The organism is Methanothermobacter sp. K4 (genome assembly GCF_022014235.1).
Taxonomy (GTDB): domain Archaea; phylum Methanobacteriota; class Methanobacteria; order Methanobacteriales; family Methanothermobacteraceae; genus Methanothermobacter.
The window spans coordinates 1-57,150 of the sequence record NZ_JAKLTD010000001.1; the positions used below are offsets into that span (position 1 = coordinate 1).

The 57,150-nt window shown below is 48.0% G+C and carries 62 protein-coding genes and 3 tRNA genes (1 of these 65 only partly in view); 28 read left to right on the plus strand and 37 right to left on the minus strand.

Translation table 11 applies throughout. The features are described from left to right. Positions 1–102: 102 nt before the first annotated feature. A complete protein-coding gene (locus L5462_RS00005; RefSeq protein ID WP_237778806.1) occupies positions 103–375 on the plus strand; it encodes a 2TM domain-containing protein in 273 nt (90 codons plus the stop codon). A gap of 1 nt (position 376) precedes the next feature. On the opposite strand, the gene L5462_RS00010 is transcribed toward L5462_RS00005, so the two are convergent. From L5462_RS00010 to L5462_RS00030, 5 genes are all read right to left on the minus strand, one after another. Beyond that, positions 377–1,288: a phosphate uptake regulator PhoU gene (locus L5462_RS00010; protein ID WP_237778807.1), complete on the minus strand. Its 912-nt coding sequence runs from the start codon at positions 1,286–1,288 to the stop codon at positions 377–379. After that, positions 1,278–1,892: a hypothetical protein gene (locus tag L5462_RS00015; protein ID WP_237778808.1), complete on the minus strand. Its 615-nt coding sequence runs from the start codon at positions 1,890–1,892 to the stop codon at positions 1,278–1,280. The genes L5462_RS00010 and L5462_RS00015 overlap by 11 nt, the downstream gene beginning before the upstream one ends. Positions 1,893–2,015: 123 nt before the next feature. Further along, on the minus strand, positions 2,016–2,801 hold the full coding sequence (locus L5462_RS00020) for a metallophosphoesterase (protein WP_237778809.1): 786 nt from the start codon (positions 2,799–2,801) through the stop codon (positions 2,016–2,018). A gap of 24 nt (positions 2,802–2,825) precedes the next feature. Next, positions 2,826–2,898, minus strand: a tRNA-Thr gene (locus tag L5462_RS00025). A gap of 35 nt (positions 2,899–2,933) precedes the next feature. Next, positions 2,934–3,016: transfer RNA gene (locus L5462_RS00030), tRNA-Leu, on the minus strand. 100 nt (positions 3,017–3,116) lie between these two features. On the opposite strand from L5462_RS00030, the gene L5462_RS00035 reads away from it, so the two are divergent. The 4 genes from L5462_RS00035 to L5462_RS00050 all read left to right on the plus strand — a co-directional run bounded on the left by L5462_RS00035 (position 3,117) and on the right by L5462_RS00050 (position 8,365). Continuing rightward, entirely contained in the window at positions 3,117–3,287 is a 171-nt protein-coding gene (locus L5462_RS00035; protein ID WP_237778810.1) for a 4Fe-4S binding protein, read from the plus strand. Next, positions 3,277–4,434 carry an NAD(P)/FAD-dependent oxidoreductase gene (locus L5462_RS00040; protein ID WP_237778811.1) on the plus strand — a complete coding sequence of 386 codons (1,158 nt, stop codon included), beginning with the start codon at positions 3,277–3,279 and terminating at the stop codon, positions 4,432–4,434. The genes L5462_RS00035 and L5462_RS00040 overlap by 11 nt, the downstream gene beginning before the upstream one ends. A gap of 44 nt (positions 4,435–4,478) precedes the next feature. Next, the gene (locus L5462_RS00045; RefSeq protein WP_237778812.1) at positions 4,479–6,992 is read left to right on the plus strand and encodes a prenyltransferase/squalene oxidase repeat-containing protein; all 2,514 of its coding nucleotides are present in this window, start codon (positions 4,479–4,481) and stop codon (positions 6,990–6,992) included. A 92-nt stretch (positions 6,993–7,084) separates the two neighbouring features. After that, positions 7,085–8,365, plus strand: coding sequence for a HEAT repeat domain-containing protein (locus L5462_RS00050; RefSeq protein WP_370637002.1), 1,281 nt, complete (start codon positions 7,085–7,087; stop codon positions 8,363–8,365). Between the two features lie 3 nt (positions 8,366–8,368). Here the strand turns inward: L5462_RS00050 and L5462_RS00055 are convergent, their stop codons facing one another. Genes L5462_RS00055 through cdhA form a run of 7 tightly spaced genes read right to left on the minus strand, consistent with a single transcriptional unit; the run spans position 8,369 to position 16,425 of the window. Further along, complete coding sequence (locus L5462_RS00055; protein WP_237779476.1) at positions 8,369–8,830, minus strand: 4Fe-4S binding protein; 462 nt, start codon at positions 8,828–8,830, stop codon at positions 8,369–8,371. Between the two features lie 18 nt (positions 8,831–8,848). Beyond that, the gene (gene acsC, locus L5462_RS00060; protein ID WP_237778813.1) at positions 8,849–10,225 is read right to left on the minus strand and encodes an acetyl-CoA decarbonylase/synthase complex subunit gamma; all 1,377 of its coding nucleotides are present in this window, start codon (positions 10,223–10,225) and stop codon (positions 8,849–8,851) included. Positions 10,226–10,237: 12 nt separating this feature from the next. Next, the gene (cdhD, locus tag L5462_RS00065) at positions 10,238–11,392 is read right to left on the minus strand and encodes a CO dehydrogenase/acetyl-CoA synthase subunit delta (RefSeq protein WP_237778814.1); all 1,155 of its coding nucleotides are present in this window, start codon (positions 11,390–11,392) and stop codon (positions 10,238–10,240) included. Positions 11,393–11,402: 10 nt separating this feature from the next. After that, positions 11,403–12,149 (minus strand): AAA family ATPase, encoded by a 747-nt coding sequence (locus L5462_RS00070; RefSeq protein WP_237778815.1) that lies wholly within the window; start codon positions 12,147–12,149, stop codon positions 11,403–11,405. Positions 12,150–12,166: 17 nt separating this feature from the next. Then, on the minus strand, positions 12,167–13,549 hold the full coding sequence (gene cdhC / locus L5462_RS00075) for a CO dehydrogenase/CO-methylating acetyl-CoA synthase complex subunit beta (RefSeq protein WP_237778816.1): 1,383 nt from the start codon (positions 13,547–13,549) through the stop codon (positions 12,167–12,169). Positions 13,550–13,567: 18 nt separating this feature from the next. After that, the gene (gene cdhB / locus L5462_RS00080; protein ID WP_237778817.1) at positions 13,568–14,089 is read right to left on the minus strand and encodes a CO dehydrogenase/acetyl-CoA synthase complex subunit epsilon; all 522 of its coding nucleotides are present in this window, start codon (positions 14,087–14,089) and stop codon (positions 13,568–13,570) included. Continuing rightward, positions 14,086–16,425 (minus strand): CO dehydrogenase/acetyl-CoA synthase complex subunit alpha, encoded by a 2,340-nt coding sequence (gene cdhA, locus L5462_RS00085; protein WP_237778818.1) that lies wholly within the window; start codon positions 16,423–16,425, stop codon positions 14,086–14,088. Before cdhA ends, cdhB begins: the two co-directional genes overlap by 4 nt. 353 nt (positions 16,426–16,778) lie before the next feature. Between cdhA and cbiM the strand changes: the two genes are divergently transcribed. Genes cbiM through L5462_RS00105 form a run of 4 tightly spaced genes read left to right on the plus strand, consistent with a single transcriptional unit; the run spans position 16,779 to position 19,496 of the window. After that, positions 16,779–17,429: a cobalt transporter CbiM gene (gene cbiM, locus L5462_RS00090; RefSeq protein WP_237778819.1), complete on the plus strand. Its 651-nt coding sequence runs from the start codon at positions 16,779–16,781 to the stop codon at positions 17,427–17,429. Beyond that, positions 17,426–17,737, plus strand: coding sequence for a PDGLE domain-containing protein (locus L5462_RS00095; protein ID WP_237778820.1), 312 nt, complete (start codon positions 17,426–17,428; stop codon positions 17,735–17,737). The genes cbiM and L5462_RS00095 overlap by 4 nt, the downstream gene beginning before the upstream one ends. A 29-nt stretch (positions 17,738–17,766) precedes the next feature. Beyond that, entirely contained in the window at positions 17,767–18,561 is a 795-nt protein-coding gene (cbiQ, locus tag L5462_RS00100) for a cobalt ECF transporter T component CbiQ (RefSeq protein WP_237778821.1), read from the plus strand. Next, positions 18,558–19,496 (plus strand): ATP-binding cassette domain-containing protein, encoded by a 939-nt coding sequence (locus tag L5462_RS00105; protein ID WP_237778822.1) that lies wholly within the window; start codon positions 18,558–18,560, stop codon positions 19,494–19,496. The genes cbiQ and L5462_RS00105 overlap by 4 nt, the downstream gene beginning before the upstream one ends. Positions 19,497–19,523: 27 nt before the next feature. Here the strand turns inward: L5462_RS00105 and L5462_RS00110 are convergent, their stop codons facing one another. Both L5462_RS00110 and L5462_RS00115 read right to left on the minus strand, forming a co-directional pair. Next, complete coding sequence (locus L5462_RS00110) at positions 19,524–20,603, minus strand: type II secretion system F family protein (protein WP_237778823.1); 1,080 nt, start codon at positions 20,601–20,603, stop codon at positions 19,524–19,526. A gap of 11 nt (positions 20,604–20,614) precedes the next feature. After that, on the minus strand, positions 20,615–22,186 hold the full coding sequence (locus tag L5462_RS00115) for an ATPase, T2SS/T4P/T4SS family (protein ID WP_237778824.1): 1,572 nt from the start codon (positions 22,184–22,186) through the stop codon (positions 20,615–20,617). Between the two features lie 41 nt (positions 22,187–22,227). Between L5462_RS00115 and L5462_RS00120 the strand changes: the two genes are divergently transcribed. Next, positions 22,228–23,154 carry a methyltransferase gene (locus L5462_RS00120; protein ID WP_237778825.1) on the plus strand — a complete coding sequence of 309 codons (927 nt, stop codon included), beginning with the start codon at positions 22,228–22,230 and terminating at the stop codon, positions 23,152–23,154. Between the two features lie 73 nt (positions 23,155–23,227). On the opposite strand, the gene L5462_RS00125 is transcribed toward L5462_RS00120, so the two are convergent. The 5 genes from L5462_RS00125 to pth2 are packed head-to-tail and all read right to left on the minus strand — an operon-like array spanning position 23,228 to position 25,983. Further along, positions 23,228–24,463 carry a tripartite tricarboxylate transporter permease gene (locus L5462_RS00125; protein ID WP_237779477.1) on the minus strand — a complete coding sequence of 412 codons (1,236 nt, stop codon included), beginning with the start codon at positions 24,461–24,463 and terminating at the stop codon, positions 23,228–23,230. 22 nt (positions 24,464–24,485) lie between these two features. Further along, positions 24,486–24,755, minus strand: coding sequence for an elongation factor 1-beta (locus L5462_RS00130; protein ID WP_237778826.1), 270 nt, complete (start codon positions 24,753–24,755; stop codon positions 24,486–24,488). Positions 24,756–24,803: 48 nt separating this feature from the next. Then, positions 24,804–24,965: a zinc finger domain-containing protein gene (locus L5462_RS00135; protein WP_013295112.1), complete on the minus strand. Its 162-nt coding sequence runs from the start codon at positions 24,963–24,965 to the stop codon at positions 24,804–24,806. After that, positions 24,966–25,616 (minus strand): delta 1-pyrroline-5-carboxylate synthetase, encoded by a 651-nt coding sequence (locus tag L5462_RS00140; protein WP_237778827.1) that lies wholly within the window; start codon positions 25,614–25,616, stop codon positions 24,966–24,968. A gap of 28 nt (positions 25,617–25,644) precedes the next feature. After that, positions 25,645–25,983, minus strand: a complete 339-nt coding sequence (gene pth2, locus L5462_RS00145; protein ID WP_237778828.1) for an aminoacyl-tRNA hydrolase — start codon at positions 25,981–25,983, stop codon at positions 25,645–25,647. Between the two features lie 253 nt (positions 25,984–26,236). On the opposite strand from pth2, the gene hmtA2 reads away from it, so the two are divergent. Together hmtA2 and L5462_RS00155 are read left to right on the plus strand one after the other, a co-directional pair. Continuing rightward, the gene (hmtA2, locus tag L5462_RS00150; RefSeq protein WP_013295109.1) at positions 26,237–26,443 is read left to right on the plus strand and encodes a histone HmtA2; all 207 of its coding nucleotides are present in this window, start codon (positions 26,237–26,239) and stop codon (positions 26,441–26,443) included. 243 nt (positions 26,444–26,686) lie between these two features. Further along, positions 26,687–28,462, plus strand: coding sequence for a ribosome biogenesis/translation initiation ATPase RLI (locus tag L5462_RS00155; RefSeq protein ID WP_237778829.1), 1,776 nt, complete (start codon positions 26,687–26,689; stop codon positions 28,460–28,462). Between the two features lie 195 nt (positions 28,463–28,657). Here the strand turns inward: L5462_RS00155 and L5462_RS00160 are convergent, their stop codons facing one another. The 3 genes from L5462_RS00160 to L5462_RS00170 all read right to left on the minus strand — a co-directional run bounded on the left by L5462_RS00160 (position 28,658) and on the right by L5462_RS00170 (position 31,402). Continuing rightward, positions 28,658–29,815, minus strand: coding sequence for a pyridoxal phosphate-dependent aminotransferase (locus tag L5462_RS00160; protein WP_237778830.1), 1,158 nt, complete (start codon positions 29,813–29,815; stop codon positions 28,658–28,660). A 262-nt stretch (positions 29,816–30,077) separates the two neighbouring features. Beyond that, a complete protein-coding gene (gene radB / locus L5462_RS00165) occupies positions 30,078–30,782 on the minus strand; it encodes a DNA repair and recombination protein RadB (RefSeq protein WP_237778831.1) in 705 nt (234 codons plus the stop codon). After that, entirely contained in the window at positions 30,779–31,402 is a 624-nt protein-coding gene (locus L5462_RS00170; RefSeq protein ID WP_237778832.1) for an L-threonylcarbamoyladenylate synthase, read from the minus strand. The genes radB and L5462_RS00170 overlap by 4 nt, the downstream gene beginning before the upstream one ends. Positions 31,403–31,457: 55 nt before the next feature. Here L5462_RS00170 and pgsA point away from each other — a divergent pair, with 55 nt between their 5' ends. The 4 genes from pgsA to L5462_RS00190 are packed head-to-tail and all read left to right on the plus strand — an operon-like array spanning position 31,458 to position 33,608. Continuing rightward, positions 31,458–32,027, plus strand: coding sequence for an archaetidylinositol phosphate synthase (gene pgsA / locus L5462_RS00175; RefSeq protein WP_237778833.1), 570 nt, complete (start codon positions 31,458–31,460; stop codon positions 32,025–32,027). 45 nt (positions 32,028–32,072) lie between these two features. Next, positions 32,073–32,306 carry a DUF357 domain-containing protein gene (locus L5462_RS00180; protein WP_237778834.1) on the plus strand — a complete coding sequence of 78 codons (234 nt, stop codon included), beginning with the start codon at positions 32,073–32,075 and terminating at the stop codon, positions 32,304–32,306. Between the two features lie 10 nt (positions 32,307–32,316). After that, positions 32,317–32,970, plus strand: coding sequence for a TIGR00153 family protein (locus tag L5462_RS00185; protein ID WP_237778835.1), 654 nt, complete (start codon positions 32,317–32,319; stop codon positions 32,968–32,970). Next, positions 32,970–33,608, plus strand: a complete 639-nt coding sequence (locus L5462_RS00190) for a DUF434 domain-containing protein (protein WP_237778836.1) — start codon at positions 32,970–32,972, stop codon at positions 33,606–33,608. The genes L5462_RS00185 and L5462_RS00190 overlap by 1 nt, the downstream gene beginning before the upstream one ends. A 146-nt stretch (positions 33,609–33,754) precedes the next feature. Here the strand turns inward: L5462_RS00190 and fbp are convergent, their stop codons facing one another. The 12 genes from fbp to L5462_RS00250 form a co-directional block, all read right to left on the minus strand. Then, entirely contained in the window at positions 33,755–34,852 is a 1,098-nt protein-coding gene (gene fbp, locus L5462_RS00195; RefSeq protein WP_237778837.1) for a fructose-1,6-bisphosphate aldolase/phosphatase, read from the minus strand. Between the two features lie 98 nt (positions 34,853–34,950). Then, positions 34,951–36,117 (minus strand): tRNA uracil 4-sulfurtransferase ThiI, encoded by a 1,167-nt coding sequence (gene thiI / locus L5462_RS00200; protein ID WP_237779478.1) that lies wholly within the window; start codon positions 36,115–36,117, stop codon positions 34,951–34,953. Between the two features lies 1 nt (position 36,118). Further along, the gene (locus L5462_RS00205) at positions 36,119–37,360 is read right to left on the minus strand and encodes a methanogenesis marker 16 metalloprotein (protein WP_237778838.1); all 1,242 of its coding nucleotides are present in this window, start codon (positions 37,358–37,360) and stop codon (positions 36,119–36,121) included. 48 nt (positions 37,361–37,408) lie between these two features. Beyond that, positions 37,409–40,105: an alanine--tRNA ligase gene (alaS, locus tag L5462_RS00210; RefSeq protein ID WP_237778839.1), complete on the minus strand. Its 2,697-nt coding sequence runs from the start codon at positions 40,103–40,105 to the stop codon at positions 37,409–37,411. Positions 40,106–40,190: 85 nt separating this feature from the next. Further along, a complete protein-coding gene (rpl12p, locus tag L5462_RS00215) occupies positions 40,191–40,499 on the minus strand; it encodes a 50S ribosomal protein P1 (RefSeq protein WP_013295096.1) in 309 nt (102 codons plus the stop codon). A 51-nt stretch (positions 40,500–40,550) separates the two neighbouring features. Then, positions 40,551–41,561 (minus strand): 50S ribosomal protein L10, encoded by a 1,011-nt coding sequence (locus tag L5462_RS00220; RefSeq protein WP_237778840.1) that lies wholly within the window; start codon positions 41,559–41,561, stop codon positions 40,551–40,553. Continuing rightward, entirely contained in the window at positions 41,562–42,200 is a 639-nt protein-coding gene (locus L5462_RS00225) for a 50S ribosomal protein L1 (protein ID WP_237778841.1), read from the minus strand. Positions 42,201–42,278: 78 nt separating this feature from the next. Further along, positions 42,279–42,761, minus strand: a complete 483-nt coding sequence (locus tag L5462_RS00230) for a 50S ribosomal protein L11 (protein ID WP_237778842.1) — start codon at positions 42,759–42,761, stop codon at positions 42,279–42,281. Beyond that, entirely contained in the window at positions 42,761–43,240 is a 480-nt protein-coding gene (locus L5462_RS00235) for a transcription elongation factor Spt5 (protein ID WP_237778843.1), read from the minus strand. The genes L5462_RS00230 and L5462_RS00235 overlap by 1 nt, the downstream gene beginning before the upstream one ends. 54 nt (positions 43,241–43,294) lie before the next feature. Next, complete coding sequence (locus tag L5462_RS00240) at positions 43,295–43,474, minus strand: protein translocase SEC61 complex subunit gamma (protein ID WP_160323217.1); 180 nt, start codon at positions 43,472–43,474, stop codon at positions 43,295–43,297. Between the two features lie 122 nt (positions 43,475–43,596). Continuing rightward, positions 43,597–44,742 (minus strand): cell division protein FtsZ, encoded by a 1,146-nt coding sequence (ftsZ, locus tag L5462_RS00245; protein ID WP_237778844.1) that lies wholly within the window; start codon positions 44,740–44,742, stop codon positions 43,597–43,599. Positions 44,743–44,973: 231 nt separating this feature from the next. Beyond that, a complete protein-coding gene (locus L5462_RS00250) occupies positions 44,974–45,534 on the minus strand; it encodes a pyruvate kinase alpha/beta domain-containing protein (protein ID WP_237778845.1) in 561 nt (186 codons plus the stop codon). A 221-nt stretch (positions 45,535–45,755) separates the two neighbouring features. Between L5462_RS00250 and comA the strand changes: the two genes are divergently transcribed. The 12 genes from comA (at position 45,756) to L5462_RS00310 (ending at position 54,513) form a co-directional block, all read left to right on the plus strand. After that, positions 45,756–46,532, plus strand: coding sequence for a phosphosulfolactate synthase (gene comA, locus L5462_RS00255; RefSeq protein ID WP_237778846.1), 777 nt, complete (start codon positions 45,756–45,758; stop codon positions 46,530–46,532). Beyond that, on the plus strand, positions 46,532–47,311 hold the full coding sequence (locus L5462_RS00260; RefSeq protein WP_237778847.1) for an ATP-binding cassette domain-containing protein: 780 nt from the start codon (positions 46,532–46,534) through the stop codon (positions 47,309–47,311). Before comA ends, L5462_RS00260 begins: the two co-directional genes overlap by 1 nt. A gap of 34 nt (positions 47,312–47,345) precedes the next feature. Beyond that, positions 47,346–48,047 carry a GTP-binding protein gene (locus L5462_RS00265; protein WP_237778848.1) on the plus strand — a complete coding sequence of 234 codons (702 nt, stop codon included), beginning with the start codon at positions 47,346–47,348 and terminating at the stop codon, positions 48,045–48,047. Positions 48,048–48,063: 16 nt separating this feature from the next. Further along, a complete protein-coding gene (locus L5462_RS00270) occupies positions 48,064–48,741 on the plus strand; it encodes a (Fe-S)-binding protein (protein ID WP_237779479.1) in 678 nt (225 codons plus the stop codon). Positions 48,742–48,799: 58 nt separating this feature from the next. After that, positions 48,800–49,642 (plus strand): coenzyme F420-0:L-glutamate ligase, encoded by an 843-nt coding sequence (locus L5462_RS00275; protein WP_237779480.1) that lies wholly within the window; start codon positions 48,800–48,802, stop codon positions 49,640–49,642. Positions 49,643–49,764: 122 nt separating this feature from the next. Next, positions 49,765–50,301 carry a transcription factor E gene (gene tfe / locus L5462_RS00280; RefSeq protein ID WP_237778849.1) on the plus strand — a complete coding sequence of 179 codons (537 nt, stop codon included), beginning with the start codon at positions 49,765–49,767 and terminating at the stop codon, positions 50,299–50,301. Between the two features lie 34 nt (positions 50,302–50,335). Then, the gene (locus L5462_RS00285) at positions 50,336–50,821 is read left to right on the plus strand and encodes a TIGR00295 family protein (RefSeq protein ID WP_237778850.1); all 486 of its coding nucleotides are present in this window, start codon (positions 50,336–50,338) and stop codon (positions 50,819–50,821) included. Positions 50,822–50,938: 117 nt separating this feature from the next. Further along, the gene (locus L5462_RS00290; protein WP_237778851.1) at positions 50,939–52,384 is read left to right on the plus strand and encodes a glutamate synthase-related protein; all 1,446 of its coding nucleotides are present in this window, start codon (positions 50,939–50,941) and stop codon (positions 52,382–52,384) included. A gap of 39 nt (positions 52,385–52,423) precedes the next feature. After that, the gene (locus L5462_RS00295; protein WP_237778852.1) at positions 52,424–53,341 is read left to right on the plus strand and encodes a DUF5591 domain-containing protein; all 918 of its coding nucleotides are present in this window, start codon (positions 52,424–52,426) and stop codon (positions 53,339–53,341) included. Positions 53,342–53,472: 131 nt separating this feature from the next. After that, on the plus strand, positions 53,473–53,766 hold the full coding sequence (locus L5462_RS00300; protein WP_013295078.1) for a metal-sulfur cluster assembly factor: 294 nt from the start codon (positions 53,473–53,475) through the stop codon (positions 53,764–53,766). A gap of 10 nt (positions 53,767–53,776) precedes the next feature. Continuing rightward, a complete protein-coding gene (locus L5462_RS00305) occupies positions 53,777–54,349 on the plus strand; it encodes an adenylate kinase (protein WP_237778853.1) in 573 nt (190 codons plus the stop codon). 90 nt (positions 54,350–54,439) lie between these two features. Next, positions 54,440–54,513: transfer RNA gene (locus tag L5462_RS00310), tRNA-Ile, on the plus strand. Positions 54,514–54,520: 7 nt separating this feature from the next. On the opposite strand, the gene trpD is transcribed toward L5462_RS00310, so the two are convergent. The 3 genes in view from trpD to trpB are tightly spaced (at most 55 nt apart) and all read right to left on the minus strand, a layout consistent with a single transcriptional unit that may run on beyond the window. Further along, the gene (trpD, locus tag L5462_RS00315; RefSeq protein ID WP_237778854.1) at positions 54,521–55,573 is read right to left on the minus strand and encodes an anthranilate phosphoribosyltransferase; all 1,053 of its coding nucleotides are present in this window, start codon (positions 55,571–55,573) and stop codon (positions 54,521–54,523) included. Continuing rightward, on the minus strand, positions 55,570–56,367 hold the full coding sequence (gene trpA / locus L5462_RS00320; RefSeq protein ID WP_237778855.1) for a tryptophan synthase subunit alpha: 798 nt from the start codon (positions 56,365–56,367) through the stop codon (positions 55,570–55,572). Before trpA ends, trpD begins: the two co-directional genes overlap by 4 nt. A gap of 55 nt (positions 56,368–56,422) precedes the next feature. Next, positions 56,423–57,150 carry the 3' portion of a tryptophan synthase subunit beta gene (gene trpB, locus L5462_RS00325; RefSeq protein ID WP_237778856.1) on the minus strand. It continues 451 nt past the right edge of the window, so 728 of the gene's 1,179 nt are visible here — the last part of the coding sequence; the start codon falls outside the window, past its right edge — the gene reads right to left on this strand; the stop codon is at positions 56,423–56,425.

Below are 57,150 nucleotides of genomic sequence, written 5' to 3' on the forward strand. Positions count from 1 at the left end.
ACCCGCCTTCAGGAAATTCTTCGACATCGAAGAGATACACTACGACGGCGAGGAGAAAAGAATATTAGAGACTGACTACAGATCCATTGAAGGGGCAGAACTATGCAGGACGATGAATACGAAAGAGCCCGGAAGAGAGTAGAGGAACTTAAGGGATTTTACATACACCTATCTGTTTTTGTAATAGTTAACTTCACCCTTTTCCTCATAAACCTTCTTTCAAGCCCGGGTATATGGTGGTTCTACTGGATAACAGTCTTCTGGGGAATAGGAGTCATATGGCACGCCTTCGGTGTCTTTATTGGCGACAGGCTTCTTGGTAAGGAATGGGAAGAGAGGAAAATAAAGGAATACATGGAAAAGAAAAAGAAGTGAATCACATACCCTCCCTCTCACGCCTCCTGAAACGCTCAGGCGTTGTTGTCCGCGGTATATTCCTGTAATATTCCCCTGCAGTATCAAATATCTCAATTGAAATATCCGCTATTCTCTCAAAGGTCTTCACAACCCTTGAAAGGGATATGTAATAGGTTGAGCGTTCCTTATCCTCAAATGGTGTTTCAGCCATCTGTGTGGCCACACAGTTAAGGGCGTTCTTCTGGACCCTGTGAATATCATCCTCAAGGGACATGAGCTTTGCCTTGAGTTCAAGTTTCTCGTTGAGGAATGCTTCCATTGCTGTATTCACCATCTCAACAGCAATTGAAAACATCTCCCGGAGGTACTCCATCATCGCAGGGTCAACCTCATAGGACTCCTTAACTGCGAAGTTTGCTATTATTGCAGAGTGATCACCTATCCTTTCAAGGTCATAGGCAATCTCTGTGAATGCCATTGTCTTGCTGAACTCAGAGTAGGGATTCATCGCTATTGCAGTGTCAACAGAGGACCTCACCTTCTCGTGCATGGTGTTCGTTATGTAGTCCATCTTCAGGGCCTCATTTGCAAGGTCCTCATCGTATTCCTCAAGGGACCTGAATGACTTCCTGAGCTGTTTGCAGACATGCTGTGCCATGTCCCTGAGTATCTCCTTGATAAAAAAGCTTCCTGCGTATTCCCTGGATGTGATCTCCTCACCAAAAAGCTCTGGAAATTCCTCAAATTTCTTTATATCCACAATGTAGGCCCTTCTCACAACACCCTCCTTTATTAAGGGCTGGAGGAGTTTGGTAACATACCGTCTTGTTATTCCAAGTCTTTCTGCAATCTCATCCTGTGTGGATGGGTTCTCATAGAGTATAACATCTATGATTGACTTGAGTGTTGCATTTTTTGTTTTATTTTTCATTCTCCAAAGACACCTCATCTTCCATTACAATGACAACAGATTCCCTGAGTATGGATACAATCATGTAGAGAAGTGTAACTATGACCAGCACGGTTATCAGGATGTCGAATTCATAAAAAATCGACCTGTAAACCATTACCAGAGGTGACTGAACATCCACAAGTCCCCTTAAGAGGACAATGAAGCCCATGAGTAATAGGACATGTCCATATGATTTCCTTATGGTCTCAGGTTGCAGGAGGGGGTAGATACCCATCACCATGAGCCCAACCCCTATTGACCTGAACAGGTTCCAGTCGGTTGCCTCCTCAAGGAGGTAGAAGATATGCTGGGGTTTCCACTGGAAATTTCCAAGGAGGTATATCGCCTCAATTACAACTATTATAATGAGGGGTATTGCAAACACAACCCTGCTCTCAACCCTCTCTGTCTTAACATTCTTGAGGGGCTCCCTGAGGTAATGGGAAAGGAGCTGATACAGCATTGAACCAAGAACAGCGCCCATGACAGTTCCGCCCACTCCCAGCTTTGAGGTTGTGAATGCCACTATTCCCGAGATTATCCCGGCCATCAGTATATCAAATGCCTTGGTCAACGCTGCCACCTGCAGATTCTTAATGGCTAGATCTGATCATATTATGCATATTTATTTTCTCTATTAGAGAACATTGTGGATGATGATATATTAATGTTTTTATAAAAACAAAACTAGAGGTTAAGGGAAGCCTCATGGGTGTACATATGAACATATCATGTATTCTTCATCCTCAACCTTAACAGAATAACTGGCCATTTCCCTTTTAGAACCATTCTCGGTGTTTATAAGGTCAACGGAGATCCTATCATCATCTATCCTCAGCTGGTTATGGGAGGGGAACGTCTCACCCCTCAGTTTCCTTGTTGTGGCTGTGCCTGAATTCAGTGTGACCATCCCCTCAATCATCCAGACATTGGGCACATGCTTGTGTCCATTGAGTACAAAGTCAACACCATATGAATTGAGGAGTCTGAGAAGATCTCCTGAATCCAGCAGTATGTTCCTCTCACGTCCAGTGTTTGGTATGGGCAGCAGATGGTGGTGGAATGTAACTATCTTGCAGAGGTGATCAGGAACCCTCTCAAGTTCCCTTGCAAGCCATTCCAGCTGATCCATCCCTATCTGACCATCGTTTATGTCAGGTTCAGATGAATCAAGACCTATAACAGCAAATTCTGAGTCATGATGGACAAACTTCCTCTTACCTATCATCTTCTCAAAGTGCACCAGTCCAACATTCCTTGCATCGTGGTTGCCTGGAATTATATATGTTGATGTGATTGACCGCAGCTCATCTGCAAATTCAGCTGCAAGTTCATATTCATGGGCATAGCCCTCTGTGGTGAGGTCACCTGAAACAACTATGAGGTCAGGATTCTCATCCTGAAGCTGTCCTAGAAGATTCTCCCTGAGCTTGCTGGAGAAATTCTTTTCACCAAAGTGTATGTCCGAGATCTGAGCAATTTTTTTCTCCATTAGAACACCTTAAAATCAATGAAAAGCCTTAGGGGGGATTCGAACCCCCGACCTATGCCTTACCAAGGCATCGCTCTACCACCTGAGCCACTAAGGCAAACAATTTCAATTTCAGGACAGCTAAAACTCTAGTGCAGGGGAAGGGATTCGAACCCTCGAAGGCCTGCGCCAGAGGATCTTAAGTCCTCCCCCTTTGGCCGCTCGGGCACCCCTGCATGGTAATTGATAGTAGTAAAAAGTCATATATTAATTTAACGGTGCAGTATATCCTAAGATTAATTAAACCGGGTGTCCATAAATCTAGTGGGTGATTCATTGAAACACGATCCATCAAGGTGTATGCGCTGCGGTGCCTGTGTGAATGTCTGTCCATCAGGTACCCTGGAACTTGAGGAAGGCATCATCATGGGGGATGGGTGCGTGGGGTGTCTTGCCTGTGCTGCAGTCTGTCCTGTGGATGCGATGGGGTGTCAGGATGAAGTATGATGTTGTTGTTGTTGGTGGTCGTGTGGCAGGCTCCATAGCAGCATACCATGCAGCAGAAAATGGTCTGAGGGTCCTCATGCTTGAAGGAAACCCGGAAATAGGGACCCCTGTACAGTGCGCCGGGGGAGTGAGTGACAGTTTCTTCAAATCAACAGGTATAAAGCCCCTTCCTGAGTTCACATGTACAAGAATAAATGCGGCTGCGATCAACGGACCACATGGTGCAAGGATAACAACCAGAAACCCGATTATAAGTGGTTACATCATTGAAAGAAAGATTTTTGATAAATACCTAGCTTTGCGCGCCGCTGAAGCCGGGGCGGATGTCTCTGCAGGGTCACGGGTGAAGGACCTCATATTCCATGATGGATCCGTCTCCGGTGTTAAATTCAGGGGTCCAGATGGAACCCATGAGGTTGAATCAGATATTGTAATTGCAGCAGACGGCATTCAGTCAGGTGTTGGCCGTATGGCGGGGCTTGATACACGTTTCAGACCGGGAGAACTGTGCTCCTGTGCCCAGTATGAGGTTGCCGGTTTGGATGTGGATGATGAAACCATGGAATTCTACTTCGGGAGTACCTTTGCTCCATCAGGTTACCTATGGATCTTCCCTAAGGGTGATGGTAGGGCAAATGTTGGTGTGGGTGTACGGAGAACAAGATGCTCTGATAATGGTCCGCTACACTATCTTAACAGTTTCATCTCCAGGGCAGGCTGCAGCAGGCTGGAGTTCAACGCGGGTGCTGTGCCCGTTGCCGGCCCCATCGGTAGAACATGCACAGATGGCCTGCTTGTCGTTGGTGACGCAGCGGGTCAGGTCGATCCCCTCACGGGTGGTGGTATACACATTGCAGCAGAGTGCGCGATGATAGCCGCGGATGTAGCGACTGATGCGATTGAATCACAGAGAACTGATTCAGGCTTCCTCTCAAATTATGAGAGCACATGGCGTGATAGGATAGGTAAAAACCTTGATAGATCACTTAAATTTAGAAAGGTGCTCGACAGTTTAAGTGATGATGAACTCGATGCACTAATAAGATCCTTTGATGGAAAAGATTTAAATTCCATCTCAAAAATATCACTCCTTAAGGTACTGAGGTATTATCCCAGAATTTTAAAGATGCTCAAAAATATGCTCTAGTTCATCAATCCATTGCCGATGCTAAAAATTTTCCAGGTGGTTCTTTGTTAAATGAGGTCCAGAAGAGAAGGCTCTATCTGTTAATCATAGCAACCGTTGCATTCACAGTGCGGCTCATACCCAGCAGAACATATTCACTGGCTGGTAACGACGCCTATGTACATCATGACCTGGTAATGAGAATAGTCAGCGATGGACCAGGTATAATAGCCCGTGATATACCTTCTCTTATGGGATTAAAGGCATATGGATATCCCCCCCTATATCATATGCTTGGTGCGGCCCTCTACATGTTATTCAGAACGGAACTTGTGTTTTTCCTTCTGGGCCCCGTTCTTGGAACCCTTGCTGTTCTTGTGATGTACAGGGTCGCCACTGAAATATTTTCAAATGAAGATACCGCCCTTCTTTCGGCATTCCTCTTTTCAATGGTCCCATCATTTGTTACAAGGACATCAATCTTTATACCGGAATCCCTTGGGCTACTTCTAACCACTGGAATTCTTTACATGACCATAAGATACATCAAAACAGTTCCCGGTTACCCTGACATTGATAAATTTGAACTTGGAGGATTCCTAAACATCTTCAGGGGTGAATCAAGGTATATAGTTTGGGGTTTAATGTTATTCGGCATTTATATCTTCACCCACAGAGGATGGATTTTCTTCGCAATCGCCATCATGATACTTCTTGCAACGTTCCTTATCCCCTCATTCAGAAAAAGACCCCTTGAATTTGGATTACTATTTATCCTGGGGGGCCTTGGAATTCTTGAATTCATAATGTTCGCTGCAAGGTTTCAGTCAGTTCCAGTTACAATACTGGGTTTTCCAAAATGGATGGGTGCTGTGCAGCTGGTACTTGGACTTTACGGTGCATACCTTCTGGTCAGATCAAGGAACCCTATCCATAAATTCCTTATAATCTGGGCTGCTGTATTCATGATAATAGGCACATATTCCTTCAGGTTCAGGGACCCCTACGCAGCAATACCCCTATCTCTACTAGCAGGATATGCGTTCACTGAGGTTAAACTTAAACTTGATAACTCAGAACGTCTTAAATATTATCCCCTGTTTAGATGGAACATCGGGCCGCTCATAATGAACGTGGTCCTTGTATTCCTGATTTTAACACCTGTTATCCAGGGGGCTGCCATAGGATATGCCAGTGTAGTTACGCCAACAGTCCAGCAAAACGCTGCTTTTGAATGGATAAACCAAAATACCCCCTCAGACGCGGTTTTCCTATCAACACTTGAAGATTCATATCTACTGATTGGTAATACCCACCGAAGAGATGTGCTCCTAGGAAACACAGTTTATAAGGGTTTCATGGGAGATGCCCCCTCCCTTGGAGAGAACAATGCAGTTAAAAATGATGTTTCCACAATATTTGAATCCCCGCTGCCATCTGAGGCATGTTACCTTATTGAGAAGAACAACGTAAGTTATGTGTACATGTCAAAAACGGTGCATAGGAAGGGTCTTGGCCTTTACATACCCTTTAACCCCCATTTCAAGACCTGCTTTGTTTCAGGGGATGTGTCAGTTTACAAGTACATAAAAAATCCAGAAATCCAGTCAAACAGTTCAGAAATAGTGTTGGATGGGGAGCACAGTGAAATTGTGAATTTCATTGAGAAATTCTGGAACGGATACTCATACTCAGAAGCAGGTGGAATGAGCTACAGTGATCCGGCGGAGGACCTTGAATTTGGAAGCCTCTTCAAGGGATCATATGACAGCAACGCCATGATCGCAACCCTTTACATTGAGCTTGGAAACATTAAAGGTGAAGAAAAACTTTCCTCAAGGGGAGAATATCTCCTGAAATGGCTAAGTTACAAACAGATGGATAACGGCTCCTTCCCAGGGGGAATGCCCCCCTCTGAATACACTCTTTCCACAATACAGACAATATACCCCCTCATGAATCTCAAATCAGCGGAAGGTCAGAAGATAGTTAACAAAGGCCTTAAATTCGTCGATTCGCAGGTGAATGGAGATGAAATAAACATCTCACCCGGCACAAAATCATCTGTTCTTATTGGAACAGACTATCTCAAACTTAAAACAGAATCTCAGGTTGCAGGTATGTACCCCGCCGGTAAAAGAGAAGTTATTTATTCACTGATCAACAAGCAGGGATACGACGGATCATGGAGCTCAAGGGCATATGAGAACATTGGGATTCTCAAAGGACTGGCACTATACTATATCTCCACAAATGATTCAAAAACAGCTGCTTCAATGAAAAAAGGTGCTGAATGGTTAAAGGACCATCAGAACCCTGATGGTTCATTCCAGGGGGATGGCGGTGAAAATACCTATTGCCTCAGTCACTACTCCGATGCAGCGCTCATTTACAGCCTCACAGGTGACACTGATTCAATGAAAAAAACCATTGAATACATGATGAAGAGGGGTGTTAAAAACGACCCCACTCCCCTCCATTCATTCCTCACATTCATATGGGACCTGAAACTTGTCTATGGAAGTGACCGTGCTCTTGACATGGCCACAGAACTTTTAAATGCTGAAAAAAAATCATAAAAATTAAATATTCATTTTTTTATAGATTATCATAAGGGGGGGTTATCATTGTATTCACAGAAAGGGTAAAGGTTCTCCTGCAAGAGGGGAATATTCACGGTCTCAGGGAGGCCCTTGAAAGTGATGATTACACCGTAAGACTGGATGCTGCCCTCGCCCTCGAAGAGCTGGCAGATGAGCAATCAGTACCATCCCTGATTGACGCCCTCAGATATGAGGAATGGCAGAGGGACTACCCCATACTTGGAGGTGTTAGGGCCGCTGCAGCCAGGGCGCTGGGAAATATAGGGGATCCAAGAGCAGTTGAGCCACTTATAAATGCCCTTGAGGACCAGGATATCGATGTGAGGATAAGTGCACTCAGAGCCCTTGCCAGTTTCAGAAATGAAAGGTCAGTTGCTGCTGTTGAAGGATATTTAAATGACCCCCTTGAGGATATAAGAAAAAATGCCCTCATCACCCTTGCAGAGCTGGACCCTGAGAGGGGGCTCAAGCAGGCACTGGCTGCCCTTAATGACAGGTCATGGGTTGTGAGAAAGGCAGCTGCAAGGGTAACCAGAAATCTGGGTGATGAGAGGTGTCTTGAAGTCCTTATTGATAAACTCAACGACCCTGACATGGAGGTCCGGCGCCAGATTGTCCTTGCAGTTGTGAACCTTGGCGAATCGGCGGTTGATCCCCTCCTTGAAAAACTTTCTGACCCATCCTGGCAGACAAGGGCCGTCCTTGTTGAAGCTCTTGGGGAAATAGGCTCAGAAAGGGCTGTTCCCTACCTCAAAAGGATGGTCTCAGGCAGAAAAAGGGACGAAAACCGCTATGTTCGTGGAAAAGTGGCGGAGGCACTGGGTCTTATAGGGGACCCCGATGCCCTTGAATCCCTCATAGATGCCTTAAATGATCCATACCTCTTTGTTAGAAGAAAGGCCCGCGCAGCAATAGATTTGATAGATGTGGAACCATACCTTGAGAGATTCGATAACGGAGAGATAAGCTTCAGGTACCCCATTTTCTGGGATCTCCTGGAGGTTAAGGATGGTGAAAAGCTCATTACAGGTTCATGTAAGGAACATGGACTTAAAATATCCGTTAAGAGAAGGGAAGCCGCTGGAGTGACTGCCGAAGAATTTTCAGATATCTTAATTGAAGTTCTGAACATGAGGGGTCTTTTTAACGTCACAAGAGGCTCCGTTACCGTGGACAGCGAGCATGGATATATGGTAACCGGTGAAACAAAAAAAGACAGGATAGTATCATTCATATTCAAAAAGAAGGGTTACATATATTACATATACTTCAGAGGGCCCCTTGAAAACATTACCAGGTCCTACAAATATATGAGGGTGTTGATAAACACCCTTCACGTGGAAATCTAACGCCTAAAACTTGCCCCTGTAGATCTTCATTGCCTCCTCAAGGACCTCACTGAATTCCATGCGATCCCTGAGATCAGCAAGGTCATCCACAGATACCAGTTTAAGGACATTCTCCTTACATGCATCCACACATGCAGGCAGTAGACAGTCGGCATCCATACAGAGCGTACATTTTTCTGCTGATTTCTTTTCAGTGTCAGGGACTATCATTCCTGCCGGGCAGGCAACCATGCACAGCTTGCAGAGTATGCATGCGTCCTCATCAATCACAAGGGCCCCATCAACCTCCCTTATGGCGCCAACAGGGCATATCCTTGCGCATGGAGCCTTCTCAGGGTGGCACTGAAGACAGAATACAGGCATCCTGTCGGCCTTCCTGACCCTTGCAATTCCATGGGTCTTTTTGCATGCATTTATGCAATCATCGCAGCCACTGCACCTTGCAGGGTCAATTACCATCAGCATCTTCACTGGACCACCCCTCTACTCCGATGCCAGTTTTTCAAGGTAGTCAGGTATTCCTGAGGAATCCCTGGGCCCCACAAGCACCTTCCATCCGGTATCGTCTTCTATTTCACCACTTGCAGGCGCCGCAAGTCCAGGAATGATGAGAACCTTATCCTTCACCCTATCCTCTATACCACTATCCTTTATAAGGTCAGCCACTGCGGTTCCTGTGAGCTGTCCCCCTGCCAGTGAGACGTCCACAGCCCTCCCCTCTGTGTCAAGCACAAGGAGATATGCCGTAACATCACCTGCCTTGAGGTCACCCTCCACTGTGTAATATGTGAGTGAGAAGTTGGTTGTGAGTATCACAGGGGAGTTCTCATCAACATCTCCAAACTCATATATTCCAGGATCAACAGTCTGTGGTTTCCTTGGATCAGTGTAGAGTCCCTGCCTGAGGGTGAGTATGGGCATAAGTTCCCAGATATCTGTTCCACCGAGTATAAGAATGTCGGCGTAGCGGTTCATGAGTGTGGCTGCAACGGTTGCCTCCTTTATGTTATCCTCAACTGGATCCCCACCTGAAAGCCTTGAGAGTGCTGGTATGCCCATTATAGGGAAGCGGAAGTCCTCATCCCTTTCCTCAACTGCAAGGCGCCTTATCATGACAAAGTTGTCTATTGTGTCACCTATTCCCTCCCCTGTGAATGTACCTGGATCCAGGATGATTTCAGTAAGGCCCATTGCCCTCAGCCTTCTTGTGAGGTTCTTCATCTCCTCAAGGTCCCCCGGCGAGAAGAGCACCAGGGGGCAGCCGTATGAAATCGAAAGATCAGCCATCTCCTGGAGGTTGTCCTTTGTGGCCGCATAGAGCAGGGGTTTCTGATCCCCCAGAACCTCAAGGGCCGCCCTCATTGCCTCTGGATCAAATGTGCATAGAACAACAGGAAACTTGAGTTCAGCCAGGGCCCCTGCCGCCTCTGCGAACTTTTCAGGGCTTCCTGATTTGTTCCTGAGCGCTATGGCATCCAGGGTCAGTTCCTCACCGGTGCGCTCGAATTTCAGATTCATGATATCACTGGCCCTCTTCATGATCTCCTCTGATGGCAGGTCATCTGGAAGATCAACCACGAGGGCTGTGGGGTTATAGTATGTGAGCTCAAACCTGTAGAGGACCTCATCACCCCCAACCACCACCTGGTTCTTTTCTGGGCCGAAGGTGATTTCCCTCACAGCCGGCGCAAGGAGGTCCTCGAGCTTCTGTCTTTCATTTTCACCAAGCTGCGGACAATCATCCAGTGTGAGTTCCTTTTCAATGAGTTTTGTTGCGAAGGCCATACATGATGACTCATCACATTTACCACAGTTTGTTTTTGGTAGTAATCGGTATACATCCATGGCAGTTACCTGCAATTTAACCCCTCCTCAATATTCCAGTTCGGTTATCCATTCCCGGAGATCAGGTGTTTCGGTGGTCATGTACTCCCTTGTGAATGTTTCCCCTATCTCCCGCAGAAGCCTCACAGATGTCGGGTGGAGCATCATGAATATATCCACACCTGAGAGCATCATTGTAAGTCCCGTTACTATCTCCCATAGAGGGCCCCTGTAGTCTGTGGGTCCCCACTCATCCTTCTTCATCCATGCCTCCCTTGAACCCCAGGCGTTGGTTGTTCCAGATGACATTGGCATCTGGAGGTCGGCATCACCCTTGAGGGCCGCAAGCCTTGTCCTTGTGATGACATCTATTGAAAATTCTATACCGTAACCCAGGGCACAGGTCGTTGGGTCCATCACTATGTCCTCACGTTTAAGACCCTCCTTCATGAGGTAACGGTTGAGGGTTTTCTGCATGTTGACGTCTGTTATGGCCCATGATAGGACAGCATGGTTGTGATCAAGGGCTGCCCTTGCAACCTTCCTGTAGTCAAGGTCCAGGTTTGCTGATGCAAGGAGGCACCTTTCACCCTCAGCGGCCTCAGCGGCCTTTTCAAGGACCAGTGGATCCTTTTCAGGGTCCCCTGAGCCCCCGATTACGAGAGGGACATCAACTGCCTGTAGGACCTCCTCAATGTCATTTGCAGCCTCTCTCGGGGACTTGTCCATTACCTTGGGTCCTGTTCCAATGAGGTGTATTGTGACCATGTTTGCACCATAGTCCTTCACCGCCTTCCTTGCCCAGTCCCCAGGGTCCTCCATGACGTCGCTGAAGTGCTCCCTTATTGGCCTTGGAAGACCCGGCATGGGTATGTCGAAGACGTCGAATGTCACCACCGGTGGGTTTGGCTGGGGCTCCTCAAATCTGTAGAGGGCCTTCTGACCACCAAGGTAAACTGGTTCCCTTGTACCCTCACCCAGTTTCACCTGTGCAACCTCACCAGGGTATGTCTTTACCGGTGGTTCAAATTCCTCCTCAGGGAGTGCCTCAACTGCCTCCCTTACCTCAACTGTTTTCTGGATGGCCCGCTGAAGCGCGGGCATTATGTGGAGCTCAAGTTCATCAACATCCATCCTGAACTCATTTATTTCGATGGATTCCGTGTTCTGAAGTAATTTCAGAAGTTCCGTTAATTTATCCATAAGCACACCTCTATAGACTTAAAATTTTCCCGGCAACCTCTTTTATGGCCCTGAATGCTGCTGAGTCTTCAGGCAGCTCATATAGAGACCTGCCCTCCATGTCATACCTGGAAACAAGGGGATCCTCGGGTATGACGCCTATGACCTCAAGGTCCCCGTCTATTTCAAGTTTCTCAAGGTCCCCCTCATGGACCCTGTTAAGAACCAGGAATACCCTCCTGAATTTTATCTCAAGTTCCCGTGATAGTTCAAGTATCCTTCTTGCTGTTAGAATCCCCCTTTTTGAGGGGTCGGTTACAACCATCATAACGTCAACGTTCTGGGTTGTCCTTCTGCTGAGGTGTTCAAGGCCCGCCTCGGTATCTATCACTATGTAGTCGTAGTTCTCTGCTATATTCTCGATTATTCGCCTCAGCATGGTGTTAACTGCGCAGTAACATCCGCTCCCTTCCGGGCGGCCCATGACAAGCAGGTCGAAGTCATCTGTCTCTGTTATTGACTCCATTATCCGGTAGTCAAGTATATCCCACTTGTTGGCTGATGGGGGGATTCTGCCCGCTGCCGTGTCCCTTTTAAGCTGCTCCCTCACCTCACCAACCGTCCCACTTACGGGAACACCGAGGGCCTCTGGAAGGTTTGAATCAGGATCAGCGTCTATTGCAAGGACATCCGCACCTGTAGCTGCGAGTATCCTCACAAGTGACGCTGAAACCATGGTCTTTCCTGTCCCGCCCTTGCCACTTACTGCTATTATCACATGACCACTCAGGTTGATTATTTACGCTTTATTATTACCTTCTCAGCGTAGATCTTTGCGTTTTTGAGGATTATCCTGAATCCGCCCGCCGCTGGAAGGCTGATTTCAGGGGATGCCATTAAAGGTGTTCCCTCAATTATGGGAGCCTCATCAGGGTAGGTTTCCTCTTCCTCAACGGCTTCAGCTTCCTCAACTTCTGTGGGTGCCCTTTCAAGGACTGGGTGCCCCTTATCCTTAAGGAACTTTCTGAGTTCCTTTATTGATGTTGCATCCTCCTCTGTGGCTATCTTATCCCGCAGATCCTCAGGGATGAACTCAATGACTGAGTCCTTCAGTTCCTTTGGCATCCAGATTATCCTTGAGTATCCCCCATCTGCCTGCAGGAACTTGGGTGAGCGCATGTACTCAAGGCTGAGACCTGAAAACCCTTCAACCTGTTTTCCGCCTGAGCACTGCCCCGCCATTGCAGAGAATGGTATTCCAAGGGGGGTTTCGCCCCTGAAGTCCCTGTTCACGATGCCTATGCCGTCCAGTTCTGGTATGTAGAATGCCACCGCCTCAAAGCAGCCACATGATGTGTGCGGATACCCGAAAACACTGTGGAGGTAAACCCTCTCTGTTGTACCCTGTGAGTTCTCGGCCACTGCAGCGTTAACATTCTCATATTCTCCCTTCTCCGGGTCAATGACATCTCCCTTTTGAATTTCGAATATTGGACCGTCGGGGTCCATCTTGTAGGCTGCACGGCAGTCGAACCAGTTTATGGCTCCACATAGGGCTGTCCGGTCTGGTGTGACCACACATACATGTGTTGGGGCGAAGGACTGGCACATGAGGCACCCGTAGAATACGTCAACGTCCTCGTCTGAGAGTTCCCTTGCCCTTGAATCCCTTATCTCATACTTTTCCCTGGCTGTTTCAAGGAATTCTTTAACAGCACCCTCGTCGGTCATGATTGTCACTGATATGGATTCGATTATGGGGAACTCCTCCCTGAAGAGGACTGAAAGTGCCTTTCCAAGGTGCTCCAGCATGAATCCTGCGTCCCTTGCCTCTGTGCTTACACGGCACCAGATCTGGTCCCTCTGGTTGAGGTGCATGAAACCCTGGACGTAGTTGCAGAGTTCATGCAGCCTCCGCTCTATCACACTTTCAAGTTCCTCCTCGAGTTCGCTTCCTGCTATCTCCACGTTTATGGCGAATGGATAGATCTGACCCTGTTCCATTTCACTTATCTCGGGCCCTATGACCTCCACCTTTCCATCTTCAACGCTATCCTTAACCTGGACCAGTTCGGCTCCGATGGATTTGGGGCCAGCAAGTTCAACGAACATGTTTGCTGATCTTATCCGCTCCCCCTCGTGCATGGGACTTACATCAACGGGTATGTCTTCAAACATTGAATTCCTCCATTATAATCAGTCAGTATACATCTTCTCAAGGTACCTGAACCATTCATCATCATCCATGTTGGGGAATGATGCATCTGCATTTGAGTGGAACGTCTTGCATATTGTGAGTGTCCTTATATGTGGTGCGAAGTGCTTCAGGGTTGATAGGCCCTGGGATGCTATGTAATAGATGCACCCGATGAATATTACGAGGTCATGCTGACCCTCCCCCCTGAGACCCTCCCAGCTTGGGTCCTTCAGGAGGTTGGTTATCTCCACTATCCCGTGGGGTTCTGATTCTACACCCGCATCCTTCAGCACCCTGTAGGTATCGGCAGTGGATACCACCGGCAGGTCCCAGTGCCTGATGATTTTAACTGTGTGTTCAAGCACTGGCTGACGCTTTGCAAGGGGCCCCACAACCATTAATGGCCTCTTGGCCTTTTTTATCATCATAACTGCGGTTTCTGGTGTTACGAGCATTGCCTGTTTCGGCCCTGCTATAACAGTTGGCTGCCATGGTATTATACGGTCATTCACGGCGATCACCTCTCAAGGAGTGAGGGTTCTTTTGGAAGCTCCCTTGGCTTCCAGTTCTTCTCCTCCAGTATCTTCATGATATCCCTCTTGTAGACTATGGGGATGTCCTTCTCTGTCCTTATGAACCTGTCGATGTCATCTGGAATTGTGCCGAAGTACTTTTTGTGGAGGTCTATGTAGTTGCTGAGTTTCATCTGGCGACCCTTGGATGTGTCTGTTGGCCTTATGCAGAGTTTGGCCACCATCACCGTTGCCTCCTCCCTGTTCTCGGCTGCATAGAGAAGGTGTTCTGGCGCTGGCTCCCCATCGATTACCTCTCCTGTTCTCAGGTCATTCAGTTTCCATTTCTCCTGGTCATCTGCCCTTCCAAGGAACAGTCTGCGGTACTTTGATCCGTGGGGTCCGAGGACGACTGGTATACCCCATCTATTCACACCGGTTGCTATGGCAGCCGCCTTCTGGGAGTAGGCACCCCATGCGACCCCACATGCCCCTACACGGTTAAGTATGTAATCTGCTATCTCCTCAAAGTTCCCCTCAAGTGGTTTCTGTGCGAATATGTTGGCTATCTTTATGGCAGCCCCGGATATATGGGCGTTTGACACGCAGGAACCCATGTTAACGAGTCCCTTTGCATCAAACTGTCCACCGTATTTTTCATAGAGTGTCTTTCCATCCTCGTCCCTGTATTCCCCGATGGACATTGCACCGCATCCCGTTGTGACCACGATGTAGTTCCTCTCAAGGAACTCCTTTGCCATGAGGGCAACGTCCTTTCCACCCTCAGGGTAGTTTGAGCATCCCACAAAGGCTATGACACCTGGTATGTCCCCGAGGACTATGGGTGCGCCGACCCTCCTTATCTCCACATCCTGTGCAGGGCCACGCCCGGCTCTTATCTTGTATTTTTCGTCCTTTACGCGCCTTTCACCGGCCTTTGTCACCATGGATACTATTGGTATGTCCCTTTCACACTCCTGTTCGCAGCGTCCGCATGTGTAGCAGAGCTCCTCAAGTGCCATCTCCTCAAGTTTGCTCAGATCACCTTCAGCTGCGCTTTTAACTGCATCCATGACAGGGAGACTGTTGGGGCAGACCCTCTGGCACCATCCACAGTCTGTACACTCTGATGCCATCCGGATTATCTCATCAACCTCCGGTAATTTTTTGAGGGATTTCCTGAGTGGTGCGAGTTTCATTGCTGTCTTAACTGCCACCTCCCCAACCTTTTCGGGGTCGAGGATCAGTGCCCCCTCTATGTTACCGTTTATGAGGTCGTTCACGATTTTGTCGGGGTCCTCGTCTGTCACATCAGGAAGTCCCAGGCACATCTTATCGGTTGTTGCAATCACCGCTGACCTGTTTTTAAGGGCCTCCTCCAGCACATCTGTCCTCACGCACTGCTCGTCCACCACTATCACATCGGCGACGCCGCTTCTTATGAACCTTAGCTGCTTTGAGAGGGGTCCGACAACCTTGGCGGCTTCACTGTACCTTGTAACATCTATTGCTGCGCAGCATATGCCGCATACCTCAATTTCGTCTTCGAGTTCCCTCCCGGTGACGTAGTCCACTATGTCTGCTCCAGGGAGGACGTTGTGGCCTATGCAGAGTATCACGGGTTTGGTGTTGTCTATAGTACCGAATCCCAGTTCAACGAGGGGTGCGTCCTCATCCCCCTTAGGGAGGTCCAGGGCAACGATCTGGGCGATATCAGCAACCTCCCTTACAAGGTCATCCATGAGTCCTGCGTGGAATGCCTTTGATTCAAAGTCCCTGCTATCACCCTCCTGTCCTGTGTGGCAGGCTGAGAGGAGGTGGGACGTCTGTTCCTCGGCGTAGTCCATAACCTCCCTGAGGTCGCCAAGTGTTCGCGGCCTTCTACCCATAACCGTCCTTGTTATGGGTGCCTCTATATCCACGTTCATGCCGAGGTCTATCTCATGGTCCTCTCCCAGCTTCTCTATGAGGTGATCCACAAGGTGCCTTGCGTGCCCCGCGTGTGCGGCTGTCCCTATGAGGCATGCGAGAAGAACTATGCGTGCCTGCTGGGTGGCTGCGTCTATACCACATGCGCCCCTTTTACCTAGAAGGTCGCATTTACCGTAGGTGCAGAGGCAGCACATGTCACAGAAAGGTGCATAGAATGGTTCGTATCTTTCAAGGAGCTTCATGTCCCATGATCTGAGGTCGGTCACATGGGGGCGGGGTTTTGGACCCTTTACATCTTCCTCCTGAGGTTTTTCCTCGGTTATAATTTCTCCTATGGATATCTGGATATTTTTAAGATCCCAGAAATCCCCTTTAAGGTTTTTGGCTTTTTTTGATTCGGGTGCCACATCCATCACCAGTATTACTAAATGCAGACTGACAATTATTAATGATTTATAATGATGGTTTTCATTTTATGAAATCCATATATAAATTTTGTGTATTTGGCCGTGGCACATAAAAACAGGGACATTTTTAATAAAGCTACTCTCAATAATTGAAGCTGGGAGGAGCCCAGTTTCAGTTCATACTCAATATAAATGTCCTTTGAGTTCAAAAATCCTTTTATGATGGCTGGAAACCAGAGTGTATTATTACCACAATATAAATGAAACAAGAAGATTGTAATACTCACGCTAATCTTTATATTATATAACTCCATAATATATTGACTGAATTAATATAAATAATAAGGAGGCGAAGAATCTTGCATATTCCAGATGGTTTCATACCATTTCCACAGTACGTGGTGTACTGGGTCATAGCCCTTGTAGCCCTCTACTTCAGCATGCAGTGGGCGAGAAGGGAACTTAAAGAAAGACAGATACCCCTGTTTGCAGTTCTTGCAGCTGGAATATTCGCAATACAGGCAATGAACATACCGATACCCTGGGGTACCAGCGGTCACATGGTTGGAGCGGCCCTTGTTGCAATAGTATTTGCAAGTCCATGGGCGGCCGTCCTGTTGCTCTCAATTGTACTGATACTCCAGGGACTCATATTCGGTGACGGTGGACTAACAGCCCTGGGTGCGAATATATTCAACATGGGTGTAATCGGAGGATTCACAGGGTACTACCTGTTCAGGGCACTCAGATCAGCCGGTGAAATTCCTGCAGTCGCTGTGGCATCATGGGCCTCAATATTCCTTGCAGCCATTGCCTGCGCCATAGAGATGTGGATAGCAGGTACCTTCCCGCTTGTGGAGGGACTCTGGATGATGGGGCTCTACCATGCAGTCATAGGTATCATCGAAGCTGCAATAACAGTGGTTGTTGTCATTGCAATTGAAAACAGCCGCCCCGATCTCTTTAAGTTCAGTGAATGGGGTGAGAAGAAGGGGGTTGCATCAAAATGAATGCCCGGGACAAAAAATTCATGGTGGGGGGCATCCTGATTGCTCTCATAATAGCCATTCTGGCACCATTCCTTGCATCAGAAAATCCTGACGGACTTGAGAGTACAGCCGAGAAGGTGATGCCCAACCCTGAAACTGAACCCGTCGTCGAATCACCACTCCCAGACTACACCATCCCTGTGCTGGGTGAAAGCAGGGTTGGCGGTTCCATAGCAATGGTGCTGGGCACCGCCCTTGTGCTGGGCCTCGCCTATGGCGTTGGAGTCATCCTCGGTAGAAGGGAAACAGAAGCTGATGAGGGGAAATAACCCCTCATTAAAATTTGCGGGGAAGCTGAATGGAAGACCTCATAAACATAGAGAGGGAAAGTCTTAAGGAGAGTTCAATACACAGCCTTGATGGGCGTGTGAAGCTCATAATAACGTTTATCATAATCATCTTTGCAGTTGCAACGCAAAGTATTACAACACTCATCCTGATGGAGATTTACCTTATCCTCCTCATATTCCTCTCAAATGTATCACCATCCTATGCCATTAAAAGGCTCATTCTCATACTCCCCTTTGGCGGATTTATAGCAATATTTCAGCCATTCATAAGACCCGGGGATGTAATCTGGACAGGGCCCCTGGGAGTTGACATGACCCTCCAGGGCATCATCTTCGGAGCCCTGCTTCTTGGAAAGGTGATGGTGAGTGTGACTGCTGTGATCCTTCTCTCCTCAACAACCTCAATGCAGGAACTTGTTGGCTCAGCAAGGAGAATCGGTGTCCCCCCAGACTTTGCAATGCTACTCAACCTCACCGTCAGGTACCTCTTCTTCTTCTATGATGAACTTGAAAGAATAAGGAATGCCCAGAAAACCCGCTGCTTTGATATCTGGAACAAAAATGTGCCATACCTGTGGAGGCTGAGGAAGGTGGGTGAAACCATTGCCATGATGTTCCTCCGGGCATATGAACAGGGAGAAAGGGTGTATCTCAGCATGCTGAGTCGCGGCTATACACCGGAGAGCAGGATGTACACAGCATCATCCACAATAGGAAAAAGGGACATGCTGTTTGTGGCCGCGAATATCATGATACTTGCGGTTCTTCACATCATCCAGACATTGCTTCCGGTGATGAGATGATCCAGGTGAAGAACCTCAGCTACACCTATCCCGATGGAACCACAGCCCTCAGAAACATTAACATGGAAATAGGGAGGGGTGAACGGGTTGCCGTCATAGGTCCCAATGGGGCGGGTAAATCAACACTGTTTCTGCACCTCAACGGGATACTGGAACCATCAGCCGGTGAAATAATAATCGATGGAGAAAAAATCAACTACAGCAAATCTGAACTTATAGGGATAAGGCAGAAGGTTGGCATAGTTTTCCAGAACCCCGATGATCAGCTCTTCGCTCCAACAGTGAAAGATGACGTTGCCTTCGGCCCCACGAACCTTGGACTCAGTGAAGAGGAGGTCGAGGAAAGGGTGAGGGAGTCACTTGAAAGGGTGGGTATGTCAGGCTACGAAAAAAGGGCGCCCCACCATCTGAGCGGCGGTGAAAAGAAAAGGGTGGCCATCGCAGGGATCCTGGCCATGAAGCCTGAGATCATGGTCCTTGACGAGCCCACAACAGGACTGGACCCTGAAACCGCCGATGGGATAATCGAAATACTGCTTGAACTGAGCAGGGAGGGCATAACAGTTATAATATCCTCCCACGACGTTGAAATCCTCAGCCAGTTTGCTGAGAGAATATTTGTTCTAAACAGCGGTGAACTCATCGCCGATGGAACACCAGGTGAAATCTTCGGAGAACCTGAGATAATAAGAAGAGCCAGTTTAAGACTTCCCAGGACCGCTGAGCTCATGAACCGCCTTAAAATGGCGGGCTTTGATGTTGATGTCAAGCTGACTGTGGATGAGGCATACCATGAACTCCTGCACCTCCTCGGGGCGGATGCCTACCACAGACTGCTTCACTTTCTGGGTGAAAAAAGACAGCATAAACTCATGCACCTCCTCGGGGATGAGAAGTACCATGAACTTCTACATGTACTCCGGGAAGAAAGGTGACTGGTCTATCAAATATACATTTGGAGTCTAGAGTTTTGGCTCAAGCCTCTTGATCATGAAGGCCATGAACCCCACCAGCATCGGGAAGAGGAAGAGATATATCAGTATGATGGCTATTGGTGGTAAGACTGACCCCATAACAGTGGACGCTGCAAGGAGCATGACAAGGAATATAACGGGTCCCAGAATCGCAAGGAACATGTAGATCATGGTGAAGGAGTTGAGCTTCTGGAAATAATCCTTGAGCTTCATCCTCATCTCATATGCAATATCATCTGCAATAACATTGAGTGTCTTGGAGAGATCCCCACCACTGTTGAGGGTCCTTGTGATCTGATAGACAGCCCTCTTGAGACCATCGGATTCTATGCGGTTACTCATCTCAATAAGGGCACTCTCAGTGGTCTCACCGTACTTGATCTCCTCAAGAGTCCTCGCGAACTCCTCAGAAAGGGCTCCATAACCGGACATTGCAACTGAACGCATACTATCATGGAGTCCAAGTCCTGATTTGAGTTCGGTGGCCATCTGACGGAGTGCGAAGGGGAGCTCCCTGGAAGCCTCGCTTGAACGTTTGCCCTTCTGAAGGTTCGGGAGGAATATGATAATTATGGCCATGAAGAGAACAGCCAGCATCATTGCAAGGCCTATCTCGATCCCGAACCCAAGGACGACCATCACAACAAGGAGAACCGCCCCTGAGCCCCCACCAAGTATCATTATGAGCTTGGGGTCAAGCTGCTCCTTCTCCTCTTCCTTCAGGATCTCCTCAAGGGAAGCCCTCTGAAAGCTTTCACGGGTGGCGCTGTCCTCTCCCCGCTCTTCGAGTCTTTTATCCGCCTCTATAAGGCCCTTGAAAACCTCTATCTCCTCAGGGGTCATTTTCATCCTGCTTATAACCCTCGCTGATCCCCTTCTTGAGAGAAAACCTGGCTTGGGTTTCCCGGGTTCCCTCTTCAGGATCCCCCCAGGTTTTCCAATTGGGGGCGCCTTTGGCTTTATCTCACCTATCTTCTTAACTGGCTTCTGGACGCCCTCACCCACCTTCTTTGTGGATGTCAGGGTGAGTCCCCCAAGTTTATCGAATATATCCCTGATTGAGACCATTGTATCTGCCCTCAGAGTATGCTGTCAAGAACACCGTCAGGGTCCCTGTAGTACTCATTTATGTAGTGCCCAACCTCATCTATGGACCTTATGTTCTCATCGGCCATGTACTCAAGGACGAGTCTTCTCCTTTCAATCTCCTCCTCTATCTCATTTATGCTTATGGCCCTGAGTTCAGCTATCTCCCTGAGGGTCTGGCTGGCTATTTCAACGTATTCCACCTTATCGGTTACGCTGTTCCATTCAAAGACCCTGTTGAGCTGAACATTGCCCTCCTCCATACCCACAACCTCGGCAACCTCAGTTATCCTCCTTATTGAACCCCCTTCGGGGCGGTACATCCTGTTCTGCATGATTATAAAGTCAAGGGCGGGTATCATTATCCTCGGCACGTTCATGGGAGGGTTTATGAGACGTGTTATTGTTTCCCTGGCGGTGTTTGCGTGAAGCGTTCCAAAACCACTGTGCCCTGTGTTGAGGGCTGTGAAGAGTGTTATTGCCTCTCCACCCCTTACCTCCCCGACAATCACCCTGTCGGGTCTCTGACGGAGGGAGTTCTTAACCAGGGTGTCCATGTCCAGTTCCCCCTTACCCTCTATGTTTGGTGGTCTTGTCTCCATCCTCAGGATGTGGGTGTGGGGTAACTGAAGTTCCAGCGTATCCTCAATTGTTATGATACGCTCTGTCGGGGGTACAAAGGCGGATACCGTGTTGAGGATTGTTGTTTTACCTGAACCAGTACCCCCAGCAACTATGGCGTTGCATGGCTTCACCCCGAGTCCATCGGTGCAGACCCAGAGGAATGCTGCAAGATGTGAGGACATGGTCTTGAAGTTGATGAGGTCAACAACCGTGAAGGGGTCCTTCCTGAATTTTCGTATGGTGAGTGTTGATCCGTCCGGAGAAACAGGGGGTATTGTTGCATTGATCCTTGAGCCGTCAGGCAGCCTTGCATCCAGTATGGGTGTCTGCTGGTCTATACGCCTGTTCACCTGCCTTGCAATGAGGTCAATGATTGCCTTTATGTCGTCATCGTTCTTGAAGACCACATTGGTTATCATCATGCCCATTTTCCTGTGGTAGACAAAGACAGGTTTGTTGACACCGATTACCATTATCTCCTCGAGGTCATCATCCTTGATGAGGGGGTCAAGTTCCCCGTATCCCAGCATCTCCTGGGAGATCTGCTTGGCGAGTTTATCAACATTGCGAACCCCCTTCATCTTGAGGAATTCCTTAACCTCCGACATGAAGGTGGATTCGTCTATCCTGAAATCCTCACCCTTGGATACCGCGACCTCAACAAGTTTTTCACGGATCTCGTTGAGGAGTTCCCTTTCCTTCTCAGAGAACTTTGGAAGGGACACCTTGTATTTGGGTATGAGGTCGCCCTCGATAATTTCAACATCCTTTATATCGGGACCGCGGGGGGCGGGTTTCGGCGCTGGTTTTTCAAGCACCTTTTCAACCTTGAATTCCGATTCCGCAGGCCTCTCCCTTTTTTCTTCCCTTGGAGTCGCTTCCTCATCAGCTGCGAATTCTCCGAGAATTTCCCTCAGAATCTCCTTCCTCTTGTCCCTCATGTTACTCATCTTTTAATATGTGGAGGATAATATTTAAGTGTATGTCAGCAAGGTGTCCAGTCTGTGGGGAGGTTCTTCGCGCCCATAACAAGCATGAACTGGAAGGGTATTATGACCCCTGTGAGGGCTGTATAAATCCTGGTTTCAGGAAGTTCAGACCCATACTGGAACAGGTGACTGAATCGGCACTTGAAGAATGTGAATGTGGCAGGAGGCACCTTGATTCTGTAATGGCACAGGTATCCATGATCCTTATAGAGAATGGGGTCCTCCCCAAAAATGCCAGGTTGAGGGACGCCGGTGTTCCGCTCATAACTCCTGCATTTCCCCTTAAATCGGCTCCATTCCTGCCCGAGGATTCGCTTGTTCTTCTCACACCCGCGGCCACTGGGAAAACTGCGGAGCTGATAATAACTGATGTGCCTGAGGTTAAGGGTGTCATAAGGGGTGATCCCTCAGTGACACCAGGGGTTATGGATTCATCCAGGGCCCCAGAGGCATATGATCTTCTTGCAGGCTGTGATATGAGGTGTGACATTATAGATACCCCCTCAGGTTCAATGTCCATATACAGGAGGCAGAGCAGACTTCACATAGAATTTGCAGGTGCAAAAAACCATAAAATAGAAGCTGCCGCCAGGGAAATCCTATCAACCCGTCCAGAGACTGTTCTGGATGCCACCTGCGGTCCAGGAACCCTGGGAATATTTGCACTGATGGCCGGTGCAGAGATGGTTGTCTTCAATGACATCTGGATGGATGCATGTGAGATGACACGCCTGAACCTTCAGATCAATGGCTTCAGAAGGGAAAGGTTCAGAATATACTCTGAGGACATCAGAAATCTTCCTGAAGTCCTGGATGAGAAATTTGAGCTATGTATTGTGGATCCTTTCCCTGGTGTGGAAGTAAAGGAGTTCATTGAGGCTGCAGGAAAACTGGCAGAGAGGATTCTGCTGATTCAGTGACCCCAGACATGGAACCTCCAGAATCTGGTTGTTTTTTAGACCCATTTTTAACTGATAACTAGCTGATTGAAACTTAAATTCCCATGTAAATAACCACTGCAGGAAGCACAAGGACCCCCATGAGATGGGACTTGCTTATACCTGCACAGTGGGGGATGATCCCGAAGGCAGTTGATGTCAGGAGCGCCACTGCAATGAACGGCAGGTTTGCACCCTCCATGATGGCAAAAAAGAAGATAGATGCCACCATGAATAGCATTACACAGGCTGAGACCCCCCTATAGCTGATACCTGAGAGGCTGCAAGCGAGGTGATCACCCATCTTTATGGCAGCTACTGCGGCGACAGAGACCGCGATTAGAGAAGTGGATATGAAGAGCATCAGATGGGCCATGCTGACGTCCTGAAGAATCTCTGAAATGTAGACCGCAATGCCGCTTCTGGGGTTTCCTATGAGGTAGAGTGTGAGGAGCGAGAAGAGGGCGTCTGATGTGTTCAGACCTGAAATTGCCATGATGAAATCCTCAGGTGCATCCTCACCCCCTGAACCTGTGAGGGAGGCTGCTATCATCCCGCCCTGGGCTGGTCCAAATCCAGGGAGAAATCCAAGTAAAACAGATGCAATTCCACCTGCAGATACCGACCTCAGGGTGTTCATGTTGAACTCTGTGAACTGAACCCTGCTCTGTTCAGGGATATCTGATGCTGAATTTAAACTGTAAATGAGGGTGCTGAGTCCAAAAAACCCTGAAAAAAGTGTCATGAGCCCAAGACCCGGTGATAGGGGCGTCTGAAACATGAGCCACCCCATTGCACCTGAGAAGAGAAAAAGCGCCAAAGCCCAGATAATAGCCTCGACATTTCTGCTGAGTTTTATCATCATGTAAAGAGATACCAGAATCAGAATCAGCCATATATGGGGTCTGAGGAAATTGTATAGTGGTGGTAAAATCAGGAAGAGTGATGGTAGGAGGATTATTGTTATGAGGATCCCTCCAACACCACCCACCGTGGCCGCCCTTATGGCCTCCCCTGCCTTACCTTCAAGCACCAGCCTGTGAGCAGGGAGGACAGAGATGGCTGTTCCCTCATCGGGCACCCCCAGAAGCGCTGAGGGTATGAACTCAAGAAGGGCGTGTGCCACTGAAAGGGATAATAAAAAAACAGCGAGGACTTCCTCAGATACATGAAGGTGGGTTGATGATGCGAAAATGAATGCTCCCACAGTATTAACATGGATACCTGGAATCAGGCCAGTTAATATGCCAGTGATTATTCCAAGAAAACAGGCAAAAAGGATATCGGTTATCCCAATCACCCGAAAAGGGGAGCTACATTAACCTTCTCACATCGGTTACCTCTATATTGCTAACACCATCAATACCAGCAAGGCTCTCCTCAGCGGCTTCGGTTCCGCCCTCTGCATCGCCCACAACAACCATCACATTGAGGGCCACTAGGCCAAATGCTATTGGCTCCTCATCTATTTTGTGAAGTTCAGTACCCTCGGGTATCCTTGATTCAATTTCCTTCTTGAGTGCCTCAAGGTCAACGTCTGGACTTTCAGGCATAACCTTTATGGTAGCTACTACATCTCCCATGAAATACCTCCACACAGAATTTGAGTAATACTAATTTATATATTTTTCCTATGGCCCCTCGAATCCACAGCTGCACCTGTAGGTGTGTCCGAAGGTTCTGCACTTCTGGCACCTGTAGATCATCTCGCCACACATGGGGCACTCAAATTTCACATAGGTTTCAACCAGAGGTATCTCCTGCTTACAGGATGTGCATTCCATCTTTGTCATTTAATCACCTCTTATAACTGTACATATACATTCTGAAGCACCTGCCCTTAAAATGGACAGCACCCTATCGGGAAACTTCCCGTTTGCAACATAACAATCAGTTTTCAGTTTAATGAGAAGTTCAGGTAGTGCCTCGTCCACTGATGTCTCACCAAAAGATAGTAAGTTTTTAGCACTTATCTCATTTATAAGTTTAGCATCGCTGGCAGGTGGCCTCTCAGTATATATACCATCTACATCTGTTGCTATTAAAAGTTTCGCCCCGAGCATGTGTGCTATTATGAGTGACAGGGAATCCGAGGTCACCCTCCATGAGTGTTCAGCGGGATCAGTAAAACGCAGAAGTTCAGATGGCAGGATCACAGGTGTCATGCCACTCTCAGTTACCTCCCTGCACTCACCGAGTGTCCTCACTGGAACAGCAGATTCACAAAGGTCAGAAAGCAGTCTTCCAGTAATATCCATGCAGAGTATGGCCGAATCATGGGTTGCCCTTTCAGAAAATCCCAAAAACCTGTCATAGTACCTCACTCTATCTGCAAAATCCCCACCACCACACACCACAGCTGCCCCGGTTCCCTCAAGGCTTTTAAGGAGTTCTGCAGCATGTTCAGGGAATAGGCTGCCACCTATCTTAACAAGCCAGTCCATAATATCACCATAATTTCCATCTCAGGCCTCAGAGAAGTTTGAGGTCGCCTGTTATTTTATCTATCTTCTCATCGTCGTCAGGGCCTATACCCAGGCATGTGATGGTGCCTGCGGGTATCTGGGTATGCCCTGCGTCCCTCACAAGATAATATGAGATTCCTGAATCCTTCACAGATTCATATATCTCCAGAAGCTCATCAAGGCTCTTAACTGAAACTATAACCTTCTTTGAACCATCAATTTCCCATTTTCTGATTTTATCAGGATCTGTTTTTTTGAATGAACCAATAGAAGCATGACAGGCCTGGGCTGCTATTTTACCCTTTCCCATCTTCAGATCAGATCTCACTATTATGACCTGTTTCATTTTCCCACCATCCGGGTCTATATTGGTTGGTACTAATAACTGTTTCCAGCACGAAAAAAATGAACAGTCATCAGTGCCCATCTCATGCACACCTCAACCGGAGGTGCCCCTCCAAACCAGAAGGTTGGTGCCAGTGTTACAGTGACAATCTGCAAGGCGGGGAAGTATAGAATCATGATATGGATGGAAAAGAGTGCCGAAAAATCGATAAATTTAAATAGTATTTGGTTAAATATAGAATTGAGGTGATATTATGGCCGAATTACCCATAGCACCAGTTGGGAGAATAATAAAAAATGCCGGTGCCCAGAGAATAAGCGACGACGCAAGGGAAACACTTGCAAAAATTCTGGAAGACAAAGGCGAAGAAATAGCAGCAGAAGCTGTTAAACTAGCAAAACACGCCGGCAGAAAAACTGTTAAAGCATCAGACATAGAACTGGCCGTTAAAAAGCTATAATGGCCATTTCTATTTTATTTTAAATTTCATACTTCAGTATCCCCATCAAGTCGCTGGTTGACTTTGAAGGATGACTGAATTTAAATGTCATACTTCAGTATCCCAATGAACTGTTGACTATTTATTTCCCCGGCAACAATAATTCAAAGGGGCTTGAATTTCTGGGAATGAATTTTATTTATTACGTCCCATACCATAATCAACCGAAACTGAATTTTCATCCTCATACCGATGGTGATAGAATTGACCAGAATCTCAATACTCGATCATGATAGATGCCAGCCAAAGAAATGCAACTACGTCTGCATAGAGTACTGCCCGGGAGTTAGAATGGACGAGGACACCATAACAATTGATGAGAAAACAAAGAAACCCCTTATATCTGAGGAACTATGTTCCGGTTGTGGTATATGCACAAAAAGGTGTCCATTCAAGGCCATAAGCGTTATAAATCTTCCCGAGGCACTTGAAGACCCGGTTCACAGGTACGGACAGAACATGTTTGAACTCTTCGGTCTCCCCACCGTTACAGAGGGGGATGTGATTGGGCTTATAGGTCCGAACGGTATCGGGAAGTCAACAATCATAAGGATACTGTCAGGGGAACTCAGACCAAACCTTGGCAACTTCCAGGACCCACCAGGTTGGGATGATATTATAAACCACTTCAGGGGATCCCAGCTGCAGAATTACTTCCAGAACCTCAGTGAAGGAAAGGTAACAGTTGTGCACAAACCCCAGATGGTGGATAAGATCCCAAAGTATGTTAAGGGAAAGGTTGAGGATCTTCTTTTGAGTATAGACTCAAAGATAACAGATGAGGTAATTGAAACCCTTGAGATTGGGGAGATAATGGGTCGTGAGATATCAAACCTCAGTGGGGGTGAACTCCAGAGTGTGGCAATTGCAGCTGCAGCTCTACGTGAAGCAGATTTCTACTACTTTGATGAGCCCACCTCATGGCTGGATGTGAGGCAGAGACTCAATGCCATAAGGGTCATAAGGTCCCTTGCAGAGGCAGGAAAATCCGTTATGGTGATAGAGCACGACATGGCCGCCCTTGACGCAATGTCAGACTACGTCCACATACTCTACGGTAAGCCAGGTGGATACGGGGTTGTATCCAACCGTCGCGGTGTTCGGGTGGGAATCAATACCTATATCAGGGGTTTCCTCAGGGAGGAGAACGTGAGATTCCGGGATCATGAAATAGAATTCAAGGTAAAACCCCCAAGGGCCGAGGAAGAGGGTGAGGTTCTCGTGGAGTACTCAAAGATGATAAAGTCCCATCCAGCATTCCGTCTTCAGGTTGAGGAGGGCACAGTATACCTCAATGAGGTTGTGACAGCCTTCGGACCAAATGGTATAGGTAAAACAACCTTTGCAAAGATCCTTGCAGGTGTTGAAAAGCCTGACGAGGGGAAGGTAAAAAGGAAGATAAAGATATCCTACAAGCCCCAGTACCTTTCATCGGATTATACAGGTACAGTGGAGGAATTCCTCTATGCAAACGCCCCTTCATACGGGTCGAACCTCTTCAAAAGCGAGATCATGAGGCCATTCAATCTTGAGGAGATACTTGACAAGGCAGTTAATGAGCTGAGTGGTGGGGAGCTCCAGCGCCTTGCAGTTGCAGTTGCACTCTCCAGGGACGCGGAACTTTATGTTCTGGACGAGCCAATAGCATTCCTTGACGTTGAACAGCGTCTACTTGCAGCCAAGGCCATAAGGAGGATAATTGAAAGCAGGAATGCGTCCGCCATGATAATTGACCATGACATAATCTTCATTGACTACATATCCGACAGGGCCATGGTCTTCAGTGGTAAACCTGGAGTTGAGGGAAGCGCTGGAAGCCCCACCGAACTCAGGGAAGCAATGAACACATTCCTCAGTGAAACGGGGATAACATTCAGAAGGGATAAGGAAACAAAAAGGCCGCGTGTCAACAAGCCTGGAAGTTTCCTTGACAGGCAGCAGAAAGAAATGGGGGAATACTATTACCTGAAAACAGAATAGTATGGATAAACACACCTTCATCATTCTTTTCAAAATCTCCATAAAAAGTTCGCCAGATAATACCTCCATTCTTTATTTTTCCAAGGGATCCCCTATGTGATCATAGTTAATCTACTGAACAGAGACTGGGGAATACCTTCCAAATTAAAACTTCAAAAAAACAGTTTCAGGATTAAAAAACTAAAAATCGTGGAATTATGATGGTCTCAGGAACTCCATCACATCCACAAAGTTCTCAGCGAATATCTCGACCTGTTCAGTTGGTATGGAGAAGCTGAGACGTATGTACCTGTCCCCGAATATCTTGCTGGTGTATGCGCCCTGCCTTACAAAGATCTTCCTCTTCAGAAGGTAGTCTGTAAGGTCAACGGGGTTCACACCGGTTTCATGTATATCGATGGCCATCATGTTCCCATTTGATGGGTAAACCGGGAGAAATGCCCCTTCAACCTCTTCAACAGCGTCCCTGATGATTCTCTGGTTCCTGAAGGTCACATCACGTATCCTTTCAACCCACCTATCCTTTGACCTGAGGGCTGCGATTGCACCTGCCTGGGATACAACATTTGTACCGAGGTCATTTATGACGATGCTCTTCACTGACTCAACAATGTCTGCTGCTGCAACAATTGCACCTATCCTGAGGCCTGCCATCCCGCATATCTTGGAAAAGCTGTAAACTGTAACTGTATGGTCGGGGGCGTAATCAGCTGCCAGGTGGTGTTCCTGTGCAAAGTCCCTGTAGGTTATATCGTGCAGAAGGTAAACATCATGGTCCTCTGCAATGTCTGCAAATGCCTTTATCTCCTCCAGTGTATATGATGATCCCAGTGGATTCAGTGGATCAATGAGTGAAATCAGGCGGGTGTTGCTGTCCATATTCTCAAGCACAAGGTCGGGTGTCAGTTTATACCCACATTCACTGCTGTATATTGGGACCGATGTGACACTGCATGCGAATCTGCTTGCAAAGTTGTCAATTATCAGGTACCCTGGATCACATGTTATGGCATTATCCTCAGGGTTGAGAATATCATTCATGCAGAGATACAGGGACTCTGTACCCCCGGCGGTTATGAGGGCCTCAAAGCCATCCTCAAGTCCCAGATCCTTCAGTACAAGTTCCTTGAGTTCCGGGAACCCCTCAGGGGGAGGGTACTTGCAGTAACTACCCTCATTTATGCAATCAATCATGGCTTCCGCTATTTCAGAGTGATCATGAAGATGGTTGGTGTTCTGACCCATCCATATCATTTCTTTGTCCTTGAAGACGTAGTTAAAAAACTCATTTGAAGTTTTAAAGCCGTTTGGCGGCACTTTTGCGGCTTTAGCATATTTTTTAGGAGAAATCATTTTATCACATCAGCACCAGAGTATCCTAATGAAAGAGAAGAAGGCTTCTCTTATCTACCCGAGGCTGAACCTCAACCATAGGCCACACTATTACCGTGTTCTATATCATATTAAACAAACCACTTAATAAACTTTGTTCAGCACCAGAGATTCTGTAATAAAATTTAGGGCCCATATCCTACTTCCAGGATGCAAAACTAACCTCCCGGGGATCGGCCAGACGATAACTGGGCCCATGCTGGAAGAATAAAATCCCTCAAGTTCAGATAATACCCTCAGGAACTATCCTGAAACTGGTCCTCAAACCTTCAGGTCTGTTTCTGTGCCTTCTGAGTACAGCAATCCTCTCACCAGGTCTATCGCCCATTTCAAGTTCAACAATTGTTTTGGACCAGTACCTCAGGAGGGTCCCGCCAACGGGACTCACCCTTTCCATCCCATCATCTCCCCTCAGGGAATATATCTGGTTGGTTATAACCACTGCAAGGTCAAATCTCCTGGCAATCTGCAGAAGAAGGAAAAGCTGTCTTCCAAGATCAACATTGAAATTCGATCCCTTTCCCTCCTTTAAACGATATAGGGCCACCGCAGAATCGAGTACAATCAGGTCAACTGAAGTCCCATGGTTTTTGAGGACATTTAGTGTTCTTTGAATGGCTTCACCCTGCTCTGTGAAGCTGGAGGGTTCAAAAACTATTATATTATCTGCAACCTTTTCAAATGAAGATCCTGAAACCTGTTTTATCCTTTCAACAGAAATTCCGCCCTCAGTATCAATAAAAACTGTCTTTTTGCCTCTCTTTGAAGTTTCAACTGCAAGTTTAATTGCGATGTTGGTTTTACCAGAAGCTGGAGGCCCATAGAACTGGGTGATGGTCCTCCTCTCAACACCCCCTCCAAGTATGGAGTCAATGGATGAACCAGTGGGAAGCCTTCCGTTTTCACTGAGTTCCATAAGGGTCCTCATCCTATACACCTGAAAATCCTGTGGATAACTTCAGGGTCCCCCCTACCTACTCTGAGAACAGAGGGTGGTTCAACTGTAAGATCTACAACCGTGGATGGTTCAGTGCTATCACATTCACCTGCATCAAGCACAAGGTCAACGTCCAGATCCCCCATTATATCATGAGGGTCCCCTGATGGTTGCTTACCCGATATGTTGGCGCTTGTGGCTGTCACAGGAAACTTTGCTGATATCCTTCTGCACACCTCATCATCCGGGACCCTTACACCCACCTTTGATGATCCTCCTGTGAGGATATCCGGCACCAGATCCTTCTTCTCAAGTAAAACCGTGTAGGGACCCGGTAATATCCTTCTGATTATCTCCATAGCATGCTCTGATGGTTTTGAGAACCTTGGTATCTCAGACACCCCCGAGACACATATGGATACAGGTTTATCAGGGGCCCTTCCCTTTATCCTGAAGAGCTTCCTGACTGACTCCTCGTCAAGTGCATTGACACCGAGGCCATAGATGGTATCTGTGGGGTATATCACTGCCCCACCTCCCTCCATAACGGATATTGCCTCATCGATCGCCTTTTGTGATGGGTTTTCTCTTCTGATTTTCCGGATTATCATTGAACCACCAGATCCATGACCAATTTATATATCTGTAATCAATATAAATGAGTTCATGTTGAATCAGTTCAGACCGGCACTCAGAAGGTTAATAGACCCTATCGCAGAGAAAATTGCAATACCAGCAGATTATATAACGTTCACTGGTTTCCTGATTGCATGTGCCTCGGCTGCATCCTATGCCTCCGGGAATATTATCAACGGTGCGCTACTTCTTGCATTGAGCGGATTCATAGACGTCCTTGATGGAGCTGTTGCAAGGAGGAGGTTCAGTCCCACCAGATTTGGTGGTTTCCTGGATTCAACCCTTGACAGGCTCTCAGATGGCATAATCCTCATTGGTATAACGGTAGGGGGTTTCACCGGGCCTCTCACAGGTATGCTGGCCCTCCACTCCAGCCTCATGGTCAGTTATGTGAGGGCAAGGGCCGAGTCCGAGGGCCTTGAATGCACTGTGGGTATTGCTGAAAGGGCTGAGCGCCTCATAATACTCATTGGAGGGTCCCTTGCAGGGTACTTCCTGGGTTTATGGTATATGGACGCTGCCATGATAATTCTTGTAATTGCAGGTTACTTCACGGTTTTTCAGAGGATGATGTATGTTCGGAGGCAGATGAAAACATAGGGCCTCAGGAAAAGTCCCTGATTAAGAGATTGGTGAGGTGTTTAAATGGAATGCAGGGAACGCATAGAAAAGGACCTTGATCTTCTTGAGAAAAATTTAATGGAAATGGAATCCATAGAATTAAAAGTGGAGGAGAGGGCCATCATTGAGAGGGCACTGAACTACAGGGACGACTCCATCTACTACCTCGATAAGGGGGATTACCTCACATCCTTCGGGTGCATAACCTACGCCCACGGCCTTCTGGATGGCCTCAGAATGCTTCACGGAATTATATGATGGAGATAAAATGAAGTTCTTCATGAAAGAGGGTAAAGTTGAGAAGTATGGACGCAGACACCTTGATAAGGTCACAGAATGCTACCTGAAGCTGGAGGAGCTGATGGAGGCATTTTACAGTGGCGACTGCAGACGTGTATCCAGGCTCGCAAGGGAGATAGCGGTTAGTGAGTATGAGGCCGATGAGATAAGAAGGAAAATGGAACTTGAATTCTATGAGGGTGCCTTCCTCCCATTTGACAGGGAGGACCGTATAATGCTCGTTGAGAGCATAGACAAGGTTGCTGATGTCATTGAATCAACTGCATTCACTGTATCCCTTGGAAGGGTTTCCTTCCCCTCAGGGTTCAGGGAGGACTTCCAGAGGATGATGGATGTTACAGGAAAAACTGTTCACGCCCTCAAGGAATGTGTGGAACTACTTGAAAGGGACCTCGGGGAGGCCATGAGGAAGGTCCATGAAATTGAGGGCCTTGAGGATGAGGTGGATACAATTGAGAGGAAGATCATAACGGACCTCTACTCCGCCTACAGGGAGAAGGAAATGGGCGTCATAAAATTCATGGACATGAAGGAAATCACCCGGAAGATCGGAAACATTTCCGACAGGGCCGAGGATGCGTCTGACCGTGCCCTCATAATAATAGCCAAGAGAAGAGGCTGATGACCCTTAAAATGGCAGTTGAGGACCTCAGGTACCTCCTCAACAGGGGCTACCGTAAACGCGTTGCACTTAATTTCGTTGCAAACCACTATCTTCTCGGGAAGAGGGAGAGAAATTACCTTGCAAGGTACGTCTTCTCAGATGAAACCGCGAAGAGGAGACTCTCCCGGCTGGTAGGTCCAGATTCCCTCAGGGGTTCCACTATCCACATTGATGGCTACAACGTACTCATAGGTACAGAAAGCGTTCTTGGGGGTGAAGGGTTCTTCATTGCCCAGGACGGGTTTCTGCGGGATATAAGGGGTGTCTCAGGAGGTTACAGGATGGGTGAAGTAACCATGAGGGCCCTGAATGCCATAATGGATTTATTATCAGATTCAGGTGTTAAAGGGGCGTTTTTCTATTTTGACAGGAACGTCAGCCACAGTGGCAGACTGAGGCAGATCGTTGAGGAACTCATGAATTCCCGGGAACTGGAGGGACGTGCTATTCTCTCATCATGCGTTGACAGAAGGCTTAAGGAAAGCAGTGGTGTGGTGGCGACAGCTGACGGTGCTGTGGTTGACTCTGTGGATATGGTGATTGACATTCCCCATGAGATACTCAAGAGAATCAAGAAGAAACCAGAGAAGGTCTAGTGACAGAAAAGAGAACAACCATTAAAGGTACTCAAAACCCTATTCATACAGACTAATCATTAAAAATAACCATTAAAGATCCTTTATGAGCAGAAAACAGAAATTTAATGTCTTTAAGAAAAAATGAAGATGTGGACGGAGCCTGTTTACTCCATGTCCTCAAATCTGTCCCCGAGTTTTTCAAGCACGCCTGGAAGGGATGTGTACTCCATTTCATCTGAGGGGAGCCTGTGGGGTTCGAATGGCCCGTGTCTTCTCATGTACTCTGCAATTTCAGATGCGAGCTGCCTTGAGCGATCAAATGAGGGGTCATCAAACATGTCAACTGGGCCCACGAGTTTGCAGTCTGCGATCTGGAATCCCAGCCCTATGACCCTTGGAGGTCCGTCGAACCTGACAGGTGTTGCATCCCTCTGGGCAACAGGCATCAGTGGCCCGTTGTGTGATCCCCTCATCCAGCCACCCACAAGGTGCGGGAATGCGAAGGGCTCAACGACTTCCCCTGCTGCAGGGAACCCTGACTGTGCCCTCACAATTGCGACCGGGTCATCCTTTCCTATATACTTGCCTGCCATGAGGTTAAGCCGTTCTGTGCTCACAGAGGCTGCTATTTCACCGTCGTCCCTTCTGTGTATCTTCTTTATCACGTAGCGGCTGATTGAACCCAGGAGGGCAAGGAGGTCGTACATCTCGTCAGGGCATGCCATTGTAACCTTTTTGTGTTCAACAACATCAAAGACCTCGAATTCGTATCCGTTGTGAAGTGATGGGTCAATAACAAGGCCCGCGGTGTTGAATGGGTCTGCAAACATTCTGAAGAGGGGCAGGTTAAACGCTCCAGATTCGGTCTTGTCGCAGCAGAAAATTATAACAGGATCGCTTGGCCTCTCCTTAAATTCCATTTCAGCGCATCCAGGACCCATGCCCTTGATGTTTCCTGAGAAGGTGTCTGAGAGGAGGTCCTGTCCTGCACCGTAAAGTTTTAAGCCTCTGGCCACCTCTGTAGCTTCCCTGAAGGCGTTCCATGCTGTCTGGTGAACCTCCTCATTTTCTTCACCATTCCTGTGGGTCATTATGAGGTCAATATCATCTCCACAGTTGGTAATATAATAATCCTCAAGGATTCCTGTATCCCTGGCTTCTGCCAGTACCTCGTCGCACTTCTTCTTTAAGGCCTCATGTGCGACTGCGTGACCGGCTACGCTTCCAACATCTGCTTTAATTACACTAATGGTTGTTTTCATCATTACACCTCCAGAAGATAGTGAGTTAATTAACTGGATTCTTTATATAAAAGATGTGATCTGATTATTTAAAAAGTTATCCACAAAATCTGCAAGGATCATTCCCTGCTTTCCGTTTCTGAAGCTGATCTGAATATCCTCTCGATTTCATCTTCAACCCGGATTTTTTCTGAGAGTTCCCTGATGGATGATGGATCTGCTGCTGTTGAGGGATGGCTGGGTACAGCACTGCATCCACCATCCGGTATCACCGAGATGTCGTAGGTGCCTATCCTCTTTGCAAGGGCCTCTATCTCCACCTTGTCCATGCCTATGAGGGGACTGAGGACAGGCATCCTCACAGCCATCCTTGTGGCGAGGATGTTTGGAAGGGTCTGGGATGCCACCTGCCCTAGGCTGCTCCCATCCACTATTGCAAGTGCCCCCTCCTCCTCTGCAACCATCTCGGCGAGGCGGTACATCCCAGCCTTGCAGAGGACGCATGTCATATTCTCAGGGGCTTCTCTCCTGCATTTTTCAAGGTAACTTCCATACCTGAAGATTCTGAGTTTGAATTCGACTCCCGCAGAATACTCCGCAAGTTTTGAAGCGATTTTCTCAACTTTATCAAGGGACTCGGGAGCTGTGAATGGTGAATTATCGGTGTGGACCGCCACGACCTGGCATCCCCTTTTCATGAGGAGATAGGTGGCAACAGGTGAGTCTATTCCCCCAGATAAAAGTGCAACAACCTTGCCCTGGGTGCCTGCAGGCAGGCCGCCCGGACCCTGGATGACCCTGTGGTAGATGTATGTCCTGTTTTCCCTTATTTCAAGGTGGATCTCAAGGTCAGGGTTTCCAAGGTCCACAGGGGCCCCTATCTCCCTCACCACAACTGAACCTGCGAAGGCTGCCATCTCCTGGCTTGTGAAGTCATGCTGCCCCACCCTTCTGCATCTTATTGCGAATGGTGTCCTTCCTGTGATGAGGCCCTCCAGTTTCAGTTCACCTATGTATTCCCTGAGTGCCCCCTCTATAACATCAAAATCGGTTTCCACCGTCACAGCTGGTGAAAAGGATACCACCCCAAAGATCCTTGAAAGTTTATCAAGGGCCTCATCCATGTTATCAGGAAATACGAATATTCTTCCATGCCTGATTTCCGCTCTGCAGGTGAAAGCAGCCCTTATATTATTGAGGAGTTTCCTTTCGAACCTCCTTCTAACAGCTGGGCCCTTAATTGCAACTTCACCATACCTTACAAGTACAACATCATATTCAAGAATTCTAGCACCCCCCTATCAGGAAATCCCCATTTTCTATGAGTTCTTTGAGTTCAAGAGCTAGCCTGGATGCCCTAACCCTGTCTGACTGTCTGCATATGATGGGTACTGCCCTATCACCAATCCTGACCTCACCCGTATCCATCTCATACACTCCGTATGGGCATGAGAAGGCGCATACGCCGCAGCCGAAGCATTTATAAAGGTCCACTCCATTGTCTATTGCATGTGTCGGGCACCTCTCAGCCGCCAGACATGAACTGCAATCCGAACAAAATTCAGGGTTATAGGCGGGTCTCTCGTCACCAGCCCATGTATCTGCATATGTCAAATCATGGATTACCCTTGAACGATCCCTCACATCTGCAACAGGAATTCTTATATCTGAATTAAGGACCATAAGTCTCTCAAAGACCCTCTCAGATGTTACTGGTAGTGGAACTGCAATGGTGTTGAATATCTCAGGTCCTGCAGCTGTCCTGAATCCCCCAATGTAAGCAGGGTTCATATCATGCAGGTCCCCGCTCAGCATTAGATTTGGTTTTTCAGGGCTGCTCCTTGTACCTTCACCCAGTACGAGGCCCCTGGCACCATTTAAAAGTACACTGGTTCCCCTCCTGATGAACTCCATCCCAGGATCATTTTCAAGGGGATTGATGTCACCGCAGCCTGAAAAGGAGAGACCCCCACAGTGGGGCGGCATTTCAAATGCGTTGAATATGGATTTTGCAGGTTTATCTGATGGGTTGACAATGGCTGTGTAGTTTCTGAACGCCATCCTTGTTCCTATAATCCTGGCTGTTTCAATATCATTTAGAGTAACTGTGGATTCAACAACGGAGCCGTCCTCGGATGTGACCTTCACATGAACCTCAGATCCAAGTAGAAGGTCCCTCAGTAGGAAGCCTCCCCCATAGTCGGGGTCCGTGCTGCTGTGTGCCGTCCCATAAATAAAGAGGTCCACTGAACCCAGGTTTTCATTTGGACACGGGCCGGGATATGCTGGTATGCCGTTCAGTTCAGCTGAAACCGCCTTCCTGAATGAACCCGGTTCAGATACCCTGAAATGCATGACAGCTGCTGTGCCTGACATTACCCCGCAGGTGGCCGCTGTTACCACGTCAACCTCATCTGCAGATGGGGCCTCATCGTTGATGACCAGTTCCTTGAGTTCCCCGGCTGTTAAAACGGTTGCTTCACCATCCAGTATCCTCTCATTTATTTCTGAGATTGTCCTCAAATTCATCACCAGACGACGACACCAACAGTTATTTCAGAAAATTTCTCCTTAAATTCATCCTCCAAAGGATTCAAACGAGGATCTTGCCTCCTCAAGGGCCTCATGGATTTTATCCTTTCTTTTACCTGCTCCCTGTGCAAGGTGGGGTTTGCCACCACCTCCACCTCCAAGGACCTTTGCAGCTGATGCTATAACCTCATTTATTCTTAAACCCCTTTTGACCGCGTCATCAGATGCTGTCCCAACTATCTGGGCCTTCGAATTTGCGAGGACAACCGCGTCAGCTGATTCTGTGAGTTCAAGGGCCATGTTCTTCATCTCATCCATGTCAGCCTCAACCGTGTCTATGATGACCCTCAGGCCGTTGAGGTTCTCCACCCTATCCCTCACCTCCAGGATTTTGAGTGAAGCCATTTCCTCCTTAAGACGTGAAACCTCATTTCTGAGGGCCTTCCACTCTGTGAAGAATCTTTCAGAGGTGCGTGGAAGCTGTGAGGGTGTTACCTTGAATACCTCTGAGCTCTCCCTCAGTATATCCCTGTTTTTCTGCATGAGTTCAATGGCCGATGCCCCTGCAGAGAATTCTATCCTCTCAACACCATCCTGTATGCGTTCGGTCCGGTTGATCATTATAAGGCCTATGTCCCCGGTTCTCCTAACATGGGTGCCGGCACATGCCTGTACATCCACTTCTGGAATCTCAACGACCCTTATAATGGAGCCCGGTACAACACCCCCCTGGTAGAGTATGAATCCGTACCTTTTCTCTGCAATGTCCCTGTCCATCCACCTGACATCAAGGGCTATGTTTTCCATGACGTATTCGTTGGCCAGCCTCTCTATCTCATCAAGTTCCCCCTGAGTTATCCTCATGTAATGTGAGAGGTCTATCCTTGAACTCTTAACACCCTTCTGGGCCCCTGCCTGCCATATGTGGTCTCCAAGGACCCTCCTTGCAGCTGCAACTATGAGGTGGGTGGCTGTGTGGTTCCTTGTAAGCTGAAGTCTTCTATCTGGATCAATGTGGCCCCTTACAGTTTCCCCTGGTTTGAGGCGGATTTCATCGTCTGTCCTGTGGAGTACCACATTACCTATCTTCTCTGCATGCTTTATCCGGATCCTGCAGCCTTCTGATTCAATGTAGCCGGTGTCAGATGGCTGACCTCCGCCCTCAGGGTAAAAGAGTGTTTTATCAAGTATGACTCCGTCCTCATGTACCCCCAGCACACTGGCTTCGAATTCCAGGTCATCGGGTCGTTCATAGAAGAGGAGCTCTGTCTGAGGGTAATCAAGATGGATTTCCTCCTCTGGGGTTTCAGTTTCAGCCTCATTCATCTCCGCAACCAGGGTGTAGAAGTTGTCTGGAATTTTAACACTGAAACCTGATTCCTCTGCTATCTCCTTTATGGTTTCAGGGGGGATTCCATGGGAGTCATATAGTTTTATAAGGATTTCAAGGGGCATCTCGCTCTTGTTATCCTTCCTGAGGTATTTTATGGTCTTCTCCACAATCCTCCGGCCCCTTGTCACGGTCTTTGCATATCTGTGTTCCTCAAGGTCTATGATGCTGAGTATGTGTTCATGGTGTTCCCTTATCTCAGGGTAGTGGCCCTCAAGGAACTCCACCTGGATGTTCATTATATCCTTCAGGGACTCCCTCATTCCGAGTTCCTTCATGAGCCTCAGTGTCCTCCGGATTATGAGCCTGGCGAGGTAGCCCTCCTTGACATTTGATGGTATGACACCATCTGCAAGCATGAATGCAAGGCAGCGCGTATGGTCGGCTATGGCATAAATGGACTCCATAGGGGCTGCTGCACGTTCAAGTTCGCTGGCTGGGATTCCGAGTTTATCAGCTACCCTTTTTCGAAGTTCCCTGAGATCAGCATAGGTTTCTATATCCATCATTCCAGCTACACGGGCATTTTCTGCCAGTATTTCCTCGTTGACCTCCACGCCTGTCAGTTCAATCAGCCTCTCAATTACCGGTCCAAAACATGCGTCGTAGGCTGTTGGTGTCCCCTGGGATATCCAGGCAAATCTCTCAAGTCCATAGCCGGTGTCAACTATTTTTAGCGGGATCTCCTCCCTGCCGCCATCTGGAAGGGTTCTGTACTGTATGAAAACCAGTGTAGCCAGCTCGACTCCGCGGACACAGACCTCATAGCATGGCCCCTCGTTTCCGCCACCCTGCCACCAGGATTCTATGAAGGTTATCTCAGATGGATCAATACCTATATGGGTCAGGAATTCGTGGCAGTACTTTACTGTCTCTTCTTCCCAGTAAACTGTGTTATCTTCAGAGTTGAATGCATGGTGTCCGCCCATGGTGAAGCATGTTAGGTGTCTACCTGTTCTTCCAACGTTATCAACGTCGTTGAGTCTTATTGATGGCTGCGCAACAACAAGTGGATTTGCAGGGGGCTTCACAAGGCCGGATGTCACCCATGGCTGAAAGTTGTATATGGATGCTCCCACAAGGAAGACATCGTCCCGCCAGCGCTTTGCAAGTACCGGATATCTTCTGATGGGCTCATGACCCCTTTCAGCGAAAAATTCTATGAATTCATCCTGTATCTCGTACAGGTCATAGCTTCTATCTGTCGCGGGATTTCCTATAAAATCGTATTCATCGCAGGGGGCATCTCCACATGTTCCGCGTTCCCTTATTGACCAGAAGGTATTCCCACAGGACTCGCATTCATATTTCCTGTATCCAAGTTCTTCAAGCTGACGAGACATGGTAATCATTGAAAACAGTTTTTATAAATAGAATCAGGATTAGGAAAAATAAATTTTTTGCCATTGGTTATGGCAGAAAAAAATAGAAAGGAGTTTAACCGAAGAGTGCACCGAGACCGGCTGCTGCTTCCTCTTCAGCTTCCTCTTCTTCCTCTTCTTCTTCCTCTTCTTCTTCAGCCTCTTCGGCTGCTGCTGCAGGTGCTGCGGCTGCTGCAGGTGCTGCTGCTACAGCTGTTGTTTCCATTGCCTCTTCAATGTCCACATCTTCAAGGGCTGCTATTAGAGCCTTGACCCTTGCATCATCCACTTCAGCGCCTGCTGCTTCAAGGACACTTTTAACGTTTTCTTCGTTGATCTCCTTACCGGTTGTGTGCAGTAACATTGCTGCGTATATGTATTCCATATGATCACCTCAAATTTTTATTTTTTTAGGTTAACTATGCCATTAAAGCGTTTATCCGAAGAGTGCGCCGAGACCAGCGGCTGCATCCTCTTCTTCCTCTTCTTCTTCCTCTTCAGCTTCTTCTTCAACCTCTTCCTCTTTCTCTTCAGGGGCGGGTGCTGCTGCCCTTGAAGACAATTTATCCCTCAGTTCATCATCAACTGCTTCACCATTAACCTCTGCAGCTGCAGCGGCCAGTGCAAGCATCTGGGCATAGGCCTTTGCAAGCAGCAGATCAGTGGTCTCTGAGGTTAGGATTGATGCATTGTATGCAAGGTTGAATGACTTTGAAGCAGCCTTCTGGATAATCGCAGGCATTGTTTCGCGAGTGTATATAACTGCGTTAACTGATAGGTTAAATGCCTGTGAAAATGCTTTCTGAATGTCAGATAAGGTTTTTTCCTCATCTATGGTCAGGATGTCTGCTGTGTAGACTGTCTGATTTTCATATGCTGCCCTGAGATCTATTCCAACCTCAAGTGGCTGTATATCCAGCCTTGTTAATATTCCTGCCACCTTTGGGGGTATCTCCTCCCCGGCCTTCACCACAACGTGGTCATTTGAAACCACGATCTTTCCCTTCTCGATCTTGGCCGGGATGCCTATCTGCTGAAGCTCCCCCAGGATTGGGCCCGGGGCAAAGCCGGTGTCCCCCTTGGGTACAACTATATCCGCCGGGGCTATGGCACCTGGCTTGGCAGGGGCAGGGGTTTTGCTGTCCTCAAGGATCTTGAAGAGTTTGAATGGGTTCATATCAGTGAATATGAGTGCAGGCTGGCCCTCCATGTAATCAGAGAGGGAATCAACATTTTCAAGTTCTCTGCCAGCTTTTTCCAGGGCAAGGCTGATCAGTGTCTTCTTTGACATTCTGATGAGTGCACTGTCACGGAGTGTCTGGCGCATCTTCTGTAGCTGTCTTGCAGGTATATCAGCAAGGTTAGCTATACCAACCACTTCATGACTCTTGATGAGGTCCTGGAGCTCCTGAACCTCTTTCTTCTTCCATTCAGCCACATGAGCCATTTAAATCACCCTCACTACCGGGCCCATGGTCGTTTTAACGTACATGGACTTAAGCTGGTTTCTGCCCTTCTCGAGTTTGCGGTCAATTGTCTGCAGAACAGCCTCTATGTTCTCGGCAAGTTTCTCATCATCCATATCCTCTGTGCCAACCACAGTATGAACCACAGGCTGGTCCTTGATTCTCACCTTTACAGTGTCCCTGAGCCTCTTGAGTATGGGCTCCGGGTTCACCGTTGCCGGCACCGGTTTTGGCATCTTCTTTCTGGGTCCAAGAACCGGTCCAAGGAACCTTCCCACCAGGGGCATCATATCTGCCTGGGCCACGAAGAATTCATAGCTGTTGGCAAGTTTTTTTGCTTCCTTTCGGTTTTTGCCAAGTTCTTCAAGTTCATCCTTGGTTATCACAAGGTCGGCTCCAGCGTTCTTAGCCTGGAGAGCCAGTTCCCCATCGGCTATCACGGCGATTTTAACATCCTTACCGCGACCGTTGGGTAGAGAAACTTCCTCGTCAAACCTGTTCTCTGGTTTGTTGACGTCAAGGTCCTTGATGTTAAGAATAACATCCATGGACTGTGTGAAGTTTCTCGGCCTTGAAAGTTCCTTGGCCTTCTTCACCGCTTCCATAATCTCCTGTTGCATTTCTGAATCCTCCATGAACTTCAAAAAATAAGTTCATATGATGGGGTTAGTTATGTGATTCTCAAGATTTATAAATTTTTATGATGTGAGGAGGTCATCATAGGCTCCCTGATCAACTTCCCTCTGAACCTCCCTGGGGTCCTTGCCATTCACTGTCACACCCATACTCACACAGGTACCCATGATCTCCTTGACTGCACGTTTGTAGTCGTTTGAGAGGAGGGCGTCGAACTTCATCCTTGCTATCTTCAGCACCTGCTCCATGGAGATGTCTGCTATCTTGTCCATGCCCGGGTCCTGTGAACCCTTCTCGATCTTGAGTTCATCCATGATCAGGGCGGTTGTTGGTGGTGTACCAACCTCAACCTCAAAGTCCCTTGTGTCGGTATCAACTATGATCTTAACAGGGACCTTCATTCCCTCAAAATCCGCGGTTTTGCGGTTTATCTCCTCAACAACCTGCATCATGTTAATTCCAAGCGGACCAATCGCAGGACCCAGTGGCGGTCCTGGAGTGGCTTTTCCACCATCAATAAGAATTTCAACGGTTTCTTTAGCCATTAATCAGCCTCCTTTTGTATTATTCTAATCTGATCACCTTTAACTGTTACAGGAATCGGCACTGCAGCCTCTATGAGTTCAAGTACGACTTCCTCTCTGGATTCATCTATACGGATAACCTTTGCCCTTTCACCCTTGAATGGCCCTGAGATCAGCTCAACGATGCTGCCCTTCTTAATGGACGATATTATGGGCTCAGGTTTGAGGAACCTCTTAACCTCCTCGAACTCTATCTTTGCTTCGCCCTCGGTTTTTCCCTCAACAACACCCCTGAGGTGGGGAACCCTTATGGCAGGGTTTCTCATGTCGATCTTTGACGAGGACTCAACAAGGATGTAGCCCCTGAGGGACTCTGGAACAAGAATCGCGTTTATCTCAATACCACTATCCCTTATCTTCCTGGCCAGCATCCTTGCCACATTCTTCTCCTGACCCACCGAGGTCTTAAGGGCATAGATGGAATTTTTACTATCTTCCATTAAGAACACAACCTCATATATATAATTCACTGTGACTTTTTCAGTAAGAGTTAATCAGCCACCCAGTAACTGGGCAATTATACTTATTATGAATCCTATTACACCTATCAATATTATACCGATACCTGTCACCTTTGACACGTTGAGGTATTCTTCCCTTGTGGGTTTCTTTGATACCTTCAATACCCTCTTTGACTGCTTGATAAAATTCAGAACAGAATCCCTGTATTTCATGATTTATCCCCGCTAATTTATAATGATTAAAAACAAGGATGATGATCGGGATGAGTGATGGAGTAATCTATCCTTCAAGATTTATAAATGTTTTCATTGATGTGGGGGTGTGTGGAAGAATATCAGAATACTCCATCTATAAATTCTTCCAGGACAGACTCATCCACAGAGTCCTTCTCCCGCTGTTTTTCCTCGAAGAACTCCTTTTCTGCAGATCCATGTGAGCCGTATATGTACGGTGATCTCACACCGGCAACAACAATCGTTGTTCTTATAACGTTCTGCAGTTCATCCTGAATCTGCGCACCCCATATTATGTTTGCATCGGGATCCAGTTCCTCGGCAACAACCTCAACTATCCTTTCGGCCTCCTGAAGTGTCAGGTCGGAACTTCCAGAGATATTTATAAGTGCACCCTTTGCATTGGATATGTCCAGATCAAGTAGCGGGCTGTTAAGAGCCTCGTAAACTGATTCAAGGGCCCTGTCACCTGCTTCGGCTTCACCCATTCCAATCATTGCCATCCCTGAGCCCTTCATTATGCTCCTAACATCAGCAAAGTCGAGGCTCACAAGACCCGGCCTGGTTATGAGTTCCGTTATCCCCTTAACTGCCCTGCCAAGGATTTCATCTGCAACCATGAATGCCTTGTTGAGGGGAAGGTTGGGTGCAACCTCAAGAAGCTTGTCATTGGGGATCACTATCACGGTATCGGCAGCACTCTGAAGTTTCTCAAGGCCCCTCTCAGCATTTTCCCTTCTTTTAAGGCCCTCAGCACTGAAGGGCATGGTTGCAACTGCTATCGTGAGTGCACCGGCCTTTTTGGCCAGCTTGGATATCACTGGTGCCGATCCGGTTCCTGTGCCTCCGCCAAGACCACAGGTTACAAAGACCATGTCAGCCCCTTCAAGCTCCCTGCGGATATCATCCTCGCTTTCCTCGGCACATTCCTCTCCAACCTCAGGGACTCCACCTGCACCAAGACCTCCACATACATTCCTTCCTATGAGCAGCTTCCGGTTAGCAACCGTATAGAAGAGATCCTGGGCATCTGTGTTAATGGCTATTGTTTCAGCACCCTCAACTCCTATTTCACTGAGCCTAGTTACGGTGTTGTTACCCGCCCCGCCGGTCCCAACAACGTATATCTTTGCCCTGCTATTTTCGATTATTTCCCGAAGTTCCTGGTCAATTTCTGAGTTCATTGAGATGGAAGGTGGCTTTTCCCTTTTCTCAGATTCCTTTATGGCATCGTTAATGAATTTCACTTACTACCCCCACATTTATCTATGAAATATGTTATTGTGGTAATACATATTTAAAAGCAACGGTTTAAGTGGCACCAATGAACCCATGGGTCCCGATCAAAATTAAAAATCAGTTTCTGTGACCTCTCAAAATACCGGTACAATGTTGGGGCAAAATGAAATTATGGTATGGTCACCGGGCCATGAAAATCATGAATTCCGGCAACCCACCCATACCATGCAGGTACCTGATTATGGTCTTGGCATCGCAATGATCTCATGAATTCTCAGGTCAAATACGCTATTCATATGCGCCGGTGTGAGAACCAGGGCCGTGTCAGCACCCCATCCAGTGCCACCTACTGCTATGACCTCCCTATCAACAGGGATGAGTCCTGCGTCGGCTGCCATTATCGATATCTCAACACACACCTTGAAGCCCTGTGAAACCATCCTGAGGGTTTCGGCCATCACCTCAACAGGTGTGACTCCGCCGAACTTATTTGATATCCCCCTTCCAACACCGCTGAGTGCATGTGAACCTGCGTATACACTGACACCCCTCTCAATCAGTTTCTCCCTCATCCCGGGTTCAAGTTCAAGTTTGCCCTTCTCCCTGAAACCCGCATGGTGTGTTACAGAAACAATGTTTCCCTCAACCATCTCAGATAACCTGAGTGCAGTTTCACCGGATACTGAGGCGACCACAAAGTCCCTGATCCCAAGCTTATCTGCCCTTTCCTTAACAAGTTCAAGGACCCTTTCAGTGTTCTCCTTACCTGGCCTTTCAAAGTAACATATACTCTCCATCACATGTACCACCACCTATTAATATATAATATAGATCCCAAAATAGTGATGGGATTCAACTTATAGAATCTTCATGGTACCTATATAAGATCCCAAATAGTAGATGGGACCAGATATCCCATGAGACCTATATAAGAAAAATTATTTATAAAGGTAGTAAACATATGAATTTAAATTAATATGCCGTTGGTGTTTATTCTGACTCAACCCAGAAGGTGATAATAATGAACGCCTTTGACTTTCTCACACCTCCAAGGGGTGGGAAACCCAGAAAAAATGGAATAACCATGGTTCTCGATAAGGGAATGGGCATTAAAACAGCCCGTGACCTCATGGAGATTTCATCAGATTACGTTGATTTCATAAAGTTTGGATGGGGAACCCTCCCCCTCCACAGACGCGATGCTGTCATTGAAAAAATAGAGATGTACCGTTCATTCGATGTTGAGGCGTATCCCGGGGGCACCCTCTTTGAGATCGCCTACCTCAACGGTAAAATCCAGGAATACCTTGAAGAGGCACGAAGCCTTGGTTTTGAAACACTGGAAATATCAAATGGAACAGTTGAGATAGAAACTGATGAAAAATGTGAACTTATAGAGAGAGCAGCTGAAGATGGGTTCCAGATCATATCAGAGGTTGGTAAAAAGGACCCTGTGAGAGACAGGCTCCTCAGCCCGGAGGATCGGGTTGAACTTGTAAGGGCCGACCTTGAAGCTGGAGCCAGCATGGTACTCATGGAGGCCCGGGAAAGCGGCCACAACATAGGCATATACGATGAGGATGGAAACGTGAAGGAGGACGAATTCAACCACCTCCTCAATGAACTCCCACAGGATAGGATAATATGGGAGGCCCCACAGAAAAACCAGCAGGTTTACTTCATACTGAAAATAGGACCAGACGTTAACCTTGGAAACATACCCCCCGAAGAGATAACAGCCCTTGAAACCATAAGAAGAGGCTTGAGGGGAGATACTCTCGGAAAGGTGAATCTTTAATGATAGAGAAAATCACAGTAATTGGCGGTTATGACAAATACGGAGAGAAGGAACCGGTTGAGAAGGTTGAAATAAGAAAAGGCGAAATTTTTGGTGTGGTCGGCCCCACAGGAAGTGGTAAAAGTTCACTTATAGGTGACATTGAACAGCTGGCCCAGAAGGACACCTTCTCCAAGAGAAAAATCCTCGTGAACGATGAAGAGCCAAGTTACGAGGACCGTACAAACCCCAGGAAGAAGATGGTGGCACAGCTCTCCCAGAACATGAACTTCCTGGCAGATATGACAGTGGGAGAGTTTCTCAGTCTTCACGCCAAATGCAGGGGTGCCAGTGAAAAATGCGTGGATCGTGTGATCCAACTTGCAAACACCCTCACCGGTGAACCCATCAAAAAGGAGCACGACCTCACAATACTCAGTGGGGGGCAGTCAAGGGCCCTCATGGTTGCGGATGTGGCCATAATAAGTGACTCTCCCATAGTGCTCATAGATGAAATCGAAAACGCCGGCATAAGAAAACACGATGCGCTCAAGGTGCTGGCAGGACACGGCAAAATCGTTCTGGTTGTAACCCACGACCCTGTGCTTGCACTCATGACCGACAAGAGGATAGTGATGAAGCATGGTGGTATGCAGAAGATAGTTACAACGACACCCCAGGAGAAGGAGATATCCCGTGAACTCAACAAGATAGATGAACTCATGCTCAGCCTCCGTGAGAAGGTGAGGAGGGGAGAGCTGGTTGAAAGCATAGACCTCACAGAGATAATAAAAGGTTAAGCTGAAAGCTACACCAGTTACAGAAGGGAAACATATGAGAATGGTAATAGTTGCTGGAACACCAGGATCCGGGAAAACAGCAGTACTCATGCACACACTGAAGAGCCTCAAGGCGAGGGGATTCAATTCATCGGTGGTTAAAATAGACTGTCTATACACCGATGACGACAAGAAGTTTGAGAAGATAGGGGTGCCCACACTTGTGGGCCTCTCAATGGATATGTGCCCGGACCACTACGCCATCTACAACATAGATGACATGATAAAATGGGCCGGGAAGAATGAATCAGACTTCCTAATCATTGAAACAGCAGGATTGTGTCACAGGTGCGCGCCCTACACAAAGAACTGCCTGGGTGTTTGCGTTATAGACGCTACAAGCGGTCCCAACACCCCCCTCAAGGTTGGACCCTTCCTTTCAACTGCAGACATTGCTGTCGTTACCAAAGGGGATATGATATCCCAGGCAGAGAGGGAAATATTCAGGGAGCGTATACTGGAGGTTAACCCATCGGCAAAGATAATAGAGGCAAATGGTCTCAGCGGACAGGGATGCATGGAACTTGCAGAGGAAATGATAGAGAGCAGAGAGGTTTCCCTTGAAAAAGAGGAACTCCGTCACTCAGCACCCCTTGCAGTCTGCACCCTCTGTGTGGGTGAGACAAGGGTCAATAAGAAGCACCACAGGGGAATACTCAGAAGAATAGACGGCTTCCAGACATATGAGGGAGAATGAAGAGAGAGTCTTTCAGATGCCAGGTGACAGATCACTCAGAGAAAGGGTTACAGAACTTCTTCCAGGATACAACTGCGGTATCTGTGGCTATGCAAGGTGCGATGAATACGCCTCCGCACTCCTTAAGGGGCGGACAGAGATAGACAGATGCCACTTCATGTACCAGGAGCTTTTTGCAGAGAACCTTCAGAAGCTCCAGGAGATCCTCAAGGAGGAGGACCTTCTGCCAGAGGAGAAGAAGGTTGTGGGTGTCCTTGACGGGTACGAGGCAGATTTCATACTGAAGCCCCTCCCTGAAGAGGGTTCATGCAGGGAGGTGCTCTTTCCATTTGCAAGGACTGAACTTAAAAAGGGGGATATAATCCGTTACAGGCCCCTGGGGTGCCCCATAACCCACTTTGCGGAGATACTGGATGAAAACAATGGGCTCATAACTGTCCACATCGTTGGGCCATGTCACCGTCTTGGAAACGAGGACTTTGAGTTCAGGGACATCGGGGTCTGCATGGTGGGGGGCTTTGAGGGCATGATTGACGGAGAACTCCCCAACATCGGTGACACCGTGAGATTTCTCCCGGCCCACTGCATGATGCAGAAGGTCCACTCGGGGGTCGTGGTGCAGCTTGAAGGCAGGAGGGCCATCATAGAGGGTATAGACCTCAAGGTATGGGCCCCGCCTGTGAGGGTCAGATGAACATTCCCTAGATTTTTTGCCTTAATTGAGGGGAATGCAGTTAGAGGACCGGATGAATATGCCCACAGATGGATACATCACGGTGCCTGTGAGGACCGACTACATAAAGCCAGGTGAGGGTTTATCTGAAATTGTGAATAGGGCAGGTGAACTGGTCACCGATGGGGACTTCCTCGTGGTCTCTGAAACCCCCATCTCGATTGCCCAGGGGAACCTCGTTGATGAATCAGAATTTGAAGCCTCCAGGACTGCCATCATTCTTGCAGACCTCTGGTCAAAGTACATCTGGGGCCATATCCTCGGACCCCTTTTTGGAATAAAGGAAAGAACCCTGAGAAATCTCAGAAACCTCCCCCCTGAGGCAAGAAACCATAAGGAGGTTGTGCTCAGATATTACGGTCTGAAACATGCCCTCAAACCAGCCTCTGAGGCCGGAATTGATTTGAGCAATGTCCCGGGCACATATGTTTCACTTCTTCCTGAAAACCCGGTTAGTGCTGCAAAATCCATTGCAGAGGGGATCCTGAGGGAATCAGGTGCAGATGTCACGGTGGTTGTTATTGACACCGACGCAACCTACCGAATCCTTGGGAGATATTTCACATCACTTCCCATAGCTGCACCAGGTATAATCTCAGATACCGGTTTCATGGGTTACATTGCAGGGAGGTTCTCCAGGAAAAGATGGCCAACCCCCCTTGCATCATCAAAACCTGCTACCCCTGAGGTACTCCTTGAGGTGGCATCCATTGCCGAGGGGTACCATGAAAGGTACAGCAATAGAAAAACCGTTTATGATATGGCCAGTGAACTTGGAAGTGAACCTGAAACAGTTACAGTTGAAATGCTGTCCTCACTGGAACATGTACCTGCGGTCATTGTGAGGCCCCCGCTGCGATGAGGAACTCATGATTTTATAAAATTTTAAATAAGATTAGGCACATAAATTGGAGTGCACTCAAAAAATTTGATTGATTCAGCATACCCTGTATGCAGTTATTTCTCAAAGCTGGAGGATTTCAATTGATTGATGATCAGATGCTACAAGAGTTGATCCATGAGATTATCACCGAGGATGAAGAGGATGAGGCAGTGCCGGTTCTGGAGTGCCTCATGAAGGGTAAGGTAACAGATGAGGAGATTTCAGAGAAAACCCAGCTTAAACTCAACATAGTCCGGAGGATACTCTACAAGCTCTATGATGCGGGTGTGGCAAGCTACAAGAGAAGCAAGGACCCTGAAACACAGTGGTACACCTACACATGGAAATTTGAGCCGGAAAAGGTTACAGAGATGATAAAGAGGAAGCACGGAGAAATAGTTAAAAAACTCAGGGAAGCCCTGGACTTTGAGGAGAACAACATGTTCTTTGTATGTGTAAACGGTCACTACCGCTTCACCTTCGATGAGGCTGCTGAAGAGAACTTCACATGCCCTGAATGCGGCTCTGAAATGGAATTCATGGACAACTCTGAAATAATACAGCAACTGAAGGATGAACTCAGCCTCTACGAAAACAATGGTTTTGATGCCGCACACCCCCAGACTCTGAATTCCTAGAAAATCACGAATTTCTGGTTAACAGGGTGTTGTCTTGAGCATTCATCTACTCAGAAGTGCTGGATGTCCTGAATGGGTGATGGAACACTCACTGGCCGTCAGGAAAAAGGCCCTTGAACTGGCAGAAAACCTCCCTGTTAACATAGAACTTGTTGAAGAGGGTGCCCTTCTTCATGATATAGGCCGCTGCAGGACCAGTGGAGTTGAGCATGCAGTTGAGGGGGCCCGTATCCTCAGGGAACTCGGTTACCCTGTGGAGGTCATCAGGATAGTCGAGAGGCATGTTGGTGCAGGGATACCCGGGGATGAGGCTGATGCCCTGGGACTTCCGCCTGGGAACTACATGCCAGAGACCCTTGAAGAAAAGATTGTCGCCCACGCAGATAACCTCATAAATGGCTCGGATGAAGTTGATATTGATTTTGTGATTAAAAAATGGTCTGATCGTCTTGGAAAGAACCATCCATCAATAGATCGTCTCAGAAAACTCCATGAAGAACTCATGGAGATGTCCAGATAGTATGGCCATTAGAACAGCGGGCCACACATCCCCCTCCACACGTATTCACCAGACCATCACTATTAATTAGATAAAGACGTTATAACTTATTAAGAGCCAACTGCAACAGGGGTTGTTATGAAGGAACAGGACAGGGAATGTTTATGCCCGGATTGCCCGAGTTACCCCGGTCACGGGGACGATGAGATGCTCTTCTGTGCCACCGGGAGTAGCAAATACGAGGTTAATGAGAGGGGGTGTCTCTGCGCATCATGCACTGTTTATCAGAAATATGGTCTCAGGGAACTCTATTTCTGTAACACGGAATCACTGAATGGCATCCGTATGAGGAGAGAAGGTCGCTCCGAAAGTCACAGTGACTACAAGAACATGATCCATATAAAGGAGGCTGCGGGAACAGGTGAAGCGCCCCTTGAGTCAATGGGATCTCAAAAGAGGCTGCCGCTGGGACTTGATGACATACACTTTGTACCTGCACAGGTGTCATCCATGCCACTAAACGCAGCGGACCCTGTTGAAACAGGTGTTACCATAGGGGAGATGGCAGATAAACCCCTGAAACTGAGCTCCCCTGTAATGATAAGCGGTATGAGCTATGGTGCCGTCTCAAAAAGGACAAGGATGGCCATTGCCTCTGCTGCGGCCAAAATGGGTATAGGCTTCAATTCAGGTGAGGGGGGCGTCCTTGAATATGAGATGGAGAAGGCTGGAGATTACCTCATAGTCCAGTATTCAACAGGGAGATTCGGAGTCACAGAGGATATACTCCAGAGGGCCGCCGCCATAGAGATAAGATTCGGTCAGGGGGCATACCCTGGTAAAGGAAGTTATCTGCCCCCTGAAAAGATCACCGATGATGTGGCAAGGGTTCGTGGACTTAAAGAGGGTGAGGGCTCATATTCTCCCGCCCATCACCCTGACATCAGAGAGCCTGAGGAACTCAGAGAGAAGGTATCATACCTCAGGGAACTCTCTGGAGGTTCTCCCGTTGGTGCCAAGATCGGATGTGGAAACGTTGAGGACGATGTAAAAGCCCTCCTTGATGCCAGTGTCGACTTCATAAGTCTCGATGGATTCGGAGGAGGTACAGGGGCTGTTAACCCACATATAAGGGACAGCACAGGCATACCACTCATTGCGGCCATACCCAGGGCCGCCAAGGTTATTGTTAACGAGGGACTTGAGGGTAGAGTATCCCTGATTGCAGGGGGAGGACTCAGGACAGGGGCTGATATGGCCAAATGCCTTGCCCTGGGGGCAGATGCGGTTTACATAGGTACCGCGGCCCTTATCGCCATGAACTGCCAGCAGCACAGACTATGCCATACAGGAATGTGTCCAACGGGTATAACCACCCATGACCCTGACCTTGTGAAGCACCTGGACACCAGAAAGGCTGCTGAAAGACTTGAAAACTATATAAGGGTCTCAACAGCAGAGATAGCTGATTTTGCAAGGATAACAGGAAAGGATGATATTAAAAAACTGAATCACGAGGACCTTGTAGCCCTTAAAAAGGATGTGGCAGAACTCACAGGTCTCAAATGGTTGAATGGTCTCTAACCCACAGTAAGGAGTCATGATAAAATCATAACTGACAGGATGAAGGTTATATGTTCAATTGAAGAATCACTCCACCGCCCCGAGGCTGTGAGGTGGCGGGATAGGATGAAACTGATGAAGCCCCTCGGGGAGGTTGTGGTGGTGCTCCCGTGCAGCATGAAGAAACCCTACTCGACCTCAAGGTCCCACAGGAAATTCATGAGGGTCACCAGGGGATTCCAGGAACTCATACTCACATCACCCTTCGGTATATGCCCCAGGGAGATGGAGAACACTCACCCAATCTCATCATATGATGTTTCAACCACAGGGGAATGGTCCCATGAGGAGAAAAAACTTTCAGGAAAACTTCTAAGAGACTACGTGGGTGACCTTGAAGTTATAGCCCATGTTGACGGGGGATACCTTGAGGTCTGCGAGGAGTACCTTGACTCCTTCACCCACACAGCCACCACCTCAAGGCCCGCATCTCCAGAGGCCATCCACAGGCTTGGAAAGGAACTTGGAGGCTATGAAAAGATAGGGACACGGGAGAGGATGCTCCATATGCTGCGCTCGGTGGCGGTATACCAGTTCGGGGAGGGTGCAGACGTTATCATCCCCGATGACTGCAGGGTGAGGGGGAGATATCACAGGAGGATCTTCGCGCAGGATGGTTCAGAGATAGGCACCCTGATGATGGACCGGGGGCTCATATCACCATCCCTTGAGGGCGCAGCATCCATTTACAGCCTCGGCGTGAAATGGGTTGAGATAGATTTCAGGTTGGAGAGCAACACATTATTTGCACCTGGAGTTGTAGACGCCGACAGAGGAATAATACCCGGCGATGAGGTTGTAATAGTCCGTGAAGGAGATGTTCTGGGTGTTGGAAGGGCTGTTTTATGCGGCGAGGAGATGGTGAAGGCAGAGCGTGGCGTTGCTGTTAGGTTAAGGCGCAGAAAAAGTTTTAAATAATCCTTATTCCATGATATGATGGCTTAAAATTCTTTTTCCTGGCGGCTGATAATGGACATGTTTAAATAGGGTTAACTTAAAAATAGAGAATCACCACAGTGATTATCAAAATACCAGCTGAGGTAATAATAATGTCAGAAGAACTCTTGGAAAAGGTTAAGGAAGCTCTCAAAAAGGTTGCAGACCCACACATGGGTATAAGCATAGTGGAGATGGGTCTTGTTGAAAACATCGAAATCGAGGAGAAGGGTGAAACCATTGCAAAGATAACGATCCGGCCCACAAACCCTGGATGCATGAGCGCCGCCAGGATGGCCATGGATGCCAGGACTGTTGCAGAGGAGGTTGAGGGCATCGACCGGGCCGAGATCACAGTGGAAGGGCATATGATGGCAGATGCCATAAGTGAAATGGTAAATAAATGATATCAGTCTCATGCCGGGTTTTCCTGAAACCATTGCCATTGTGGGCGTGCCAGGTGTCGGAAAAACCACCCTATGCAGGATTCTCTCTGAAAAACTGGATCATACCTTCATCAATTACGGAGAACTGATGCTGGAGATTGCAGGGGAGAGAAGCCTTGCAGGTACACTGGAGGAACTTTTCAGCCTCTCCCTGGATCAGCAGCACAATATCTGGCGTGAAGCTGCCCACAGGGTATCTGAAATGAAGGGGGTGGTCTTGGATCTCCACGGACTTGACAGGTCACCCCTCGGTTACCTTGTTTCACTTCCAGTGGAGTTCATAACCCCTGATCTCATCATAATCCTTGAATCAGATCCCCATGATATAATCAAGAGGAGGATTGCTGACTCCAGAAGGAGAATGCATGATACTCCCTCAAGTCTTTTGGAGCACATGGAGTTACTTCGAACAGCAATGTTTGTATGCGCAGCCCTCATGGGATCCATCGTCAGTGTGGTTGAAAACAGGACACCTGAAGGGACCGCCTCTGAAATCACTGAGATCATCAAGGCAGCAGAGGACCTCGAGATTTTACGGGGTTGATGCTGGAAACCCTGAAATACCAGACAGAAAAGCATATATATGAGGAATTCCAAAAGTTGGAATCACCCCACTGATTCTTAAATAGTTCATGGGCCCGTGGCTCAGGTGGTTAGAGCGCACGGCTGATAACCGTGAGGCCCTGGGTTCGAATCCCAGCGGGCCCATTCACCTTTACAGGTTCTGAGTGAAGGATGCGAAATCCTCCAGTAAACGGAGTGCAGCTCCAGATTCAACTGTTTCTCTTGCAGCTTCTGTTCCACCCTTAAGTGTATCCTCCATTTCCGCAAGGTATATCAGTGCCCCCGCATTTGCAAGGGCGATGTCCAGTCGCGATTTCCTCTCAGGCGTATCATGCACTCCAGCGAGGACATCCAGGAACATTCTGAGGTTTCCATCAATCGTTGATGCCGACTTCAGGTGCTGGAGGCACCCAACATCAACACCGAAATCCGATGGCATGAGCCTCTCGATTCCTATCTCATCATCCTCAAGGAAACCCACAAGTGTTGGACCCACCGTGGATATCTCATCCATTGCAGGGTTCATGTTACCATCAAACCCATGGACAACCATCGCCCTTTTCACACCAAGGTTCCTGAGGACCTCTGCAACAGGGCCAACAAGGTAGGGGTCAAAGACCCCCAGGAGCTGTACCTCTGCTGATGCAGGGGATGTTAGGGGCCCCAGTATATTGAATACCGTCTTAAAGCCAAGTTCCCTCCTTACAGGTGCCACCCGGGCGGTTGCCCTGTGGAAGAGGGGGGCAAACATGAAGGCTATTCCCAGGTTTTCAAGGGACCTCCGTGCAGCTTCAGGTCCCAGTTCTATGTTGACACCTGCAGCCTCCAGTATATCTGCACCACCACATGAACCTGTAACCGCCCTGTTACCATGTTTTGCCACCTTAACACCGGCTGCAGCGGCTATTATTGCTGCTGCGGTGCTCACATTGTAGGATTTGAACCTGTCACCCCCCGTCCCACAGGCATCAACGACCCTCATGGATTCGGGGGTTTTAACCTTCACTGCCCTCTCCCTCATTGCCCTTGCAAAGCCTGTGATCTCCTCAACTGTCTCCCCCTTCATTGCAAGGGCTGTGAGTAGTGCGGCAATCTGGACATCACCCATTTCACCATTCATTATCATCTCCATTAAATCGTGTGCCTCATCTTCACTGAGGTTCCTGAAGTCCATTATATCATTCATTATCCCCTCAAACCTCATCTGGACCCCCCTGCAGCGGTCTTCATTTTTCTGACCATTTCATATATCTCCCGAATCATCCCATCCCTGTCATCAAGGTTCCCGGATATCAGGTCTATGATTGCGCTTCCAACTATAACCCCATCTGCACCTGCATCAGCAAGCATGCTCACATGTTCTGGCTGTGAAACACCAAATCCAACCATCACAGGAAGGCTTCCTGCCCCCTTAACCCTCTCTATGAGTTCAAGTGTGCTATCCTCAACCCTGGACCTTGCACCGGTGACCCCCATAACCGATACAAGGTAGTGGAACCCTGAGGAAACCTGTGAGATCATTTTGAGGCGCTGATTGTCTGTTGTGGGTGCAACTATGAATATCTGGTCAATCCCATATCTTTCAGCTGCCCTGAGGGCATCAGCAGCCTCCTCTGGGGGGAGGTCCGCTGCAAGGATACCTGTAACACCGGCCTCGGCGGCCCTCCTGTAGAATTCATCAACACCCATGCGATATATGAGGTTGTAGTATACAAGAAGGCCCACCGGTACTGAGGTGAATTCCCTTATCCTCTCTATCAATCTGAAGCAGTCATCGATGCTCATTCCGGAATTTAAAGCCCTTAAATCAGCCTCCTGAACACTTGTACCGTCTGCTATGGGGTCAGAGAATGGGAAACCTATTTCAAGGGCATCTGCACCGGCATCCACAAGTGTCCTTATGATTTCAACTGATGTCTCCATGTCAGGGTCCCCTGCAACCACAAATGGGACAAAGGCGCATCCCTTAACCCTACTGAACATTTCAGCGTAATTCATACATCCACCCCCAGACCAGACATGCATATATCGTTCTGACTTACTCTAGCGTAATTCATACATCCACCCCCAGCAGGCCCGCTGCAAGGAACATATCCTTGTCTCCCCTCCCTGAAAGGTTAACTATAACAGTCTTTCCCCTGTTTTCAGGTTTTGAGGCGTATTTTTCAAGGCATGCTATGGCATGGGCGCTTTCAAGCGCTGGCATTATACCTTCACATCTGGAGAGGAGTTTGAATCCCCTGAGGGCCTCGGCGTCGGTTATGGGCTCATACCTTGCCCTTCCAGTCTCCATGAGGTATGCGTGCTCTGGACCAACCCCTGGATAGTCAAGGCCCGCCGAAACCGAATGGGCCTCATTTATCTGCCCATCGTCATCCTGGAGTACATATGAAAGTGAACCGTGCAGTACACCCTCTGAACCGGCCGATAGGGTTGCCCCATGGTTACCTGACTCTATACCTTCACCCCCACCCTCTGCACCTATCAGTTCAACATCATCGTCCATGAAGGCCGAGAATATTCCTATAGCGTTGCTGCCGCCGCCAACACAGGCTATTATGGTATCCGGGAGTTCACCCTCAATTTCAAGTATCTGTTCCCTGGCCTCCCTGCCTATGACGCTCTGGAAGTGCTTCACCATGGTGGGGTAGGGGTGGGGCCCCATGGTGGATCCTATCAGATAGTGGGTGTCCTCCACACTGCTTATCCAGTCCCTCATGGCCTGGTTTATGGCGTCCTTAAGTGTCCTTGAACCTGAATCAACAGGTATGACCCTTGCAC

Coding starts and splice junctions, on each gene's coding strand:
- alaS (WP_237778839.1), bottom strand. CDS start 40,105: ATGATTACCATGTCTCGTCAGCTTGAAGAACTTGGATACAGGAAATAT.
- L5462_RS00055 (WP_237779476.1), bottom strand. CDS start 8,830: ATGCTGATGGTAATTGACCCTGCAAGGTGCAGTGGCTGCGATGATTGC.
- rpl12p (WP_013295096.1), bottom strand. CDS start 40,499: ATGGAATACATATACGCAGCAATGTTACTGCACACAACCGGTAAGGAG.
- L5462_RS00225 (WP_237778841.1), bottom strand. CDS start 42,200: ATGCAACAGGAGATTATGGAAGCGGTGAAGAAGGCCAAGGAACTTTCA.
- L5462_RS00120 (WP_237778825.1), top strand. CDS start 22,228: ATGTCAGCAAGGTGTCCAGTCTGTGGGGAGGTTCTTCGCGCCCATAAC.
- L5462_RS00020 (WP_237778809.1), bottom strand. CDS start 2,801: ATGGAGAAAAAAATTGCTCAGATCTCGGACATACACTTTGGTGAAAAG.
- L5462_RS00220 (WP_237778840.1), bottom strand. CDS start 41,561: ATGGCTCATGTGGCTGAATGGAAGAAGAAAGAGGTTCAGGAGCTCCAG.
- L5462_RS00205 (WP_237778838.1), bottom strand. CDS start 37,360: ATGAATTTGAGGACAATCTCAGAAATAAATGAGAGGATACTGGATGGT.
- L5462_RS00260 (WP_237778847.1), top strand. CDS start 46,532: ATGATAGAGAAAATCACAGTAATTGGCGGTTATGACAAATACGGAGAG.
- L5462_RS00290 (WP_237778851.1), top strand. CDS start 50,939: ATGAAGGAACAGGACAGGGAATGTTTATGCCCGGATTGCCCGAGTTAC.
- pth2 (WP_237778828.1), bottom strand. CDS start 25,983: ATGAAACAGGTCATAATAGTGAGATCTGATCTGAAGATGGGAAAGGGT.
- trpA (WP_237778855.1), bottom strand. CDS start 56,367: ATGAATTACGCTGAAATGTTCAGTAGGGTTAAGGGATGCGCCTTTGTC.
- L5462_RS00170 (WP_237778832.1), bottom strand. CDS start 31,402: ATGATAATCCGGAAAATCAGAAGAGAAAACCCATCACAAAAGGCGATC.
- L5462_RS00130 (WP_237778826.1), bottom strand. CDS start 24,755: ATGGGAGATGTAGTAGCTACCATAAAGGTTATGCCTGAAAGTCCAGAC.
- L5462_RS00095 (WP_237778820.1), top strand. CDS start 17,426: ATGAATGCCCGGGACAAAAAATTCATGGTGGGGGGCATCCTGATTGCT.
- L5462_RS00010 (WP_237778807.1), bottom strand. CDS start 1,288: ATGAAAAATAAAACAAAAAATGCAACACTCAAGTCAATCATAGATGTT.
- L5462_RS00295 (WP_237778852.1), top strand. CDS start 52,424: ATGAAGGTTATATGTTCAATTGAAGAATCACTCCACCGCCCCGAGGCT.
- L5462_RS00240 (WP_160323217.1), bottom strand. CDS start 43,474: ATGAAATACAGGGATTCTGTTCTGAATTTTATCAAGCAGTCAAAGAGG.
- pgsA (WP_237778833.1), top strand. CDS start 31,458: ATGTTGAATCAGTTCAGACCGGCACTCAGAAGGTTAATAGACCCTATC.
- L5462_RS00160 (WP_237778830.1), bottom strand. CDS start 29,815: ATGATTTCTCCTAAAAAATATGCTAAAGCCGCAAAAGTGCCGCCAAAC.
- L5462_RS00190 (WP_237778836.1), top strand. CDS start 32,970: ATGACCCTTAAAATGGCAGTTGAGGACCTCAGGTACCTCCTCAACAGG.
- L5462_RS00135 (WP_013295112.1), bottom strand. CDS start 24,965: ATGACAAAGATGGAATGCACATCCTGTAAGCAGGAGATACCTCTGGTT.
- comA (WP_237778846.1), top strand. CDS start 45,756: ATGAACGCCTTTGACTTTCTCACACCTCCAAGGGGTGGGAAACCCAGA.
- fbp (WP_237778837.1), bottom strand. CDS start 34,852: ATGAAAACAACCATTAGTGTAATTAAAGCAGATGTTGGAAGCGTAGCC.
- L5462_RS00140 (WP_237778827.1), bottom strand. CDS start 25,616: ATGGACTGGCTTGTTAAGATAGGTGGCAGCCTATTCCCTGAACATGCT.
- L5462_RS00305 (WP_237778853.1), top strand. CDS start 53,777: ATGCCGGGTTTTCCTGAAACCATTGCCATTGTGGGCGTGCCAGGTGTC.
- cdhC (WP_237778816.1), bottom strand. CDS start 13,549: ATGTTTGAAGACATACCCGTTGATGTAAGTCCCATGCACGAGGGGGAG.
- L5462_RS00180 (WP_237778834.1), top strand. CDS start 32,073: ATGGAATGCAGGGAACGCATAGAAAAGGACCTTGATCTTCTTGAGAAA.
- L5462_RS00275 (WP_237779480.1), top strand. CDS start 48,800: ATGCCCACAGATGGATACATCACGGTGCCTGTGAGGACCGACTACATA.
- L5462_RS00115 (WP_237778824.1), bottom strand. CDS start 22,186: ATGAGGGACAAGAGGAAGGAGATTCTGAGGGAAATTCTCGGAGAATTC.
- trpD (WP_237778854.1), bottom strand. CDS start 55,573: ATGAGGTTTGAGGGGATAATGAATGATATAATGGACTTCAGGAACCTC.
- L5462_RS00185 (WP_237778835.1), top strand. CDS start 32,317: ATGAAGTTCTTCATGAAAGAGGGTAAAGTTGAGAAGTATGGACGCAGA.
- L5462_RS00105 (WP_237778822.1), top strand. CDS start 18,558: ATGATCCAGGTGAAGAACCTCAGCTACACCTATCCCGATGGAACCACA.
- radB (WP_237778831.1), bottom strand. CDS start 30,782: ATGAGGACCCTTATGGAACTCAGTGAAAACGGAAGGCTTCCCACTGGT.
- L5462_RS00270 (WP_237779479.1), top strand. CDS start 48,064: ATGCCAGGTGACAGATCACTCAGAGAAAGGGTTACAGAACTTCTTCCA.
- L5462_RS00230 (WP_237778842.1), bottom strand. CDS start 42,761: ATGGCTAAAGAAACCGTTGAAATTCTTATTGATGGTGGAAAAGCCACT.
- L5462_RS00300 (WP_013295078.1), top strand. CDS start 53,473: ATGTCAGAAGAACTCTTGGAAAAGGTTAAGGAAGCTCTCAAAAAGGTT.
- cdhD (WP_237778814.1), bottom strand. CDS start 11,392: ATGGATAAATTAACGGAACTTCTGAAATTACTTCAGAACACGGAATCC.
- cdhA (WP_237778818.1), bottom strand. CDS start 16,425: ATGGATGTGGCACCCGAATCAAAAAAAGCCAAAAACCTTAAAGGGGAT.
- L5462_RS00040 (WP_237778811.1), top strand. CDS start 3,277: ATGAAGTATGATGTTGTTGTTGTTGGTGGTCGTGTGGCAGGCTCCATA.
- hmtA2 (WP_013295109.1), top strand. CDS start 26,237: ATGGCCGAATTACCCATAGCACCAGTTGGGAGAATAATAAAAAATGCC.
- L5462_RS00265 (WP_237778848.1), top strand. CDS start 47,346: ATGAGAATGGTAATAGTTGCTGGAACACCAGGATCCGGGAAAACAGCA.
- L5462_RS00235 (WP_237778843.1), bottom strand. CDS start 43,240: ATGGAAGATAGTAAAAATTCCATCTATGCCCTTAAGACCTCGGTGGGT.
- L5462_RS00005 (WP_237778806.1), top strand. CDS start 103: ATGCAGGACGATGAATACGAAAGAGCCCGGAAGAGAGTAGAGGAACTT.
- L5462_RS00110 (WP_237778823.1), bottom strand. CDS start 20,603: ATGGTCTCAATCAGGGATATATTCGATAAACTTGGGGGACTCACCCTG.
- cbiQ (WP_237778821.1), top strand. CDS start 17,767: ATGGAAGACCTCATAAACATAGAGAGGGAAAGTCTTAAGGAGAGTTCA.